Below are 57,671 nucleotides of genomic sequence, written 5' to 3'. Positions count from 1 at the left end.
ATCTTTTCATTCTGTGTATAATTCATTTGGAACCTCCAGTGCTTGATTGTTTTGTTTACATCCGCCAAGATGCAACTCAATCATACCTTGAGGTTCTTTTTTATTCAATTGGCGCTTTTAATGAATTCCATATACCTCTTTATTATATTTTTCAATCTCGTCATCAATAATTGAATCTACATGAGGGAACAGACAACCGGGACCTCCATAGGTAATACATGGAATGAAATGTCCGTGTGGTGCATACTCCTCACATGCTCTTCTGACCTCCTTGCGGATCTCTTCTTCTGTGGAATCCACTCGGTCTACGATCGAAGCATCGATTCCGCCCATAAGTGTCATTCTTCCGTTCAGCTGTTTCTGGAGCTTCGGAATATCATTCTGCGGAAGTGTTCCCTGCCAGATGTCAATCCCAAGATCAACCATATCCTCTATGATCGGTTCCATGAAGGAATCTGCGTGATGCATGACGATCACTCCATGGTCTTTCATATATTTATAGGATCTTTCATACTGTGGTTTGATAAATTCTCTCCATGTGTCCGGACTGATGAACAGGGACTGCTTGGAACCCCAGTCATCGTGGGAAAGGATGATATCCGGGTGGAGATTATCAACGATCAGCTTTGTAAGCTGGAACCGGTACTCCCCAATGGCATTGCAGAGATCCATCATATCCTCCGGCTCAAGAAGGAAGTTCACCAGCATATCCTCAAATCCCATCAGGAAGTGAAGCCTCTCAAAAACACCTGTAGGCATAAATGCCATGAAAAGGCTTCCTGAATCCTTTATCTCCTGTGCCTTCTGTTTAAATGGTTCCCATAAAGCCGGATCCGAGCACTGACCGACAATATCCGGGATCACCAGCTGCTCTTTCCATTCTGTGATATCATCAATGACCTTGTTGTCCTCTGTTACATGTGGCATTGCAGCCAGCTGTTCCTGGGGCCAGAGGATCTCAGTTCCGAAAAGATCCTTCATAGGCTCCATACCACGGTGACGGTTTCCACGCACATAATTATTTGCCGGGTTCGGCGGGTAAAAGGTCGCACCCTCATACTGTCTCAGAAGTCGTTCCGGCCTGCCATCCTTTTTTATCGTTTCAAGTAAAATCTCCGATGCTTTCAACATAATGCTTCCTCCTTTATTATCCTGTGATCTTTCGAAATACCCGATCACTTATCTTTATGATCTTGCGTCAATCTCAGCCTGATACTGAAGAACCTTTTCCTTTGTGATCTTAAATCCAAACACGAGAAGCAGAAGACCTGCCAGACAGAAAATAGCCGGAACAAGTGCAAAGGAAATCGTCATTCCCTGACGGGCCGTTCCCTCAAGAACAACTCCGGATTTCCAGCCTACCGCCACAAGACAGGCGCTGAGGATCGTTCCTCTTAAGAATACGGCAATCTTCAGCGGAAGATTCTGTAATCCCATGATCCATCCGGATGCATCTTTTCCGCTCTTCCATGTTGCATACACTACAGTGTCCGCATAAAGTGCAGGTGAAGCTGCAAAAGCCATACCATAGAAGAACTGGGCAAGTGTCATAAGGGCGATCACTGTCATTGCATTTCCATAGAAAATATATACAAGGAACAGTGATACTGCCATTCCTGCATAAGCGATGATCATAGTTGTACGGGACGATATTGCTTTTGCAATGTATCTCATGGAAAAAGCTCCGATGATGGCACCGATGGCAACACAGAGAAGATAAGTGGTCATCAGTCCCGGATTTCCCATTGCATCCCTGAAATAGTAAATAGCAGATGCTGCTGTTACAAATTTCACACACCATTTTGCAAGGTCTGCCAGCATCAGGACCATAAGAGGCGGATTCTGAAACAGGGAAGCAAACATCTCTCTGATCGTGATCTTTGTTTTGTCATTTTTCTTTCCTGCTGTTTCTATTTCAATCTCTTCATAGCCTTCCGTCATCTTGAAATGGGCAAAATAGGTTACGACCATCAGAATACCCAGGCAGAAAGCTGCTGCTGCAAATTTATTTTTCTCACCGACATATCCGGCAAGAAGTGTTGCAAATGGAAGACCCATATAGGAAAACAACAGACCGCCTATGTTATTCCAGGTTGCCCTGGAGGATGCAAGCGTTGCTTTGTCTTCCGGTGTTTTACCAACAATACTGATCAGGGTTGCATTGGCAACATAGCTGAAATTCCATGCCACATGAGATGCGATGGATGCGGCAATGATCACCACTGCCGAAAGCCATTCATTATCACTGACACGTATGAACATGAATGCGTACAGAAACGGCACCATCCACGGAACCATGATCAGCCAGGAACGATAACGCCCCCATTTCTTTGCTTTTGTGCCATTGATGATTCCTCCGTAAAGCCAGGACAGACATGCATCAACAATGGTAAATACGGAATTGATCACACCAGCTACACCAGCTGCAAAGCCTGCCAGATCCGTCAGAAATGTCATAAAGTAAAATGTCTCGATATTACTCATAAGAACAAATCCGGCATCACCAACACCAAAGAAATATTTCAGGGCATTTGTAAGACCCTTTTTCTGTTTCGGATCTTGTTTCGGTATTTCATTTTTACTCATTTTCTTTCCCCCTTCGCTGTTTTTTTGTGGGACCGGCCATTTCCACAACTTCACGTTACCTTTGATGATTACAGTATAGTTGTTTTTTTCTTGTTCGTAAATCCGCACACTTCTTCATTCTTTCTCCAATGCTTCATACTTTTTGTACAGTTATTATTGTAAATATGCACAAATAATTTCCTCTCCGTTTTCTTTTTATTTTCCGTCTAATATGTTATAATTTCCTATAAATACAAGGCTTTTATGAATTGGAGGAAATATTTTGAACAAAAGAGAGCATTTCGTGAATAGCCCGCATACCGGCTTCCATCTTAATCTCCAGATCATTGCTGACGATTTTGCGGAGAAAAAAGAGGATGTTTCCATCCTCTGCCGTGAAGACCCCCTGACGCTGGATGGTCTTCGCATATATCAGGCAGGAGCCCTGCTGAAGCCATGCTACCTTTATCTTGTCTTCGGCAATTCTCTTTCCGAAAGCTTCCTGCGATACCAGAACATCGCATTTGTAGTGGTGGGCTCCGGTGATCTTTCCTGCTTTTCCGAAAGCTGCAGGATCCTTCACATTAAGGGAACCCTTTCTTTTTCTGAGGTCTTCAACCAAATACAGCAGACCTTTGACAGATATTCTGACTGGGACAGTAAACTCCAGCTTGCACTTGGAAGTATCGATCCGTTGAATGAAATGCTGGAAGCCAGTCTGGATATATTTCATAATCCGGTTTTTGCCCACGACACCAACTTTTATATCCTTTCTTCTCCCCGGCACGTAACCGGTATGTCCGAATGGGTCCATGACCAGCGTACAGGAAGACTCATCGCACCTTTAAGCCTGATTCAGGATTTCAAGCTTGACGCCGAATACCAGCGCACACTTATCACCCACGGCGCCAATATTTATTCCGAAGAGCTCCGCGGTTATCGTATCCTCTACATGAATCTCTGGGTCAGCGGCAATTATCAGGGTCGGCTTTGTGTGGATGAGCTCCAGACGGAGATACAGCCCGGACATTTTTCTGCTCTTGAGTATCTTGGCTCCTTTATCGAGCTGTGCATCCGTCGACACAATCTGTTCCAAATTTCAATGGGAAATGACTCCCGGCAGTTTTTCACGGAGTATCTTTCCGGAAAGCTCACAGAACTACAAGCAGTTACCGATCAGATCCAGTATCTGAACTGGAATCGCCATGACCGGTATCTTGTACTTCGTCTGGAAACCCAGCAGCAGGATGACCGTATGCACTCTTCCATCGCCACACTGGGACACATTGAAGCCCAGATCCCGGAAGGTCTGGCTTTTACCTATCAGCAGGGAATCGTTGTGATCGTTAATCTGTCCTTTAAGCACTCTGTATCTTCCGATGTTATCAGTTCACTTGCGATCATCCTGCGCGAAGGGCTTTTTAAAATGGGAGTAAGCTCTGAATTTCGTGATTTTCTCCTGATCCCTCAGGGCTATATTCAGGCTGTTTCCGCCTTGCGCCTGGGCAAAAAAAGTCAGAGCATGGCCTGGTGCTATCATTTTGATGCTTATCTTCTGGAATATATGCTTTCCCAGATCAGCCATCAGATCAGTCCCGAGCTTCTGGTCTCTTCACGGCTGGATGCACTGCAGAATTATGACCGAAAAAACAATACTGAGCTGTATCACACACTCAAGGTCTATCTGGAGCATGAACGCAATTCTCTTCAGACAGCCCGTGAGCTTTTTATACATAGAAGTTCCCTGACCTACCGTCTGGAGCGCATCCAGAAGCTCACAAAGGTTAATCTGGATAATCCGAAAGACCGGCTTCTTCTGCAGCTTTGCTTTCTTCTGCAGGAAAAGGACCAGACTGTCACCTGACAACCTGGTCCTTTTTTCTGTTTATATCTGTAAAAACTCCAATCCGAAATAATGTTCCATCCATAGCCTGATGGTTTCTTCCGAATCACTTATTTTCGTTTCAATGGATCCATCTTCCTTCTGGATCGTAAGAACATCCCCAGTCAGCGCAACACTTCCTTCCGGTCTGCAGATGCTCACTACTCTTTTTCTGGTAAATAATACATCTGGAGATTTTGCACAATAGAAATTCAGCAGTTCAAAATCTGCTTCTACTGTAGGAGTCTGTGAAAATCTGAGTATTGGCAGATATTTTTCTTCTTTCCTTCGTTCAACAAGTATCTCTCCGTTTGTATTTCCCGGCTTCATGTTAACACGGTACCATCCGTTTTTTTCTCTGTGGATACCATCCTTCATAAGAACCGGCTTCTTGGGACCGGGACCTCCGTATCCTACATCACAGTAATAGCTTCCTTCCTCAAAAATAACAAGGGTTGCCCGGTGCAGGACCGGCGGAAGCTCTTCCCGGTTCCACAATATCCTTACTGCCACAGGGATCACACGGAAATCCAAAGCTTTCAGAAGCTCATAAAACAATTTATTCAGCTCAAAGCAATATCCACCTCGTTTTCTGACAATGATCTTCTCATAAATATCTTCCCACTTCAGAGAAGGAATCCTTCCCTCGTCAAAAACTTCCAGATTTTCAAAGGGAATACTGCAAAGATGAAGGTCCATTATCTTTTCCAGACATTTTTTATCTGTTCTTAATTCACCCTCATATCCGATCCTGTTCAGATATGCCTCCCGTTCTCTGTCATTCATTTTTTCACTCCTGTTCTATTCAAGAAGATAACAGCTGGTATAGGCGATCGTACAGGGACCATAATAGTATTCCAGACCATTTGCCTGGCATACCTGTGTTACCAGCATTCCATAGGCTTCCATCGAAGAAAATGCCTGTTCGGGGAAACGGCATGGAGCATCCGGATATGTACACGTTTTACATTTTGTACAGCACCCGGCCCCTATGGGGAGCATACCCGGCCATCTTTCTCTGAGCACTTTTTCAAATTCATAAAAATTCTGTTTATGAACCGCTTCGGTCTCCATCATCGTCTCTCCGTCCAAAGGATCCTCCAGTTTCCCCACTGTCTGGACAATAATGCCTTCCCTGTACTTTTCTATCTTTTTTCTGCATACTTCAAGATCTCCGCATCCGGGAGGACAGCTCCAGCGTTTTGCATACATATGGCAGGTATTATTTTTGCACATTTCCCTTACCTCCGGCATAAGCTGGATCGAATCGCTCTTCAGAAGTGCTACATGAGAAAATCCTGCCTTTTTTCCCATCTCTTCCAGTTCTTTTATATTAAGCATATCCATTCTCCTCGCATTACGGAAAGCATAAGCCATCCACAAAACAGTCCTGGAACTCCGGCGAAGCTGCCAGCTCCACAAAATCCATATTTTTGACAGTCCGATCCATTTCTTTTCTTTCCTCTTCATTCAGAAGCGCGATCCTTGCACCTTCGCCTGCCGCATTTCCCACCGGCTGTATCCTGGGCAGCAGTCCGGCCGGGAACATCCCGATCGCTGCCGCACTTTCCGGATTCATGTAATTGCCGAATGCACCGGCAAGATAGACCCGTTTAATATCCTTTTCTGTGATCTCCAGTCTTTTCATAAGAAGAAAGATTCCCGCTGCGATAGCCGCTTTTGCCAGCTGTACCTCTCCGATATCCTTCTGCGTCAGATAAACGCCCCTGTCATTTCCCGACTTTTCCGGAGGTACCAGCACAAACACTCCCGCCTTTTCCTGGCCGCTTTCCAGATGACCACTTTCATCAATAAAGCCAGCCAGGTACAGCTGTGCCACAAGATCGATCAGACCTGAACCGCATAAGCCTGCCGGAGCCTTATTTCCTATAGTCGTGTATTCCCATTTTCCATCTTTGTATACTACATGATCTACTGCTCCTGCTCCTCCGCGCATCCCGCACTCGATCTTTGCACCTTCAAATGCCGGACCGGCAGCTGTTGAACAGCAGGCTAATCTCGTTTTATTTCCAAGGACCATCTCCCCGTTCGTTCCAATATCGATCATAAGGCTGATCTCGTTCTGCTGATCCTGTCTGAGCGCCAAAATGCAGCCACAGGTATCTGCCCCTACATACCCGGCTATATCAGGCAGCATAAGCAGCTGCCCCTTTCTGTGGATATGGAGCCCATATTGCTCTGCATTCAGTGTAAGCCCCTGACTGATCGCCGGATTATACGGTGCATGGACCAGCGATGCCGGAGAAATCCCAAGAAAAAGATGATGCATGCAGGTATTTCCTACCACAGATACCTGACAGATATCTAATGTGCTTCTTCCTGCTTCCTCTGCCAGTTCCTGGAGCATTTCATCAACCGCATTCCGTATGCAGCCGGTCAGCTGCTCTACGCCATGCTCCAGAGCATGATCCGCCCGCATGATCACATCTGCGCCATACTGAGTCTGTGGGTTCATTCTGCTCTTGAGAGCCAGCTGCTTCCCGGTCAATGCATCCATAAGATAGCCGACCACCGTCGTGGTACCTATATCAAAAGCCGCAAAACAGATTTTTTTCTCTTCTCTGCTGATATCCAGGATCTCATTTCCTGCACAGATCACATACCATTCTTCTGCTTCTTTTCTGCAGCCGTAAAGCTTCGATGCAATTTCAGTATCAGGCAGAACAGGTTTTTCCACATCCAGCTGTTCTGTCAGCCGCTCCCATTCAGAGCGGTTGTCTCCTGTCTCCGGTTTCTTAAGAATCACTTTTTTCTGTTTCAGATCAGGCCTGAACGCAACCGGTCTCTGCATTCCTTCTGTAAGGATCTCCTCTTCCTGGCATCCGGACAATGTATCTACTTCAAGGTCACTATGGATTTCCGTCTGACATGCAAGCACCATGTGATCTTCTATTTTAACACGACATTTCCCGCACTTTCCCCGGCCTCCGCAGGGTGCATCAGGAACCAGCTTTGCTTTTCTTTCCGCCTCAAGGATCCTGGTACCCGGTTCCACCAGGATCTCCTTTTCCTCCCTGATAAATTTTATTCGGTACATTTTCATCCCTCCGATGGTCACTGTAAAGCAAAAGCCGCTCTGCCGTCTATGCCATGCACAGACAATACAGAGCGGCCCGTTTTATTTTCCCTTATGCTGCCAAAGCTTTTGCAAGAACTGCTGCGCTTGCTGCATCTTCTGAATATCCATCTGCGCCGATCTCATCTGCAAACTCCTTCGTGATCGGTGCTCCTCCAACCATGATCTTAACATTGCTTCTGAAATCTTCCGCATTAAGTGCTGCAACTGTATCTTTCAGAGCCGGCATTGTAGTTGTGAGCAGCGCTGAAAGTGCAATTACCTTAACATCCGGATTTTCTTTGTAACATTCAATAACCTTCGATGCAGGTACATCAACACCGAGATCAATAACTTCAAAGCCGGCACTTTCGATCATCATCGCAACAAGATTCTTTCCGATATCATGAAGATCTCCTGCTACAGTAGCGATGATAAGTTTTCCCATACTTCCTGTAGCGCCGGATGCAAGATGTGGTTTCAGAACCTCAACACCCTTTTTCATTGCACGGGCTGCTACCAGCATTTCCGGAACAAAGATTTCTCCGTTCTTAAATCTTTCACCTACAACAGCCATTGCATCGATCATGCTGTTAAGAATCTCTGTTGCCTCACAGCCTTCATCAAGAGCTGACTGTACAGCTGCACCTACAAGTTTTGCTTTTCCTTTTTCTACCAATTCTGCTACTTCTGTGATTTTTGACATAATCAAACACCTCCGCTTTTTATCCGCATTCCGCATATGCGTTTTATTTATTTTTTTACAGGTCCGATCAGACCTTCTCTGTATGCTCCGATGTATTCCATACAGTAATCATCCAGACCAAGCAATGCCTCTGTTGCATATACAAGTCCAAGCATATCTCTGTTTGTAGGATCCATGATCGCACTGTCAAGGCCGGCATTCATTGCAAGTACCACAAATCCGAAATTGATAAGCTTACGTACCGGCAGATTGAAGGAAATGTTGCTGATCGCCGCTGTAATGTGGATCATCGGATACTGTTTACGGACACTTGAAATTACTTCCACGTTCATCGCAATACCATCTTCAGATGTACAGAGCATCTCAACCAATGGATCAATATGGATACGATCCGGTGAAATTCCGTACTCTTTCGCTTTTGCCATGATCTTGTCAAATACCTTCAGCCTGTCTTCCGCACTTTTGGGGATACCTGTATCATCGCTTAGAAGTGCGATAACCTGCCACCCTTTATTTTCAGGCTGTGCCATAAGAGGAAAAATCTTATCGATCTTATCCCCTTCACCGGATACAGAGTTAAAAATACCCGGTTTTCTGCAGAATTTGTAAGCTTCTGTAAGAACATCTGCACTGGGACTGTCTACGGAAATCGGAAGATCTGTCACTTCCTGAATACAGTCGATCATCCATTTCAAGGTTTCTACTTCTTCTGCTTCCGGAACAGATGCGCAACAATCAATATAGCTTGCTCCTGAGTTTGCCTGAGCAAGTGCCCGCTGCTTGATGAATTCTGCATCTCTGTTTGCGATCGCCTCCGCCACAGAGGGGATGGATCCATTGATTTTTTCACCTATGATTATCATATTATTTATCCTCCCGTTAACATATTCTGGCCTGCATCAAGAATTCTTATTTCAGTTCCATGTCTTTTATATAATGATTGTATCAAAATAAATGCAAAAAACCAGCCGCATTTCATACCATAAACATTGCATTTATTCCTACATTTTGTAGGAATGTTTTTCAGGAAAGACCTTCGTAAGCAGCAATCTAAAATAAGCCCATAAATCATAGCTTTGTCTACGATTTATGAGCTTATGCTAACACTTATTTCATATTCCTTAAATTTCCCTAAAATCTGGTGTCCCGTACAGATCATACGGAGTACTCTGGTATACGTAATAATTCAACCAGTTCGTATACAGGTTGTTGGCATGGGCCCTCCAGGTGAGGAGTGGTTTGTTGTTTGGATCGTCATCTTTGTAATAGTTCTTCGGGATTTCAATAGGCAGACCCTTGGCAAGGTCTCTTTTATATTCGCCATCCAAAGTCACGCGGTCGTATTCCGGATGTCCCATAACAAAGATTTTACGTCCTCCCTCTGCCATTGCAAGGAACAGACCAGCCTCTTCGCTTTCCGCCAGGACCGTAAGGTCTTTGCATGCATGGATATCTGCAATAGGAACTTCTGTGTGTCTGGAATGCGGCGCAAGAAATACATCATCAAAGCCCCGGACCAGCGGGATCTTACGGTTCAGTACCCTGTGCTGGAAAAGTCCGAACATTTTCTTATCCAGAGGTTTTTTCTCCAGGCCATAAAAATGATAAAGACTGGCCTGCGCTGCCCAACAGAGAAAGATCGTGGAAGTCACATGCTTCTCAGTCCAATCCATGATCTCAGTCAGCTCATTCCAGTAATCCACTTCCTCAAAAGGCATCTGCTCCACCGGTGCTCCTGTGATGATCATTCCATCAAATTTACGTTTCTTTATATCGGTGAATGTTTCATAAAACTTGTTCAGATGGCTGAGAGATGTATTCTTGGCTTCATGGCTCTCCACAGCCATAAATGTCACATCCACCTGCAGCGGTGTATTGGAAAGAGAACGCAGAAGCTGCAGCTCTGTTTCTTCTTTCAGCGGCATCAGATTCAGGATCAGAATATGGATCGGACGGATATCCTGGTGCATGGCACGTTTTTCGTCCATTACAAATATATTTTCTCTCTCCAGGATCTCCTTTACCGGAAGATCCCCCTGTGTTTTGATCGGCATTGTTTGCCCTCCTTATATATGAAGCGTCTCTTATAAAGGAGCCGCTCGGCTTTTTTCTTCAGATAAAAAGTATCTCCAGTCTGTACGGCCTTTACTGCACTCCGGCAAGTTTCCGAAAATCTTCTTCTGAAAGGATCGGAATCCCCAGTTCTCTTGCCTTTTTGTTTTTGGATGAATTGGACTGGATGTCGTTATTGATCAGATAATTGGTCTTTTTGGTAACTGAACCGGTAACCTTGCCTCCCAGGGATTCGATCAGCTCTTTGGCCTCACTTCGATTTCCAAAGTGCACCAGACTTCCTGTGATCACAAAATTCATTCCTTCAAAGATCTGTTCCTGTTTGGGACTGTCCTCCTGAATATGAAGAAATCTCATCAGATGATCCAGGCGGCGATTATTATTCTCATCCCTAAAATAAGCTACCAGATTTCCGGCAATGACCGGCCCGATAGTATCAATATCACTGACCTCTTCCAGACTGGCATGACGTATCCTGTCCAGATCGTTGTCAAAATGGCGGCAGATCACTTTTGCATTAGCCAGACCGATATTTGCGATCCCAAGACTGTAGATCACCCTTGGAAGTGTAGTCTCTTTCGCCCGTTCCAGACTTTCCATAAGATTATCATAGGATTTCTGCCCAAAGCCTTCCATTTCCACGATCTCATCTTTATACCGGCTGATCTCAAAAATATCGCCAAAGTCATGGACAAATCCCCTGGCAATGAATTTCTCCAGTGTTGCCTCGGAAAGTCCGTCGATATTCATGGCATCCCTGCTTGTAAAAAGCCCAAAGGATTTGATCTTCTTGGCCGGGCACCCCGGATTGACGCAGAAAAGACATTCCACATCGTTTTCTTTCTTCACTACCGTTTCCTGTCCGCAGGCCGGGCAGGTATGCGGGATCGGTGCATTACCGCTTCCGGTCAGATTTTCCGCAATCTGAGGAATGATCATATTTGCTTTGTATACACGAATGGTATCTCCGATCCCCAGCTTCAGTTCCTTCATGATACTGATGTTATGCACACTGGCTCTGCTCACTGTGGTGCCTTCCAGTTCCACCGGCTCAAAAATTGCTACCGGATTGATCAGTCCGGTCCTGGACGGGCTCCACTCAATCTCCAGAAGTCTCGTATCACGCATCTCATCGGCCCATTTAAATGCCATGGCGTTCCTTGGAAACTTGGCCGTAGTTCCCAGAGATTCTCCGTAAGCAATATCATCATACAATGCCACAAGCCCATCTGACGGAAAATCATTGGTCGTAACTGCTTCCGCAAAGTAATCCATCGCTTCATCCAGAGTTTCCGCTGTGACTTTTCGATATTCCACAACCTCAAAACCCTGTTCATTCAGCCACCGAAACTGCACCTCCCTGGAATTCCGGAAATCCACGCCTTCCGCACTCACTAAAGAAAAAGCATAAAACCGTACGTTTCTCTTCGCTGTAATTTCGTTATTCAGCTGGCGGACAGAACCACTGCAGAGATTTCTGGGATTTTTGTATTTGGCATCTGCATCTCCGATAGTTTCGTTGATCTTTTCAAAATCCGAATAAGTAATGATGGCTTCTCCGCGAAGTACCAGTCTCCCTTTAAAAGAAATTTTCAAAGGTATGTTCTTAAATACTCTGGCATTATTGGTAATAACCTCTCCCACAATACCATTTCCTCTGGTAACTGCCTTTATAAGCTCTCCGTTTTCATAGGTAAGCACGATCGTTAAGCCATCCAGCTTCCAGGATAAAAGTGTAGGATGTTCCCCGATAAACTCTCTCAAAGCTTCTCTCTCTTTGGTCTTATCCAGAGACAGCATCGGTCTCTCATGTTCTTCCTTGGGGAGCTGCTCCACTGCCTCATATCCTACATTAACGGTTGGACTGTCTGCCAGAACGATCCCTGTTTCTTTCTCCAGTGCGCTCAGAGTGTCGTACAGGGCGTCGTACTCCACGTTGGACATGATCTCCCTGTCTTCCTGATAATAGGCCCTGGACGCTTCCCGGAGCTTTTCTCCCAGCTCTTTCATTTTTTTTATGGATGATTCGTTCATGGCTTCCTCCCGTCCTTTTTTCTGATTTTTCGGAGGAAAGCATCTCCTCCAGTTCTTTTCGTTCTTCCGGTCGGATCTCACGATATTTCCCCTCTTCCAGGCCATCAATATACAGATTCATGATCCGAACACGTTTCAGTGTTACGACTTTATATCCGAAATATTCACACATACGACGGATCTGGCGGTTCAGACCCTGGGTAAGGATGATACAAAAACTGTTCTTACCTGTTTTTGTAACCTTGCAGGGACGTGTGACCGTATCAAGGATCGGCACTCCGCCGCCCATACCACGGATAAATTCTTCTGTCACCGGTTTATTCACGGTCACCTGATATTCCTTTTCATGGTAGTTCCCCGCCTTCATGATACGGTTCACCAGATCTCCTTCATTGGTAAGGAGAAGCAGTCCTTCGGAATCTTTATCCAGCCGTCCTATGGGATAGATCCGCACCGGATAATCCAGATATTCTGTTACTGTTACCTCTTTCCGCTGCTGCTTGGTACTGCAGACAATCCCTTTTGGTTTATGAAAAAGAAGCAGGATCTTTTTTTCCTGTTTTTTTACAGGCTTTCCGTCAATACAGATCTCCGCATCCGGAAGGATCTTCATTCCTGTGGAAACCAGTTCTCCATTAGCAGTAACTCTCCTCGCTTCTGTCAGTCGGTCTGCCTCTCTTCTTGAGCAGACTCCTATATCGCTTAAATATTTATTGATTCTGATTTTTTCGTCCATTGTTCTATTATATATTTTTTCCCACGTGTTCGCAACCGGTTATTTTTCTTGTATTTTCTTTCTCATTATTGTATGATAAACAGAAATATACTTAAATATCAGGAGGAAAAACATGTCAGAGCATACTCCACGTATGAACCGGCTGCTGATCTTTGTCGCTGTTTTCCTGTGTCTGATCTGCGGTATTCTCTTTACCCAGTCATCGGCCGGTCCTTTTGAAAGCAGCAGTACTTCCGTAGTTTCCATAAATACCAGCGATATTTCGGCCATTGAACCAAGTTCAGATCGCGATCACCATACAGATGCATCGATATCTTCCGGCGCTCCCTCACCTTCAGCCACACCGTCTCCTGTTCCCACAGAGATTCCCGAAACAGAAAAGGGTTCGCCGGAGGCAGAAAACGGAGTCTGGACACCGGATGGCACCAACTGGAAATTTATGGTTGACGGAACCGCCTATACCGGATGGCTTACCGACACAGATGGTCATCGATATTATTTCAATAAGGACGGAATCATGCAGACCGGCTGGATCACCCTAGGCAAAAAACGTTATTATCTGGACGAAGACGGAATCATGCAGACCGGAACCATCACCGTAAATGGAAAAAAATACACATTGGCAGCAGACGGTTCACTCAAAAAATGATCTTTCGTTATATCAGAGCAACAAAAATGCAGGTTCTTCCGGAACCTGCATTTTATTAACCCTTATTATTCTAACAGACCACTATAGACATAACCGGTCTGTCCATCATAATCAACCTGTATCCAGTCGCCTTCCTGCCCTTTCTTTTCAACTTCCGTTCCTGCAGAAAAACCACCGATAACCTCACCCTCTGAATCTGCGGAAGCACGAACATTACAATCCTCTGTAACTGTAAGCATTGTTCCTGCATCTGCGGAAGCACTGGCATCTTCACCAAGGCCCTGAAGAAATTCTGCCAGAGAGGGATCACTCTCCTGCGCAGCTTCATAGTCCGTCTTTACCTTTGTGATAAGCTCCTGCACATCCTTCTCAGATTCCAGTTTTTTCACATAAGCACTGATATCTGCATCGTCATCAGCACCACCTTTGATCTTCAGATTGCCGTCACTGCCCGTCTCCACATAAAACTGGCTCAGTGCCGGAACCGGAGTCTCAATTCCAGTACAGATATAATTAAAGACTACATAAACGACATACGAATCGTCCGTCAGTCCCTTCTTAGCGTAAACATTCTGTACCTCATACCCATCAATATAATCCCTTGAATTAATCTGCGACTCGTCAGCCGGCGTAAATCCGTCCTCAATCGTCTTAAGTGTTGCAATGTCTTTTTCCCCAAAAGCTTTATAATAGCTCTGAATCAGCTCGGTTACTTCCGTGCTGGCTTTTTCCATGGTTGTCTCCGCATCCGTATCTGCCGCGGAACTGGCGTCTTTCTTCTCGTCTGTCTCCCCATCATTTGCCGGAGAAGAAGGATCATTTTCCTGGTTACTTTGGGCTGTTGTCTGATCTTTATTGGAATTCCCCTTCTTACCTCCAACACAGGCGCGGACGCCAAAGATCAGAACAAGCACGATCACCAGAATGGCTCCGCCTAACATAAAATAGCGAAGGTTATCTGATAACCATTCTCTGAAATCATCCAAGTTCTTGTCCTCCTTATCATAACAACACGCCGGAACAATTCCCACTGTTCCGGGTAACACACCTGAAGGGAATCGAACCCCCGCACATGGTACCGGAAACCACTGCTCTATCCACTGAGCTACAGGTGCATAATGAAAAACATAACTTCTAAATTCAGGTATGAAATTATCAAAGTAGGTTTACACTGTTTATGATTTTAACACAAATCCATGAAATTGTAAAGATTTTTTTAAACAGTACATATTCATCACACATTTTATGGTTGCTGTTCACTCCGTTCTCCGTATCGTTTTACGCACTTTAGTCATTTTTCCAGGCCAGAAGGGCGAACACATTCACCCTTCAAACCTGTATACCACATATTTTTCTGTCTGTGCAATAGGGGTACATCCTGCCTGACGGATATAGTCATGATTTGTAAGATCTACCGGAAGAACGAGATAATCGGTTTCCGTTCTTTTCAATACCTGCCGGAACTTATCGATCCCTACATCCATCTGATAACTGATCACATCCATGATCACTTTCTGGATCTGGTAGGCCTTGCTGTTTTCGTAGTTTCCTACCACAGTACTTCCTGCACGATACAGGATAAAATTACGATCCAGAACAAGGATCAGTGACGGATCATACTGTCTAGCCACCAGATTCAGCTCATTGTCAAAAACAACCTTGGGTTGTTCTTTATCGCAGTCCTGATGGATCACATCGCATACTGAGCGCAGCTCATTCGGGACTTTATAGATGTTTTCCGCCATCACATAATCTTTTGCAATGCCGGGAACAGGTGTCCCCGTAGTGACGATCACTGCCGCAAGGATCAGCGCTGTTACAGCCTTCAGCCATCGAAACCTTACCGCTTCTACGATCCGTACAGCATAATAGGCAGCACCCGGGATCACCGGAAGGATCCAGATAAAACGATAATATTCACTTTCAAAATGTACCTTTGGTATCACATATTTTACAAGAACCGGATTATATACCGTAAGTGCCAGAAAGACTAGATAATACAGGAACACTCTGGATTCTTTTCTCCTGCGGTAAAAAATATCCCAGAGTATACCTGCCAGAAAAAATACAGGCAGCAGACAGCCACTCCAGTAATTTTCCATACAGATCTGCACAAAACGCAGTCCCAGTTCTTCGATCGTTACTCCCGCCATTTTCTTCTCCTATCCATAGTATCTTCCCAGTTTCCTATGATGCCGGAAATGCGATCCATCCAAGCTTCGCCGAAAAATAAACCAGGGCATACAAAAATCCCGGCAGCATACAAAGCGCATAGGGAATCGCGTAGGAAATCTTTTTCTTCAGCACCATCACCGGAAGGATCGCCGTACTGACTACTGCAGGATAAATAAGGGAGGATCCTGAAAACGTCAACGCACTGACTGCAGCAATGAAAAGCAGCACCCAGCTCTCTTTATTTCTGCCATCTTTGTTGAGCCAGAGCCGTATACTTACCAGAAGCGCTGCCGGAATGGAAATATTTGCCAGCAGGGCCTTCCCTTCATAAACCCGCATAAACGCAAAGGTTCCTGTTGTATAGATAGAAAAAGAAAACAATTGCATCAGACACACAAAAAGAACCATCAGGTCTGCTTTTTTTTCATCTCCACGAAAAAAGCTTTTTCCGATCTGGTAGATCAGAAGATTGATCATCAGCATGTTGATCACAGACATCACGACCTTGGACTGAACGATCGGGTGGATGCCCAGAAGGACACACCACACCGCATTGTTCATCGGATATGCAGAAAGATCATAGCGGAGATTAAAATTTCTCTGGATAACACCGGTAAGCGGACTGTATCGGGCAAGAGTGTCTGTATACACGGAAGTGCTTACTGAACCAATATAATGTGTTGCATCTGCAGTAACGTCCTGATATGCAGCCACCAGAAAACACTGCAGGATCACTGCCGCAGCGGTCAAAAGCAGCAGCAGTGAATGCTTCCGAAATGTTTCTCCTATCCGGTCCAGCTGTCCCTTCCAAAGTTTATGCGCAAACAGACATGCTGCCAGTACACAAGCTGCCATGATCACCATCCACAGATGCGAAAAGGTACTCAGTTTTACCCATTTCAGTGTCATAGGAACTGCAAGTATCTCAAAAACCGCAAAATACAGAAGATATCCCAAGACCAGTTCCATGGTTACTTCCGCCTTCATTTTCAGTATCCGTGTCAGCAGACTTCCTGCACAGAAAAATACCAGCAGCTCCAGGATTAGTCCGGCAATTGCCAGTATCAGCTCCTGCATTTCACACCTTCTCTCCGGCTTCTCTGGCAAGGATTCCCATTGCAACCTTCTCCGGAGTGATCGGGAGCTCTCTGACACGTACACCTGTTGCATTATAAACCGCATTAGCAATAGCCGGACAAGGTGTATCGATCACAAGCTCACCAATGGATTTTGCACCGAAAGGACCTGTCTTCTCGTAGCTGCTCTCAAACTCGATCCGCACCTTCGGAATATCCATACGGTTGGGGATCTTATACTGCATAAAAGAATTGTTACGGATCTTTCCCTTATCTGTATACTGTACATCCTCATACAGAACCATTCCGATTCCCTGACCGATACCGCCTTCTGCCTGCACTCTGGCAAGATTTGGATTGATCGGAGTTCCACAGTCGATCACGCCCACATAATCAATGACATCGATCTGTCCGGTCTCTTTATCGACCTCCACTTCAGCGGCACCTACCATAAACGGTGGCGGAGAGATCGGAGAAGAATATTCTTTTACAACCTGAAGCTCACTGCAGACTCCACAGGTCGCTTTTCCTGCGATCTGCTGCAGCGTTACCTCTTTTCCGTCTTCTGTGCGGACTTTTTCTCCGTCAAAATCAGAATCCTCTGCAGATACTCCAAGCATCTGTGCGCCAAAAGCGTGGATTCTCTTTCTGAGTTCTCCGCAGGCCTGGATCACGGCATTTCCGGTTGCATAGGTTGTGGAAGATGCATAAGAACCGGAATCATAGGGAGAAATATCTGTATCCACACTGAATACCACGATATTTTTCATATCTGTATCCAGACAGTCTGCTGCCATCTGAGCAAGAATGGTATCACAGCCGGTTCCCATATCAGAACATCCAAGTGCCAGGGTATAGGAACCATCCTCATTTAATTTAATGTCTGCTCCGCCGACATCGATCCCTGCAATTGATGAGCCCTGCATGGCCATAGCGATACCGACACCCCGTACTTTGCCGTTACCCATATCACGGAACGGATATTTCTCATCCCATCCGATCATTTCCTTTGCACGGGCAAGGCATTTATCCATGGTACAACTGCCGTTGATCGGTACATCCGGATATCCTGGAAGTGCCTCTCCCTCCATAGGCATGTTCAGCTCACGGAATTTTACTGGATCCATCCCCATCTTATGAGCCAGCTCATCTGCTGCAGACTCCACAGCAAAAATACCCTGTGTGGCACCATAGCCACGATAAGCGCCAGCTGCCTGCATATTGGTGTAAACAACATCATAGGCAAAACGGTAGGCTTCCGTATGACGATACAGCGCAATGGATTTATGGCCTGAAAGTCCTACGGTTGTAGGCCCATGCTCTCCATAGGCACCGGTGTTGGAAAGAGTATAAAGATCGATTGCCTTTACAATACCGTTTTCGTCCGCACCCATACGGATATGGACTTCCATCTCATGACGCGGAGAAGACGCGATCATGGATTCCTTTCTGGAAAAAACGATCTTGGACGGACGCCCGGTAACCCATGTTACCAGTGCCGGAAAAACCTCACTGACAGAAGACTGTTTTGCACCAAAACCCCCGCCGATACGAGGCTTGATCACACGAACTTTGGAAGACGGAATGTTCAGCGCATTTCCTACGATCCTTCGGATATGGAACGGGATCTGGGTGGAAGAAACCACCGTCAGTCTCTGAAAATGGTCCATATAACAGTAGGTACGGAAGGTCTCCATCATGGTCTGCTGATTTGCCTTTGTGTGGTAAACCTGGTCTACTGTATACGCACATTTTTCCAGCATGGCATCCACATCACCCACTTCTTCTACATTGGAGGAACAGAGATTACGCTTATTATCTCCTCCGGCCGGGATCGGCATATACCAGTCATCCTCCGGGTGCACCAGAATGGGATTATCCTTGGCTGTGTGGATATCCAGAACTGCTTCCTCCACACGATATTTTACCTTAATGCGTTTCAAGGCTTTATCTACTGCCTCTTCTGTCTCACCGGCTACGATGGCAACCGGATCCCCTACAAAACGCACATGCTTATCTATGATATAGCGATCCCATGGACTGATCTCCGGCGCTGTCTGCCCGGCCAGGGTAAATCTTTTGTGGGAAACATCCTCATAGGTCAGAACACAGGCAATCCCCTCGATCTTCTTTGCAGCATCTGTCTTGATCTCTTCCACCCAGGCATTGGCATGAGGACTTCTTAAGATCTTGACGATCAGGCAGTCAGAAGGTGCGAGATCATCGGTATAGACCGGTTTTCCGGTTACCAGCGACATTGCATCTGTTTTTGGCACCGGCTTGTTTACGTATTTCATTTTCCTTCCTCCTGTCCTTTTTTATAGTCGAGAAATTTCAGGATACTTCTGGTCTGTCCCACAAATCCCGAGCAACGGCACAGATTTCCGGAAAGATACTCCAGGATATCCTCTTCTGTGGGATCTTCCAGTTCCTTTAACATGGCAAATACATTCATGATAAATCCCGGATTGCAGAAGCCACACTGCTCTGCTCCCTCATTTGCCATAAAAGCGCCGAATTCCTTTGCTTCCTCCTGCATTCCCTCCAGAGTCACGATCCGTTTCCCGTCTGCGCGGGCAGCCAGCATGGAGCAGGACAGTACCGGACGTTCATCCATCAGCACAGTACAGAGACCACAGTTTGCAGTCTCACAGCCACGTTTTACGCTGTAACAGCTGTTTTTCCGCAGGAAATCCAGAAGCAGTTCATCCGGACGTACCTCTGCCTGCCGTTTTACACCATTCAGCCAGAAAGTGATATTCATTCTGCTCTCCCTCCGATCTCTTCCCAGGCTCTTCTTGTAAGGACTTTCACAAGAAGACTTCTGTATTCTTTTGAAGCACGCATGTTCTTGTCTGTAGAAACATGTTCCGCTGCATATGCGGCAAAAGATGCTGCTGCATCCTTTTTCTGCTGTGCATTCATCTGTACAAAATCTTTTAAGATTTCCTCTTCATCTTCCACGATCATTGCTTTTCCGGGTCTGGCCCCAATGACAGTTCTTGCTTTTCCGTCAATAAGAGCGGCCGCACAGGTGAGCACAGGAAAATCTGTGGAATTGTTCCGCTGACTTAAGTACACACTGTTCAGCGGCTGTTTTTTTACAATGATATTTACCAGGATATCGTTATCCTTTTCCATGGATGCAAACTGTGCCAGCGGAATGGTTCCGCCATTGTACAGCTCCACCCAGGTATCCAGTGCCAGAAACATGGTCAGTACATCGGAAAATCCGAATCTTCCGAAAATACTTCCGCCCACTGTGGCACAGTTTCGAAACTGCACACCCACAATGTGCCGTACACTTTCACGGATAGCACTGTTTGTATAGGCATTCAGCTCTTTGTGGGTTTCCAGCGCATGAAGTGGTGTCATACAGCCGATCACAAATGCTTCTTCTGTTTCTGTAATAGTATCCAGCCCAAGACCTGACAGATCAATGGCTGTCATGATGTTCCGGTTTCCCATTTTCAGCCAGACCATACCGCCCAGCACACAGGCTGTTCTTTTCTGGTTCAGTTCATATGCCTGTTCAAGGCTTTCTGCCTTTATGTAATTCTTTATCTTCAGCATACTTTATTCCCTTCTGAATTCTCATTCTCTTTCTTTACGGCTGTTTTTTCAGCCGAGCATTTATTTTAACAGACTGTCAGCTAAATAGCTATTGTTTTTTTCTCTGCTGTTCTGATGCCGCATCAGTCAGCGGTCTCCAGAACGATAAACTGATACGGTTTCAAAATGATTTCTTTTTCTGTGATCTCCACAGCTTTCTGATTATTCAGAAGCACCTCTTTTACTTCTCCCGGCAAAGATACCTTCTGTGACTGTGCCTGCATATTTCCCAGGATCAGAAGATTTTTCTCACCGTTTCTTGTATAGGCGATCAGATTCTTCTGTTCTTCCTGATATGGAGCGAATGTTCCGTATACAAGCGTTTCTTTATATTCCGGAGCTTTTCTCAGTGCAATCAGCTTTTTGTAGAAAGAAAGGAGGGAATCACTATCCATTAACTGGGACTCTATATTGATCTCCTTATAATTGGGATTGACCCCAAGCCACGGCTCTCCTTCTGAAAATCCCGCATTTTTCTCTGCGCTCCACTGTACCGGAGTTCTGGCATTGTCTCTGGAAAATGCGGAAGCAGCATCAAGCGCTTCTTTTTCACTGCATCCGGCACGGAGCGCTACCTGGTATTCATCGATGGTACTGATGTCATCGATCTGATCCATAGAAGTAAACTCCATATTTTCCATACCGATCTCCTGCCCCTGATAAATAAACGGAATTCCCTTCAGCAGGAAATAAACACCTGCCAGGAGTTTCCTTGAATCCGGACAGCGGTCTTCCGGAGAAATATAGTGACAGACACCTCTTGGCTCATCATGATTCTCAATAATGTTGGAGATCATGCCGGTATCCCCAATCTTTTTCTGCGTATGGAAAATACACTTCTTGTACTCTTCCGGAGTCAGGTACGGTTTGGATGCATACCAGCCATCCTCGCTCTTTCCGTAACAGGTTTCTTCAAAATCAAACATGGATGAAAAATATCCGTTTTCTCCGATAAAATCTTTGATCTCATCTTCCTTTTCATTGAAGACCTCTCCTACAGTAAAAGCATCATAGGGATGAAAGCACTTCTCAGCCATCTCTCCCAGAAATTCTCCAATCCCTTCTGCCTCCTCCAGCATCCTCCCGACGCTGCAGAGCCCATCTGCACGATCGGCAGGATAATCGGAAAACGGAAGCTTCTTCTTGATATTGATAATGGCATCAATACGGAATCCGCCAAGCCCTTTTTCCATCCACCAGCGGATGTTTTTGTAGACTTCCTCTCTTACTTCAGGATTCTCCCAGTTGAGATCCGGCTGCTTCTTGTGGAATACATGGAGATACTGTTTATCCGGATGTCCCGGAAGCTCTTCCCATACCGGACCACCGAAATAGCTTCTCCAGTTGCAGGGAACTTTATCATCCTTTTTGTCCCGGATATAAAAGAAATTTCCATACTTTCCGTCCGGATCCTTAATGGCCTGCTGAAACCACTCATGCTCATCGGAGCAGTGATTTACCACCAGATCCATAAGGATGTACATTTCTCTTTTTTTTGCTTCTGCGATCAGACGATCCATATCCTCCATGGTCCCAAACCTCGGATCAATCGCATAATAATCTGCAATGTCATATCCCTGGTCTGCAAGGGGAGATTTATAGATTGGGGAAAGCCAGAGGATATCTGCTCCCAGTTCCTTAAGATAATCAAGCTTGCTGATGATTCCCGGGATGTCTCCGATCCCGTCTCCGTTGGAATCATAAAAGCTCTTGGGGTATATCTGATATACCACTTTGTCATGCCACCATTTTCGTTTCATCGTAATTCCTCCTATGCCTGTTTGATCATGCAGTACTGCTTCAGATCAAATCCTTTTTTCTGTACAATGCCGTATAATTTAAATCCGAATTTCTCATACATGGAAACATTTGCCGGATTATGGGTTTCCAGAGAGATCATCAGCTTATGCCTGTCCGCATAATCGATCACCTCATCCATCAGCTTTTCAGCAAGACCGTGATGCTGCATCTTCGGCGCCACTGCCAGATAGATCACATGAAGCCTTTCTGCTGTATGAAGCTGGGAAGTCCAGCTGGAATTCAGATAGTCTTTTCCCTGGATGAATTTCCGCAGGGTCGCAAGACTTGGATCCTCTTTGATCAGATAGCCATCTGTTTTCAGAAGGGCAAAAAAATCCACCATCAGATTATGTAAGGCTGCTTCATGCTCCGTTCCGTCGGATACTACCAGGATACTGTTCAGCTCACTGCTGTCTGCATAGATCTCGCAGGTCTCAAAAAACTCCGTAAGATCACAGGTAAAAAGCTCCGGCATCAGCCGTTCTCTGGTATCCCTGTCCGGGATCAATGCATGATACAGAGGATCCTCCGAAAAACATACGGTCAATATCCGGATCAGCTTATCCAGATCTTCTTCTTTCACTCGGTATAAATTATGGCTTTCCATTCTTTCCTCCAGATATGGTTTTATTCTGTTCCTTTTTCAAACATATCACTGACCTCGCAGATCAGATTCCTGAGCTTTTCCACTGCACGGATCAGATATTCAATATCATCCGCATAATAACGCTTCTGTCTTTCCCAGGCTTCCTTGAGGCTCTGCTTTTCCGCCTCCAGACTGTCACCCGGCTTCTTTTCCTTCAGCCTTTCCACAAGATCATAAAGGTTCTCATGGTGGATGATCCTGCCCTTTCCCCACATCAGGCGATCCGGGGACTGCTTCAAGATATATTCCGTAAAATGATAAAAGACTTCCCGCTCAAACTGAAAGGCATAACAGTTGTTGTCAATACTGTAAAAAGCCTCCAGCGCAGGTGCGATCTCTCCTTTTTCCAGATATCCCATCGCTTTCTTCAGTGCATAAAGATTGTTCTGCACTGCCTGCTGCGGAAAGATCACATTGTCATCCCAGTCCAGACGTACCAGATAATCCTGGGATTTCCGGAATACACCGAGAAGCTTTTCGGTAATGGCATCAGCTTTTTTCCAGTCACGTTTTTCTTCCGGAAGGCTGTTGAAGCGCCGTACCTGCTTTGCAAGGATGGCAGCCGCTTTTTTTGCCTCTTCTGTTTTTTTCAGAAGGAGTGTACTGTCGGCGCCGGTCTGCATACACAGATCCGTATCCAAGGTCTTAATACTTTGGTCCAGTACCCGCCCGAAATCCATTGGCGGCAGAGCAAGGCTGTCAATAGCCAGAAGAAGTTTCAGATAAAATTCATGATGGAATCTGTATACCTCTTCCTCATAAACATCCTGGTTATCGTATTGGGAATGATAATAATTTTCCATAAAGGGACCACCGCTGAAATCATTGACCATGGACGGGATCCCGGAAATAGCCATGGTAAAATCATCAGACCAGGTTTCAATGGGATACAACGTGGTCATGCCCTCCGGATAAATCCCCTCCGGCATCTGCACAGTATCCACGAAGCTGCGCACAAAATCCGCATACTCATAGGTACATCGTACTGCATCTCTGGTACTGTGTGCATGAGCCGGAAGCTCAAAATTCAGATCTGCGATCACGTGCCCCTGCCACTCCGGTCTCGCCTCAAATACCTGGCGGTAAGCACCTGTGGACCAGTCATATTTTGTGTCGGAAATCCCCCATTCTTCTGCTGCAAGAGCACATACCACAATAGTATGGCGAGGTTTATAGCCACCACGGAGCAGCGCCCTGGCAATTCCAATGATCATGGCCACTGCCGCATTATCGTCCTGAAATCCCTCAAAATAGGAATCATAGTGAGCACTTAACAGGATCATGGAATCCGAATCGGTTCCCGGGATTTTGCCAACGATATTGTAGGTATACTGGTCTTTGATCACCTCTGTGTCCGCATCAAATTCCACGGAAAGCTCCGGAACACGATTCCCATTCTCATTTTTTTCCTCCATCAGCTGACGGATCATAAGAAAATCTGTCCGTGACATGGAAAATGCAGGCGCACAGGAAGGTCCTGCGATATCCTGTGCATTCAAAGCCGTATCATCGATCTGTGCGTATCCTCTGCTCTGTACGGCAATCAGAGCTGCTGCACCCTTCAGGTGTGCCTGATACACCGGGTAGTTGATCCACCATTCTTCTCTCTGATTGATCTCGATAAGAACCAGCTTTCCTTTCACATCGATATCCTTATATTCGTCGGCTGTACCCTTTCCAAGATATACAAGATCAAACCTCTGAAAGCCATTGGTCTTAAAATCCGTCTGATATGCGCCAAGCTGGATCTCCCGGCAGGTTCCCTCTCTGTCATGGCAGCGCATCACCGCTTTTTTAAATTCCCATGCATCCACACGGATCTTATCTTTTTCTACCTGTGTGAGACCGGCTTTTTTCATTTCTTCCAAAAGCATATCTCCGGTTTTTCGCTCTGCCAGGGAGCCTGCTGTACGGTATCCCAGAACCGGATTTGTTTTTTCCTGTTCCATGCGCCTGGCCAGATCATAAGATTCTTTTATATTCAGGCATGAAACACATTTCTCCACGATGTTCAAATTTACTGTCATCCCTTTCTCGGCAGTTCCCTGCCGGCAGTTCCGTCCTCCCGGCAGAGATATTCCTCTAACTGTTATAGATTATACCTTATCAATGTGCGGATTTCCAGATAAAAAAACGCGATTTGTTCTGACAAAAAATCCATCTCACAAATCACGTTATTATAATTTCTTTTTAGCCGGAATACCGAAGCGCATCAATAGGCTTCCTGGATGCTGCCTTGTTAGCCGGATACAGACCCAAAAGCACATCGATCATCAGAGACATGGTGTTGGTGACACCGGACATGGCTTCCATGATCTCTGACTGATCCACAATGGAAAAAGCGTCTTCGTCCTGCTCAAAGCGTTCCATCAGGAGCTCTGTAAACGCATTTTCTGCCAGATCCAGATTACCGGTACCCACAATTGTCTTGGAAAGGTTCCCTTTTTTCGCCTCCACCGATTACGTTTTCGCTGCTGTTTTCTGCGCCGGCTTCGTATGCGCCACTTTAAAATATCCCACAGTTCCCGCACCTGCCACGCAGACAGCCGCCACCGGGATGATCACCATAAGCCTTTTACGCCGTCGTTTCATTTTCCTTAACCTCAAAATATGCTGTGTATGTTCTCTCTGTTTTAAAAATACTTTAAAAGAAAAATGCATAAAGACTTTGTGTGATCTGTGAAAACCCGGTGAAAAAGGTATGATATTTTTCATATACAAATGCAAATAATCAATTATATTTTCTGTCTGTTGCTATCATTTTTGTATATATTAAATATTATTTTAAAAATTATATATTATTTTCTGGTATTTCTTACCGAAATATGTTATAAAAGAAGTAAGAAAAACTACCGAAAATCAGATATTCCTGCTTTCGGTCCGAAATAAAGGAGGTATCTTTATGGCAAAACGTATTATCACCATCAATCGTATGTTTGGAAGCAACGGACGCCTTATCGGCAAGACTCTGGCTGAAAACCTGGACATCGGTTTTTATGATAAAGAACTGATCGACATGGCTGCCAAGAAAAACAATATCCCCTTCGACACCCTGGCAAAGGTAGACGAGAAAAAAGCCAGTCAGTGGGTATTTCCCGTTGACAGTGAGCTACAGTTTACAGATAATTTCTCTTTTGTACCAATGAACGATGTGCTCTATGATCTCCAGAGAAAGATCATCCTGTCCCTTCCGCAGAGAGAGGACTGCGTAATTGTCGGCCGCTGTGCGACCAATATCCTGAAGGATAAATCACTTAAACTTTTTATCCATGCACCTTTTGAGGAAAGAATTCAGAATGTGATACGCCGTACCGGCAGAGAAGAAGCCAGCGCACGGAAGCTGGTCAAAAAAATGGATAAAGAGAGAAAGGCTTACTATGAATACTTTACAGACAGCAAATGGCTGGATATGACACAGTATGATCTCTGTATTGACAGCAGCCGGTTTTCTATGGAGCAGATTATTGAGATTGTAAAGAGATGTCTTTAGGATTCTTTTTTTCTGAAAATTTTTTCTGAAAAATGTTTTTACGCTTTGGAAGCGTAAGTGAAACCGCAAGGGAGGGGAAGCACTCGTAGTTGCGAAAGGCCGTTTCCCCTCCCCTGCACCCCTTCCCTCAGGCCCCGCTATGAACCGTACGTTTTGATTATGTTACGTTGTTGACAGGGTGATGGATTCTGCGTTTGTTTAAAGCGCCAGGCTGTGCCAATCTCATCGGCATAACACCTTTCAACAAGAAGACGTATCCTTCCCACCATTCCAACACATTGAGCAACACCAAAATATTTATTGACCAGACGCTATTCTTCCCACACCTCCAACTGCGGACGCTCAACTCATCAAAACGTAAGGACAGGACACCACGCGTCCGCTTCTACCTCTCCGGCTGAAACGTCAGCCGGGGAAGTGACAGTCCTCCGGGCTGCTACGGAGAAGGGGTGATGATGGTTAGGTTGCGGGAGACGGCGTTATTGCGGAAGGGCCCAGCTGTTTGAGCCGAAGGCGAGTTCTGGACCCTTCCGCAATGGTTTTAGCCGGCTCACGGAACCTTAGCAGCATCCCCCGACGGAGTCCGGCCCGGAGGACTGTCACTTCCCCGGCGTCCGTTCACCAATATACTCTTTCAAAAACTCATATATATCCCCCTCCAACGGCGGACACCCCTCCACATAATTCTGAAACTTACAGGTACAGTGTCCCACACCAAGCACTCCCGTCTTACCACGATACCCCTGCCCGATGCAGATCTTTTCATCCAGCTTCTCAAAAAGCCCCTCTTCCTTCAGCATCTCCAATGCCGGGATCAGATACCCGTAGCAGGCACTGCAGGATTCCACCTCCTCCACGGCATCTGCAAGCTCCACAACCTTTCTGGATACCGGCATCCTCTGATCCGCACCATCCTCCAGAAATCTGACATCTGCTTTTGAAATATCTGAACAGCCCACTCCAAGCTCACCTGCCAGCTTCACATAAGGAACCTCAGCTACCTCATAATGCATCATCTGACACACATATGCATCCACAAGAACCGGATCACAGGCAGCCATCACCCGGTTCATCACAACAGGATTTCCGCCATCTTCAAAATCCAGATCCCCGCAGATATTATCCACAACAATAAAGTCCTGCTGTATCCCCATATTCAGATGAGCAATGGGTTTATGAAGCCCCAGAGAATGAAACCGTCTCTTTTCCTTATTTGGAATCAACCCCTTCATATTCTTAAGGGCACAGGTGATTTTTGTCTGACAATGGCCTTTCAGAACCGGCACATTGATCAGAAAATCAAGCTCCTTTACCCGCTCACAGACATTCAGCTCCATTCCGCCGCAGTCCACAGAAATACCCTTATCCTTCTGCATATCCCAGAACGGCACCTGATACTCTTCCTCAAGCCTGTCAAAGCCACAGGTCTCAAAAGCCTCCCTTGTCTTATCTCCTACCCAGGATCCCTCCAGCATCACCATATCCCGGAAGCCATGCTCCTTCAGATACTCGATAATTCCTGCAACCACTTCCGGATGAGTCGTTGCACCCCAAGAAGCCTCTGAAGGAGAAACCAGATTCGGCTTGATCCCGATCTTTTTCTTTCTGTCCCCGATATGGGACTGAAGATCCGCTTTTTCCAGAAGCTCCTTTGTCATTCTTTTATATTCCGTACCACTGGTAATAAAAATCTGATTTTTATCCATAATTATCAAAATTCCTTTCTTTCTGCAATGTGAATGTTGATCCAGATCCACACCAAAGCCCTGCAAAGCTTTTATCATCAGATAAGCCAGACAAAACAGCCGACAAATACAGCATTCATCACAAGCATCACAATCATAAAAAATACCCTCTCTACCGGTTTCCCGATAAAAAGGATATTTTATCCGACACAGCAGTCTCGTATTATCTTTCGATCTTTGCCCCGTTCCACCATGGGAATTCTCGGTTCAGCCATTTTCCTGCAAGCTCACTCCATGGTTCACAGGCTCTTGCGATCCCTCTGCCGTTTTCGTTGGCAGTCAGCTCATTTGCCAGGCCGATCCCATGGGGTCCCTGCGGAAAAACATGATACTCCACTGGAATGCCCTTTTTATAGAGTGCCTGAACAAAGAGAAGTGTATTATCCAGCAGCACCGTCTGATCCTCAAAGGTATGCCAGATAAAGGTTCTGGGTGTATCTTCCGTAACCTGAAATTCCAGAGACATCCGATCTTTCAGCTCCTCATAACGATCTCCCAGAAGATTTCGAAAGCTTTCTTCATGACCAACTTCCCCTGAAGTGATCACCGGATAATTCAGGATCATGCCATTGGGACGGATCCTCTCGTTTTCCATTCCCGTGATCCCTGCAAGCTCCTCCGTATTCCAGAATACTCCCAGAGAAGCTGCCAGATGGCCTCCTGCCGAAAAACCGGACACAATGATCTTATTCTTTTCAATATGCCACTTATCGCTGTTCTCTCTGAGAAGAGCTACTGTTTTTGCCAGCTGACGGAGGGCCACCGGATATCTGGCAGGTGCCACACTGTAACGAAGCACCACTGCGTGATAGCCCATTCCCATAAACCGGACAGCAATGGCTTCTGCCTCTCTGTCTGAAGTCATGCCATAAGCTCCGCCCGGACAGATCACTATGACCGGACGCTTCTGCCCCGGATAGAGTTCTTCCGACTCCTGCCAGAAATAGGTCTCTATCCATGCCTCATTATAGTCCTTTGTTTTTTCTTCGATCACAATTCTATCGTTGATCATTCCGGTTTTCCCTTCTTCATTTCATTGCTTCTCTGATCGCTACAAGAAGTTCATCGTACTCTTCGTAAGCCAGAATTTCCGGATGATCTGCACGGATCTGTTCTGTACTGCGGAAAAGGAATCCTGCTTTGCTTGCCTGGATCATTCCGAGATCATTGTAGGAATCTCCGCTTGCGATAGTCTCAAATCCCATGGACTGCAGTGCCTTCACAGTTGTCAGCTTGGATTTCTCACAGCGCATCTTAAAGCCTGTGATCTCTCCGTTCTCTGCTACTTCCAGGGAATTACAGAAAAGTGTCGGCCGTCCAAGCTTCTCCATCAGCGGAGTTGCAAACTGTGTAAAGGTATCACTGATCAGTATCACCTGGGAAAAAGATCTCAGCTCATCCAGAAATTCCTTTGCTCCCGGAAGGGGATCGATCTTTGCAATAGTCTCCTGGATCTCTTTCAGTCCCAGACCATGTTCTTTCAGAATTCCAAGTCTCCAATTCATCAGCTTATCATAATCCGGCTCATCACGGGTTGTTCTCTTGAGCTCCGGGATTCCGCTTGCCTCTGCAAATGCGATCCAGATCTCCGGTACCAGTACACCTTCTACGTCCAGACATGTAATATACATCTTTCATATCCTCCTCTTGATCCAACTTACCGTTGATATTTCACAGAGTCTGACTCCTTCCGGCTGTCAGAACTCTTTAATCTTTTAGCGCTTTACCCTGATATTACCATATGCTCTCAAGGTCTGTAAACAGTTTTATTTTTTCTTCTTTTCCGATTCATAGATCTTCAGCTCTTTCAGTGCTTTTTCCCCAAGAGGATACAGCATGAAAATATTAAAGATCGTCATCAGGCCGATTCCTACATCTCCCAGATCCCATACAAATGTGTAAGCCGCGATCCCACCGATAAACAGCATCACCAGTGCCAGCACCTTATATCCTGTCTGTGAACCCCAGTTATCACCGAAAAGATAGGCCACATTGCCTCTTGCATAAAACAGGATTCCCAGGAATGTGGAAAAGCTGAACATAAACAGTGTTGCAGCAATAAAGATCACTCCAAACTGCCCCATATGATAATGCATGGCAGTCTGAAGAAGTTCCATTCCGGAAAGCCCCTGTACCAGATCTTCCGGGGCCAGAAGCATGATCATAGCTGTACAGCTGCAGATCACGATCGTATCCACAAATACACCCAGGGCCTGGACAAATCCGGCTTTTACCGGACTGTCACATTCTGCTGCCGCTGCTGCACAGGGAGCGGAGCCGCTTCCCGCCTCATTGGAAAAAAGGCCTCTTTTTACTCCGTTCATCAGCACGACGCCAAATCCGCCGGCAACAGCCTGACGAAATCCGAAAGCTTCTTCAAAAATCCGTTTAAATACTCCCGGCATACTTCCAAGATTTGTAAATATAATAAACAGCGTGATCACAAAATAAAGCACTGCCATCACCGGCACCAGAAGATCCAGAACTTTAACCGTTGCATTCTTCCGAAGCACGATCACAGCTGCGATCACTACCAGCACGATGGTAGTATACAGCGGCGGAATATCAAAAGCATTTTTGAAAGACGCCGTGACGGAATTGCTGATAACCTGACTGATTCCACACCAGCAGATCAGGCCGGAAATGGCAAACAGAACGGAAAGCAGAACCTTTTTTCGTTTTCTGCCCTGTTTTTCTTCCCAGTAGCGATGGATATAGTAGGCAGGACCGCCCCTGTAGCCACCATAAAGAGGATCCTTTTCTTTATAGAGCTGTGCCAGGGTTGCTTCGATAAAAGCAGTGGAGGAACCGATCAGCGCCGTGATCCACATCCAGAATACCGCTCCTGCACCTCCTGCCGAGATCGCAGCTACCACACCGACCAGGTTTCCCATTCCCACACGGGTAGCTGTAGACACGATCAGCGTCTGAAATGCTGAAAGATTATTTTTGTCACTTTTCTTTTCTGACAGGGCTCGTACCATATCCGGAAAAAGACGGATCGGCAGAAGCTTTGTCCTGATGGTAAAATAGATACCGGTCGGAATCAGAAGCAGGATCAGAAGTGAGATTCCCAGCGTACTTCCTCCCGGAAGCGGGATCTTTATCAAATCTCCCCACAGAAATGTATAGACCTTTTCGATCATTGTTACTATCATGTTACTGTTTCCTTTCCCCAATCACCCCATGTGATCGTTTTGTTCTCTTTTTCTGCCCGTTGTTTGTATTTATTTCTGCAACGTTTTAAACGGGCAAAGCGTGTCTTTCATTATAATAGCTTTCTGTTTGTATGTAAAGAAAAATCCCGAATCTTTCGATCCGGAATTTTTTTGTATTGGTAACTTTTCTGTTATTCGACAGATTTCTGATATCTGTCTATTTTTATGAGCATAGCTGCATTTTACTCTCAGCCAGCCAGGTGGAACATCTCGATCAGGAATATCCAGCTCATTCCATAGTATGTTATCACGGCTACAAGGTCATTCACCGTAGTGATCAGAGGACCCGAGGCTACTGCCGGGTCCACACCAACCTTTTTGAAAAACAGCGGTATGCAGGTTCCCACTGCACTAGATACCAGCATGGCCACCAGCAGGGATAATCCGATACAGCCGGATACCGCATAGGCAAATACGAGTGTTTTTCCTTTGAATAAGAAAATATACAATCCGATCAGTACAAAAGACAGAATACCGAGCAGACCACCGTTGCAAAGACCGATCCGCATTTCCTTCAGCACAAGCTCTGCTTTCTGTCTGCCCGTCAGCGTCTCATCCATCAGCACACGGATGGTTACAGCCAGGGACTGGGTTCCAACATTTCCTGCCATATCCAGGATCAGAGACTGAAAGCACATGATGATCGGCAGACAGGTAACTACTTTTTCAAACATTCCCACAACAGAAGATACCACCATACCAAGGCCCAGAAGAACGATCAGCCAGGGCATTCTTTTTTTCATGCTTTCAAAAAGAGGTTCTTTCAGATCTTCCTCTGCAGTCAGACCAGCCAGCTTTGCATAATCCTCTCCCATCTCATCGTCTACCAGATCGATGATCCCTGCGGATGTGATCACTCCAAGGAAACGATTGTCATCGTCCAGTACAGGAATGGAATCTTCAGAATAATCCTTCAGCCGTTCCATACAGTCGTCGATCTGCTCAGTACCATACACATATGGATAGGAAGTTACGATCAGCTCTTCCATAGGGTGGTCCTGTCTTGCTGTGATCAGATCCTTCAGATCCAGGGCTCCATAAAACTCCCCTCTGTCCGTCACTGCAAAGATCGTAGAAATATTATCATTATCTGCCGCCTGGGAAACCAGCTCACTCATGGCCTGCTTTACGGTCAGGTTTTCACGGATCACAATGCAGTTCATTGTCATTCTGCTTCCGATCTCATCCTCATCAAAGGAGCGGATCATTTCAATATCTTTCCGCACCTGTTCATCCAGAAGCTGGATCAGAAGCTTGCGTTTTTCTTTATCGATCTGCTTTAAAACATCTGCCAGGGCATCGGTTTCCATTTTGGAAAGAATGGCTGCCGCTTTTTTTACATCCATCTCTTCCAGATATTGTACAGTTTCTTCTTCCTCCAGATATTCAAAAACATCTGCCAACATACTGCTTTCCAGGATACGGTATAGTCTGCTGCGCTCCGCAGTGCTTAATTCTCTTAATACTTCCGCCAGATCGTTTTCGTGGAAATCCTGCAGCCTTTCACTTAAAACTGCCGGAGAAACACTGCTTCGGATCAGACTCAGAATATCTTTTGAAAAATCCTGATTTCTTTTTGTCATTTTCTCATCCTCCTCACATAGTTTCGCACAAAACACGCACACCAAAAACAGACATGTTAAAGCATGTCTATGTGCTGTTTGATTTTCGATTGTGTTTCCTTGGGATTTGAGTATAAAGCGAAATGAATTTATACATGATCGCCTTACTGTAAGATTCTCAGAATGAGAAGAATGAAAAAGATATCTATTATAATCCTGCTACAATTATAATGTAATAATATCGTACAGATTCTGATGGCACCGATACATCCTGTCAAATATATCCTTCTGATATACAGACATAATATTCTCACAGATATTCTGTACACTTAAAACAGAATGGAACAGTCTCATCTCGCTCTGTTCTTTCCATCTTTCACTCTGAGAGCTACAACTTCGCCCATGAGAATCACAACTGTCCATTCTGTTCACCTGCCTTTTTTCTTAAATTTTTTTATCAACCCGGCCATTATAACGTTCCCGGCCGGGTTTTGTCAACCGGATTTATGGTTAAATTTATTGTAAATCCGGGTAAAATTTTATGCTTCACAGAGGTGGATGTTTATGCAGCAGCATTTGCGTTAATCGTATCAATGATGTTTTTTCAAAAAGGATCAAATTAAAAAGTCCAACAACAAATGCTTCTGCACGGATCTTCAGCATTTACTGTCGGACTTTTATCCTTTTTATTCCTTTTTGAAATATATCACAATATCATATTGTAGAGCAAAAGATTATTCTGCGTGGTCTTTCAGGTACTCTGCACGCCCCTCTTCGTAGAGGTTATTTCCCTCGCTGTCAATGATGACTACAAGCGGCATGTCTTCCACATAAAGCTTGCGGAGTGCTTCTGCGCCCAGGTCTTCGTAAGCGATAAGCTCTGCTTTTTTGATGCATTTTGCAAGAAGTGCACCTGCACCGCCGATGGCTCCGAAATATACGCCGTCATATTTTTTCATTGCATCTACGACTTCCGGAAGGCGGGCACCTTTTCCGATCATTCCTCTGGCGCCTACGGACATCATAGTCGGTGCATAGGCATCCATACGGCCGCTGGTTGTAGGGCCTGCGGAGCCGATGACTTCGCCTGGTTTTGCCGGGGTCGGACCTACATAGTAAATGGTAGCATCTGTAGGGTCAAAAGGAATCTTTTCTCCTTTTGCAAGGGCCTCGCACATTCTCTTGTGACCTGCATCACGGGATGTATAGATAGTTCCTGTCAGTAAAACCTGGTCGCCTGCATGGAGAGTTCTTGCCAGCTCTCTTGTCAGAGGCAGTGTGATCTTTCTTCTTTCCATATTAAAGCACCTCCGTTTTATGACGTGTTACATGGCAGTTGATGTTAACTGCACATGGCATACCTGCGATATGAGTAGGCATAGTCTCAATGTTCAGACCGATAGCTGTGGTCTTTCCGCCAAAGCCCTGAGGTCCGATACCAAGCTTGTTGATCTTCTCCAGCATCTCTTTCTCAAGATCTGCATAGTAAGGATCCGGGTTCTCTGTATTCAGAGGACGCATCAGCGCTTTCTTTGCAAGAAGTGCACATTTGTCAAAAGTTCCTCCGATACCAACACCAACTACCATAGGCGGACATGGGTTCGGACCTGCAGTTTCTACAGCCTCAAGAATGAAATCCTTGATTCCCTGAAGGCCTGCAGATGGCTTGAACATACGGATCTGGCTCATATTCTCGCTTCCGAAGCCTTTTGGTCCTACAGTTACTTTCACCTGATCTCCAGGAACGATCTCTGTATAGATCATAGCCGGTGTATTATCACCTGTGTTTCCACGGCGTACCGGATCCTTGACAACGGATTTTCTCAGGTAACCTTTATCGTATCCGCGGCGTACACCTTCATTGATGGCATCATTTAAATCTCCGCCTGTAAAGTGGACATCCTGACCAATTTCAAGGAATACGCATGCCATTCCGGTATCCTGACAGATCGGAACATTCTCACTGTCTGCGATATCAAAATTCTCGATAATGTTATCAAGGACACCTTTTGCGATCTCACCGTCCTCGCAGGCACGGCAGGTTTTGATAGCATCCTTCACATCTTCCGGGAGATGTTCATTGGCTTCGATACAGAGTTTTTCGATAACCTCTGTAAGTCTGGTTACTTCGATTTCTCTCATAATAGACTCCTTTCGCTTATCTCATATGTTTTTATTATCATAACATATTGTTAACGTTCGTGGCGGGCATATTTCGGCAGAAGCATAGGAGATACGTCTCCTGTATCAACTCCTGCATTTTTCAGTTCCTCTTCATATTTTCTGATATGATCTAGATTCATGGTGCCAAGCTCTACCTCTTTGCATTTGGCAGCTGCTTTTTTACCTGCATTTCGTCCGAATACAATTACATCAAGAAGAGAGTTGCCCATCAGTCGGTTTCTTCCGTGGATTCCGCCTGCTGCCTCTCCTGCAACCAGAAGGTTCGGGATTTCTTTTGTAAAGCCGTCTCCGTTGATCTCAAGACCACCGTTCTGATAATGAAGGGTCGGGTAGATCACGATCGGGACTTTTCTCATATCAATGCCGTAGTTCATATACATACGGAACATGGCAGGGATCCTCTTTTCGATAGTTCCCTCACCGCCCAGGATCTCGATCATCGGAGTATCCAGCCATACACCTTTTCGTCCACCTGGAACTTCAACGCCACGGCCTTCCTCACACTCGCGGATAACACCGGAAGCATTTACGTCACGGGTTTCCAGCGGATGAATATAAGCTTCTCCGTTTGCATTTACAAGCTGTGCACCAACGGAACGAACCTTCTCTGTTACCAGGGCACCAAGGATCTGTGACGGATAGATCGCACCTGTTGGATGATACTGGATAGAATCCTGGTAAAGAAGGGAAGCGCCTGCTCTGTATCCAAGTACGAGTCCGTCAGCAGTTGCTCCGTAGTGATTGGAGGTCGGGAATCCCTGATAATGCATTCTTCCTGCACCACCGGTTGCAATTACAACTGTTTTTGCTCTTGCAACGGAATAGTCTCCGGTTTCCATGTTGAGAAGGACTGCACCGGCAGTCTGACCTTTTTCATCCTTCAGAAGTTCTACAGCGGAGGTAAATTCCACTACCGGGATCTTAAGATTTAAGACCTCATCACGGATAGTACGCATGATCTCTGATCCGGAATAATCCTTTGCAGCATGCATTCTCTTTCTGGAGGTACCGCCGCCATGTGTAGTGACCATGGTTCCGTCTTCTGCTTTATCAAACTCAACACCAAGGTCGTTGAGCCATTTGATCGCATCCGGGGCTTCCATTACCAGTCTTTTTACCAGCTCCGGTTTTGCTGCAAAATGTCCGCCTCCAAAGCAGTCCAGATAATGCTGTACCGGGGAATCATTTTCTTTATCTGCTGCCTGGATCCCGCCTTCTGCCATCATGGTGTTGGCATCACCGATACGGAGCTTTGTAACGATCATAACGTTGGCACCTGCGTTGTGGGCCTCGATGGCACAGGAAGAGCCTGCTCCGCCACCGCCGATGATCAGTACATCTACATCATAATCGATTTTTGTAAGATCGATTTTTTCGTTGAGCAGACGGCTTTCTGAATGGAGCATTTTTGTCAGTTCCAGTGGTGCTTTCTGTCCCTTGTTCGGTCCTACCTTGATCTCTGCAAATGCATCCGGGTTATAGTCCGGATGGAATTTTTTGAGAAGAGCATCTTTCTCATCTGCACTCAGACGTCTTGGCTCTGTTGCCATACGCTCCGCTCTTGTAGCCTCTACCTTTTTGATGGATTCCATCATATTTTCTGGATATGGTGCATACATGTTTTACGCCCTCCTACTTCTCGATTTCTCTGCTGTTGTAAAGTTCCTGCATCTCTGTGATCGGCTTCTGCATGATCTTCTCGATCATATCGTCAAATTTGCCCTCGTGGATCTCTTCCACACGTTTCTCCAGATGCTCGCTTTTCGGCGCAATATATTTTCCGGTGAGACGTCTTGCCAGAAGGCCTACCATCGGATGGGAAATTCCTGCCGGACATCTTACGGAACAGCAGCCGCAGCTTACGCAGTCAAAGGATTCCTCTGCACATTTTTCAAGCTCGCCTCTCTGAGCATATGCAATATACTGCATGACATTTAAGTCCTGTGTACAGGCCTTTGTGCAGGCATTGCATCCGATGCAGCTGTAGATCTCCGGATAAAGCTCCATCATTACCTGCTGGTTCGGCTTAAGATCTTCTATATTATAAAGTCTCTTGTCTGTAGGGAAGAACGGGATACTTGCCACATACATTCCCTCCTGCACCTGTGTCTGACAGGCGAGACAGGTTTTCAGCTCATTCTGTCCCTTGATCCTGTAGATGGTCGCACAGGCACCGCAGAATCCGTGTCTGCAGCCGCATCCTCTTTTTAATGTATAACCGGCATATTCCATAGCTGTCATAATGGTCAGATCACCGGGAACGCTGTATTTTTTACCGAAAAAATATACGTTTACCATATTATTTTCCATGTTGGTGTCCTTTCTTTTATCCAAATCGTACGCCATGTGGAACAGCCATCTCACACGTGCCCGTCGCAACGCTCTGCTGAACTAAGTACTAACTGCGACTAAGGAGTTCAGGAGAGCCTTCACTCCTAAGTCTTCGTAAGTACTGGATTTCAGCGCCGCTAAAACCGCTCCTAAAATGGGCATCTTAGCGAGATGGCTGTTCCACATGGCTGTGTACTGGCTATAACCAGCGCATATATTTGAAAGTTTCTTAAGGTGCAATCTATAACTTAGTACTCATTAGGTAATTCATCCACCTCATCACATCGGAATACCGGGCCGTCTTTGCAGACGTATTTGTCTCCGATGTTGCAGCGGCCGCATTTTCCGACACCGCATTTCATACGAAGCTCCAGTGTGGTATATACCTGATCTCTGGAGAAGCCCAGCTCTTCCAGTCCTGCCAGAACGAATTTGATCATGATCGGCGGGCCGCAGACCAGAGCGGTCTTATTGGTATCAAAACCAATCTCCTTCAGATAATTCGGAACAAATCCTACATGACCGTCCCAGCCTTCCTGCTCGCGGTCAATGGTAAGATATACATTTACACCTTCTGTTTTCATCCATACTTCCTGGATTTCCTTAAGCTGCACCAGATCATCTGCGGAACGGGAACCATAGAGAATATCTACTGTTTCGTAATCCTCACGGTTATCCAGCACATAATTGATCACGGAACGGAGAGGTGCCAGACCGATTCCACCTGCGATGAACAGGAGATTTTTTCCCTTTAACTTATCTTCCACCGGAAAATGATTTCCGTATGGTCCGCGGACTGCGATCTCATCTCCAACCTGAAGGCTATGGAGATAGTCGGTAAGGGATCCGCATTTTTTGATACTGAATTCCTGATAATCCTTTACAGTCGGAGAAGAAGTAATGGAAAACATACCTTCACTGACGCCTGGTGCACAGACCATGGCACACTGTCCTGGCATATGCTCGAAAAGCTTTCCACCCTCCGGAGCCTCCACACGGAAGGTTTTTACATCCGGTGTCTCCTGACGGATATCTGTGATCACGCCAACCTTGGGGATCAGCGTATCCAGTGTATAATTTTTATGACAGGTACATTCACTCATTCTTTTCACCTCCCTGTTTTTCAAAGGCCTTGATGACTTTTACGATATTTAAAGATTCCGGACATTTCTCCACGCAGCGGCCGCAGCCAACACAGGAGAACATGCCGTCATTATTTAACGGATAATAAACAAGCTTATGCATAAATCTCTGACGGAATCTCTGCATCTGGCTGGTACGGTTGTTTCCGTGAGCCATCATGGTAAAATCAGAGTACATGCAGGAATCCCAGCAGCGGTAACGGTGAACACCGTGCCCTGTGTCGTAATCCTTAATGTCATAGCACTGACAGGTCGGACATACGAAGGTACAGGTTCCGCAGGCAAGACAAGGCTTGTACAGTTTCTCCCATACAGGAGAATTGAAACGGTCCATGTATTCTTCCTGCGCCCATCCTTCCAGTGAAAGATGTGTATATGGAAGAAGCTCGATAATACCACGGATTGCCTTCTTCTCCTCTTCTACCTTTGTCTCATCAGCATCTGCCAAAAGCTCCTTCACAGCTTCTGTCAGAGCATTTCCTTTTTCTGTGAGAGGCTTCCAGAAAAGTTCTCCCTCGATGATCCAGGCTGCAACATCTGCTTCCGGATCTGCAGCATCAATGCCAAATACTTTACAGAAGCAGCTTTCCTCCGGTTCATGACAGGCAAGAGCTACGATAGTTCCATGTTCTCTTCTTGCCTGGTAAAAAGTATCCACCGGATCCCCAAGGAATACCTTGTCGAGAACCTTCACACCCTGTACATCACAGGCTCTCATTCCGAATACGACAAAATTCTGGTCTTTCAGTGCCTGAGGCTCAATGCTGATATTTTTTCCGTCTTTTTTACAGGTATAGAGATTTTCACTCTGCGGAAAGAAAGCATCCTTCGGTGATTTCACGGTTTTCAGTGTTTCAAGGGAAACTTCTGCATCCTCACTCCATGCCTTGAAGTTCACCTGTTCACTTACCTTTACCGGTAAATATAATTCCTGGTCTGCGGCAATTTTCCGGAATAATGCCGGCAGATTTTCTACTGCGATCTTATACATACATTATCCCCTTTCTGCCACGATCCCTGGCTCTACATCCTCAAAGGTAAAGCTGGTAAGCGGACCCTTTGACTCCGCATCCTCGCCTGCCTGATACTCACCGTAAAACGCATCAATATCCTTGATAAACTTACGGTTAAACAGATGAAGGGGAATTCCCTGCGGGCAGACTCTGCTGCACTCGCCACAGTCCGTACATCTTCCAGCTACATGGAAGGCACGGATCACATGGAACATCTTTTCCTCAAAGGAATCCACATTTGCCTTCTGGGCGCTGTCGAACTTGTTGCTGTCAAAAACGCATTTGCGGCAGCTGCAGGCCGGACATACATTACGGCAGGCATTACAGCGGATACATTTACTCAGCTCGCTCTGCCAGAATGCAAATTTTTCTTCCGGACTCATTGCCTCGATCCGCTCAACTTCTGCGAAACGGTCAGCGTCCTTTGTCTCCTTTGACTCACCGATCAGTTCATCGTAAATTTTATGCTCTTTTCCTTTACATACATGGCAGCGTTCCAGCATGGCATCTTTGTATGCACAGGTTTTTTCTCCGTAAACAGTATCCACAGTCAATGTCTCTGCATCTCCGGTAATCTCTGCTCCGGAAATTCCCCGGATACCCTTGATCCCCATTTTGCGGATCTTTTCAATATCCAGCTTTCCTTTACAGCCAACACCTACGATATAGGCTTTTTCTCTGTCTACACGATGCTCTTTCAAAAGCTGGTTAAAGCTATATGTATCGCAGGGCTTCAGACAGACCATGGTTTTTCCTTCCAGCTTGGAAGCTTCGATCATATATTTGCTTAAATTGGCACCGCAGAATCCATCATAGACAAAATCCTCCAGAGATTCCGGTGTTTCAAAATAGGCTGGTTCCGGATTAAAGGCAAGATCTCCGGCTTTCCACCCAAGAACCCGGACTACCGTGCCATCTGCAAGCAGTTCTTTTGCACGTTTTATCAGCTCCTGCATCTTATATCCTCCAATCTCACGTTTTTACCAAGTGAATGGATCTTCTCAACAAACTCATTCATAGTCTGTGAAAATTTCACGCCTTCTGCGGCAGATACCCATTCCACACGTGTTCTTCCGTTTTCCACCCCAATATAATCCAGCATTGAAAACAGAAGTGTCATACGTCTTCTTGCATAATAGTTTCCGGTACTGTAATGGCAGTCTCCCGGATGACATCCGCACATGATCACACCATCGGCTCCTTTTTCAAAGGCACGGAGGATGAACATGGGATTGACACGGCAGGAACATGGAACACGGATGATCTTTACATCCGCCGGATAGCTCAAACGGCTGCTTCCGGCAAGGTCTGCTCCGGCGTAGCTGCACCAGTTACAGCAGAATGCCACGATCTTTGGTCTGAATTCTTCCTTTGTTTCTATCGACATATTGCATCCACCTCCGCGATAATCTGTCTGTTGGAGAAGCCCTGAAGGTCCATGGCTCCTGACGGGCAGGCTACTGTGCAGGCACCGCAGCCCTGGCAAAGTGCTGTATTGACAACCGCAACTCTTCTTGTCTCACGGATACCGTGATCGTTGACCTGTTTCTCCTCATAGGAAATCGCTCCGTAAGGACATACATTTGCACAGGTAGAGCATCCGTTACAGAGAAGCTCGTCGGATTTTGCCGTACATGGATTGGTTGTCAACTTGTCCTTTGCAAGAAGTCCTATGGCCTTAACAGCCGCAGCTCCTGCCTGGGCAACTGTCTCCGGGATATCCTTTGGCCCCTGGCATACACCGGAAAGGAAAATTCCTGCTGTCGGTGATTCTACAGGACGAAGCTTTGCATGGGCTTCTGTAAGGAAATTGTTGGTGTCAATACTTGCAGTAAGCATGGTAGCAATCTTACGTACATCCGGATTCGGTTCAATGGCTGTTGCAAGAACTACCATATCTGCTTTCTTGAAGATCTGCTTATTATCAAGAAGGTCCGAGCCCTGAACAAGAAGTGTTCCATCCGGCTGCGGGATTACTTTTCCTACCTGACCTTTGATGTAGTTTACGTTATACTGCTCAACTGCTCTTCTGTAAAACTCATCGAAGTTTTTACCAGGTGTACGGACATCAATATAAAATACCGTCACATTGGTATCCGGATATTTATCACGGATCAGCATGGCATGCTTAGCTGTGTACATACAGCAGATCTTGGAACAGTATGGCTTTCCACGGTCATCGGAGCAACGGCTTCCAACACACTGGATAAATACGATCTCCTTCGGTGCTTTTCCATCGGAGAGGCGCTCAAGATGTCCTTTTGTAGGTCCTGCAGCATTCATGATACGCTCCAGCTCCAGAGATGTGATCACATCCTTGCTCTGGCTGTATGCATATTCATCATATTTGTCAAGCTTGATGGTATCAAATCCGGTTGCCACCACGATTGCTCCGTATTTCTGTGTTACGATCTCATCCTGCTGGTCGTAATCAATGGCTCCTGCCTGACATACTTTGGAGCAGACACCACATTTGCCTGTCTTAAATTTCAGGCAATGCTCTCTGTCGATCACAGGAACATTTGGAATCGCCTGTGCAAACGGAGTATAAATAGCTGACCGGTTGTTCAGCCCTCTGTTGAACTCATTTGGAATCTTTTTGGAAGGACATTTTTCCTGGCAGACTCCACAGCCTGTACATTTGTCCATGTTGACACTTCGCGCTTTTTTGCGGATATCAACAGTAAAATCTCCTACAAAACCTGCAACTTTTTCTACTTCACTGTATGTATAGATATTGATCTTTTCGTGAGCTGCAGCCTCCACCATTTTTGGAGTAAGGATACATGCGGAGCAATCCAGAGTAGGGAAGGTTTTGTCAAGCTGTGACATTCTTCCGCCGATACTTGGTGTTTTTTCCACAATATCAACTTCATAGCCTGCATCGGCAATATCAAGAGCCGTCTGGATTCCGGCGATACCGCCTCCGATGATCAGGGCTCTCTTTGTAACCTGGCTTTCTCCCGGCTGAAGAGGAGCATTTAAATTGACTTTTGCTACTGCTGCTCTTGCAAGGATCACGGCCTTCTCCGTAGCCTCCTGCATATCCTTGTGGATCCAGGAACAGTGCTCACGGATATTTGCGATCTCCACCATATATGGATTCAGGCCGGCCTTTTCCGCTGCTTTACGGAAAGTTGCCTCATGCATACGCGGAGAACAGGAACAGACAACCACTCCTGTGAGATTTTTTTCACGGATGGCTTCCTGGATCCTGGACTGTCCTGCTTCAGAACACATATACTGATAATCTTCTGCATGGACAACTCCTGGCTCTTTTGCAATGATCTCCACAACTTTTTTCACGTCTACCGTAGCGGCAATATTACTTCCGCAATGACAGACAAATACACCGATTCTCTGCACTTTCTCACCTCCTGTATCTTCTGAACGCACTTACAAGCAGCTGCTGAGGAAGCTCCGGATCAAGAAGCTCCGGAATTTCATTTGGTGAAAGATAGTCTCCGCCTTTTTCCCGAACAACCAGCTGTCTTGCCCCGTCAATGATCTTTCCGGGTTTTACGTCTCGCGGACAGCGCTCCACACAGGCAAAACAGGAAAGACATTTCCACAGAGATGCTGAATTTACAAGTGCTTCGATATTTTCATTGATCACGTAGGACACAAACTGATGAGGCTTGATATCCATCTCGTCAAAGGATGGGCAGGTAGCAGAGCATTTGCCACACTTCATACATTTCAGAGGATTGGTCCCGCTGATCTCCTTTATTTTTTCCGCAGCAGAATGGTTATCTCTCATTTTGCCACCTCCTCTTTGACGCCAAGGGCTTCTGCCAGAAGCTCTGTAAAATAGTAAACCGGCATTTTATTTCCGGAATTTTTATTCAGATTGTATTTGCAGAGCGGACAGGCAGTGATCAGCATATCTGCGCCAAAGCCTGCTGCGCTTTCTTCAATCTTTTCACACATATTCTGTGACATTTCTTTTTCTTTCAGGGATATATATCCTCCACAGCATTCATTTCTGTAAGGATAGATCACAGGCTCAGCGCCAAGGGCACGGATAAAATCCTCCATGATCCTTGGATTTTCCGGATCATCAAATGCCATGATCTTTCCAGGTCTCAGAAGCAGACATCCGTAATAGGCTCCGATCTTCTTTCCGGTAAAAGGATTTACTACTTTTTCTTTCAGTTTATCAAAACCGACTCTGTCCCGGAGAACCTCCAGATAATGGAGAACGGTTGTCTCTCCTTCATAGGGAGCTTCCAACTGCATATAATTGTTGGCTCTGATCCGGATATCTTCCACATTTTTCATATCATCATTGACACGCTTGATCACATGATGACAGGCTGAACAGATTGTCACCAGATCCTGGCCTTTTTCTTTTGCCTGGTTTAACGCACGGACGGAAGAAAGCTTTGTGGCGATCTCGTCTGTGCCAAGCGGATAAACACCACCACAACACTGCCAGTCCTCGATCTCCTCAAGCTCAAACCCAAGGGCTGTGGCACTGGCTCTGGCATACTCATCCAGATCTTTGGCCTTTGTTCTCAGGGTGCAACCCGGATAATAACTGTACTTCATACCTTTCATTATCCTTTCTTAGTCTAAAATCTGACGTTTCTAGTAGATATTCTTGTTCATATATTGTCTTTTTTTTAACGATACATGAATAAAAAAATGAAATCTCAACTAACACTTATTTGAGTTTTTTTATCAATTTGCACCCAAATAAAAGAGAAAAACACTCTTCCTCCGCAATTAAGAAGTGTATTAGCTCGATTTCCGAAATCATCATATCACGTTATTTCTGTTTCGACAAGGCTTTTTCGATATTTTTTTGTGTTTTTTTTAACGTACTTTTGAAAAACCTTATCATTTACGATCCTGCTTCCATGATAATTTTCATTTTCGGGCATAAAAAAAGCTCCGGATCTCTCCGAAGCTTTTTTGCTCCTATCAGTAAATAATGATCGGATAACCTGCATCAATGGTGTTATAGATCAGTGCTGCCTGATCCTTAGGCAGATTGATGCAGCCGTGGCTTCCGTTGGTTTTATAACGGTTCCCGCCAAAGGATGATTGCCAAGACGCATCATGAAGTCCCTGTCCGTAGACAAAAGGCATCCAGTAATTAACCTTTACATCGTAACCATATTCATTGCTGGTAAGGTTAAAGGGACTCGCCTTGTAGGCGATCGGCCATGCACCACGATATGTTTCACGCCCCTTCACCGGCTTACCGCTGACAATATCTGTTTCCGTCACAAGGCTTCCGTCCTTATACAGCCACAAATGCTGTGCATCCAGACTGACCTCTATGTAACTGCCTGCCAGATCGTCTGTTCCGTTTCTCTGGTATCCTTTTTTGCTGTAAACAGGCTCTCTTGTTACAGCAGTACCGCTTTTCAGGTCTTCCAGAAGCTGAGCATATTCTCCGTCCTGATCGATCCGGTATCCGTACTCATTTCCCTCAATGGTCACATCCGTTCCCGTAGATGTATGAAAGGTGCGGGGAACATAAATGGTATTGTATTTGTTGGCAAGCTCACTGATGTAGGCTTTAATGGCTTCTTCATCTAAAGTCAGCGTCTCCCCTTCAGCCTTCAGCCAGGATGTGATCGTATCGGAATCCAGAACAGCCGTTTCACTTCCGAATGTATAAGTTACTGTACTGCTGCGGTATTTCTTCAGCTGGCTGTTCAGGTCTGTAACCTTATTTTTCATATCCTCTGTTGCAGTGACAGTCGGACTTACATACACATGCTTGTTGATCGGTACTGTAATGATATCCCCAAGCAGAGCCGTATCAAATGCTGCGTTCAGATTTGTGTCCACGGTAGTCTCCAGCTTATCCGGATCGATCTCCGTCCCCTGTACCTGCTTCACAAGGGTGAATTCTTTTTTCTCCTTATCGTACTGAATGGCTGCATCAACAGAAGCTTTTCTTTCTTCCGTACCGAAATTTGAAAGATCGAGAGCCTGCTTTTCCTGCTCCTCATCTTCCTCGATCTGACATTCCGGTTCTATATTTTCTTCCTTTGGAAAAAGCTTCCGGCTCTCTTCCCGCTGTTTCTGAATTTCTGTAAGCTTACTCAGAAGGGCTTCTTCATTGAGACTGTAGCCCAGCTCTTTCAAAGTAGTACTGTAAACTTCCTGATCATTTTCCTGAAAGGATACCGGACGATCTGCAAATTCCGCAGTGATCTTTTCTTCTGCCTGCTTTGCATCCAGTCCGGAAACATCCACTCCCCATATGGAAATCTTCCGTCCCAGCGTATTGTGATCTGCCAAGTATGTATAGACAAATAACCCTGCCACTGCCAGGATTGTTACGCCAATGCAGATCCCAAGTATGATCTTCAGTGTCTTTTTACTGATGGTTGATCTTTTCTCCATACCCTTATCCCTCGAGTCTTATGTAATATATGTTATGTTGTCACACTGGCTGTTATTATAATACAATAAATCCCATTTTCTGTAAAAATGACTTATCCCGGATCCTTCTGATCCGGTAAAAAAAGACAGACTGACGCCTCTGCGAAAATCTGTCTTTCTCATACGTTTCTTTATCTGTTTCTGGCAACAGTATTTCTCTCAGAATCTTCTGCTTCTTATTCCGGCATTACGATCTTGCCTGCAACGGCACAGGCTGCTGCTGTTTTCGGAGATGCCAGATAGATCTGAACCTTGGAAGTTCCCATACGTCCCAGGAAATTACGATTGTTGGTTGCCACGACCTTTTCACCGTCTGTCAGGATTCCGCCGGTCCTTCCGCAGCAAAGTCCGCAGCCCGGATGTGTAATGATAGCCCCTGCTTCCGCAAGAGTATCCAGAATGCCAAGCTCAATAGCCTGACAGTAAATTTTGCGGCTGGCAGGAGTCACGATCAGCTTTACAAAGTCTGCAACCTTTTTGCCCTTCAGCACCTCTGCTGCCGCCATAAGATCCTCCAGACGTCCGTTGGTACAGGAACCGATGAATACCTGGTCGATGGTCTCACCCTGAAGCTCACTGACATCACGGATCTTGTCCACCTGAGACGGACATGCCATTACCGGCACAAAATCCTCTGCTTTATAAGTTATGGTCTTCATGTAGACAGCATCCTCATCTCCCACAAGACTCTTCTGATAATCATCAAGCTCTACGTTGCAGTAAGCAGCTGTCTTCTCATCCGGTGTGAAAAGTGCACATTTCGCACCGGCCTCAATTGCCATATTCGCCATAGTCATACGGCTTGCCACAGACATATTTTCAATGGTGCTTCCGGAAAATTCCAAAGCACGGTAAGTAGCTCCATCTGCACGAAGGTCACCGATCAGGCGGAGGATGATATCCTTGGACATGACATTCTCCGGAAGTTCTCCGTCGATCACAACCTTTATGGTTTCCGGAACCTTGATCCACATGGTTCCTGTTCCCAGGATGCTGGCCATCTCTGTGTAACCGATGCCGGAAGAAAACGCACCGACACATCCATAAGTCGTGGTATGGCTGTCTGTGCCAAATACAATATTACCGGGTTTAACATAACCTGCCTCAGTCATAAGCTGATGACAGATACCGTCACTTCTGTGTACGTTTTTCATGCCATATTTAGCTGCAAAAGCATCTCCCACATGGAAATGTCTGGTATCATCCTGCTGACTTGCCGGTACAAGATGGTCATAGATCAGAACAACCTTGTCCGGATCCCACAGCTTCTGAAAGCCCATCTCCTCAAATTTTTCCGCTACAAACGGAATAAAGATATCATGGATCATCACTCTGTCCACATTGACCGTCACGATATCACCAGGCTTTACTGCCTTGCCTGTATTATGTCTGATAATTTTTTCAATGATCGTCTCGCCCATTATTTCTCTCCTCTCCGTTTTTTTAGTCCAGGCCGTTCAGCTTACGCATGGCTTTTACCAGTCCGCCAGCCTGGATGATATCCATCAGATTCTCTGGAAGAGAAGCGATCGGGTACTGTTTTCCATTGTGCTCTACATGCTCATTCATTACTACCGTAACCTGATCTCCCTCTTTTACATTGTCATGAAGATCCGGCTGCTCAATAAGAAGAAGGCCGTTGTTAATGGAGTTGCGGAAAAAGATCCGGGCAAAAGATTTCGCAATGACACACTGCACACCCAGTGCCTTGATGATCTCCGGTGCCTGCTCTCTGGAGGATCCGCATCCGAAGTTCTTTCCTGCTACAATAATGTCGCCCTTTTGGATCTGTCCGGCCAGCTCCGGACGAAGGGGACTGAATCCGTACTGTTTCATATCGTCAATGGTTTTCAGTGCAAGGTACTCTGTCGGGATAATGATATCCGTATCGATATCATCACCAAGTACCCATACTTTTCCTGTAAATGCTTCCATATGTATATCTCCTGTTTATTCCGTTCCGTATCATCAGGCAAATGTTTTCTGTCTGCCCTGTTATAAGAACCCACGCCGAAACGGATCATCCTCTGATAATTTCTGAATATATTATTTAAATCTTTTCTGAAACTCTTATACTCTGTCAGCAATTGCGATCTCACCTGCAACGGCAGATGCAGTAACTGTTGCCGCAGATCCCAGGTAAACCTTGGAGCTCGGATGACCTGCACGTCCCTTGAAATTACGGGTTCCTGTGCTGATCAGGACCTCATTCTCGCCGATAACACCCTGGCAGCTTCCCCAGCATACACTGCAGTTCGGGTTCATAACAATAGCCCCTGCTTCCATGAAGATATCGATAAGCCCCTCCTTTAATGCCTGACGATAGATGGTCTGGCTTGCAGGAACAACCAGGAAACGAACTCCCTCTGCAACTTTTTTGCCTTTGATCACCTCTGCGCCTACACGGAGGTCTTCAATACGGCCGTTATTGCAGGAGCCAAGGAACGCTTCGTTGATCTTGATGCCGCAGGTTTCCTCAGCCGGAACCACATTGTCAACAAAGTCTGGCTTCGCTACAACCGGACGAACTTTTGAAAGATCAAAGGTATACTCTCTTGCGTAAACAGCATCCGGATCGCTGTGATATACCGCTTTTGGCTCACGTCCATGCTCTTTCAGATATTCCAGAGCTTTATCATCAGCCTCAAAGATCCCTGTCTTCGCACCGGCCTCAACAGCCATGTTGCAAAGTGCCATACGGTCGCTGATGCTTAATGTTCTGGCGCCCTCACCGGCAAACTCCATTGCCTGATAGTTGCAGCCGTTTGCCCCGATCTCGCCGATAATGGTAAGGATCAGATCTCTTGCGTAAACGCCCTCAGGAAGCTTCCCTGTCAGGTTAAATTTTACGGTTTCCGGAACCATGACCCAGGATGTTCCGGTTACCATTCCGTAAAGGAAATCTGTGCATCCTACACCGGTACCGAAAGCACCAAGTGCTCCGTAGGAACAGGTATGGCTGTCAGCACCGAAGATCAACTGTCCCGGACGGACATAATTCTCGATCATGATCTGGTGGCAGACACCCTTTCCTTCCCAGAAATCAATATTATTTTCTCTTGCAAAATCTCTCATCTTTTTCTGGGATGCCGCTGTTTTCGGGCTGTCAGACGGTACGTTATGGTCTACGATAAATACCAGCTTCTTTGTATCTGCAATATGAGGATTTTTTAATTTATTGTTGTACATATCAACAGTCAGATGTGTGGTTCCGTCATTACTCATCAGATGATCCAGTGAAACTGTATAGATATCTCCGGGTTTTACACTGTCCACTCCAGCCGCTGCCGCGATGATTTTTTCTGCGATCGTCATTCCCATCTCTTATTCCTCCTCACGGTTCAGAGAAGCGATAAGGCCGCCCTGATTCAGTATATTCTGCATGTATTCCGGCAGTTTTGTGCAGGAATAAGTCTTACCATTGGCAACAGCAGTTCCCTCGGACATATGAAGCTCCAGGGTATCTCCTGTCTTCACAGCATCCGGAAGATCCTTACAGACAATTGCCGGAAGTCCGATATTAATGGCATTGCGGAAAAAAATACGGGCAAAAGATTTCGCAATAACTGCCTTTACTCCAAGTGCCTTAAGAACACCCGGTGCCTGCTCTCTGGAGGATCCGCATCCGAAGTTCTCTCCTCCAACTACAAAATCTCCCGGTTTAACCTTTTTGGAAAAATCCGGATCCAGTGATTCAAATGTGTGGCCCTTCATTTCATCCAGATTCGGCAGAAGCAGATACTGGGATGCAATGATCTGATCGGTATCAAGGTCATTATGAAATTTAAAAATTGTTCCCTTATCCATAAAACAAGTTCCTTTCTGATCGTTATCCATTTCCGGGTTAACATTCCTCTGTTACCCTTTTCGTCCTATATTCTAACACAAAACGTCATATAATTAAAATGTATATTTTTAATACTTAATATAACTTTAAGTTATAAAGTCATTTCCCTGTGATCAGCGCAAAATATCCCCACTCCCACAGAAGCTCTTCAAAACTGTTCTCAAGATATTCCCGGATATCGTCTTCCTCATATCCGGTCATTCTGGAGATCACTACCATATAATCCCGGAGTGTTTCGTAGGGAAGAGATCCCCGTCCATCTTTCTGCCACCGAAGAAAAACAGCCTGGCGGATGGTGGCATATTCCATACCGATCCACTGCATATGGACCAGGGCATCTTCCAAATCTCCCTCCGGTGTCAGAAGATCTGAATATACTTCGTTGGCAAGAAAGCTCCGGAGAAGGTCTTCATATACACGAAATTTCCGATAAAAATCCTCCCGGGCTTCCACCAGTTCCTCTTCCTCATATTCTTCGGACAATTCCTCCGCAAGCTCCATCACCGGCTCCAGATATTTCCGGTAAAGTCCCTCTTTCCGGTAATTTACAGCCAGGTCCTGCAAAAGTTCATTGCATTCGTCCATGGTATCCAGAACAGGCAGCTCTATTTCATTAATAGCATGTTCCAGTTGGCGAATCGTTTTCTCTGAAAAATAATCTTCCACAAGCTCTGTGGTAAGCGGCATGTTCCAGTGAAGTTCCTTCAGAACATAAAAACTTTCAAGAAGGATTTCCTCCGGTGTTTTTTCAGGATCCATTATAAGATCCATAACCTTCCGGCGCACAAGAAAAAGCGGCTGTTCCTTTTCTTTTGGAGTTTCCGGAAAAGCGATTCTTTTCTTCTCCTTCCAGATGTCCAGGACAGCCGGGCAACAGGGCATCATGGTCGCTTCCTTATGATCCTGAAATTCATGGATCTCCCTTGGAAAAATCTGGCAGGTCTCTGAAAGCATCGAATCCCCATAAGCACTTACCAGATAGCACAGTCTGTTCTTTGCAAGAAAAGGACAATCGTGCTCTTCCGTCATCTTCATGATCCGGCTGCCGTCCTTTTTCATGGTATAGGCCTGCAGGCAGCTTCTGTGTCCGGGCACCTCTGACGGCGGCTGGATGGTTTTCCAGTTTCTGTAGGTTTCATCATCTATGTTGATCTTCCATTCCCTGCAGCAGCTGATGGTGCATTTGTCTGCAATACAGGTAAATTCGTCGTAATAATCAGGTTTTAATAATTCCATGTTTCCTCCATATTCTTTATTTTCCAGCTCCAATGTCTCCTGTTTGCAAAATGGACATGAGTTGACCTGTTTTATTTTCCCCGTAAACACAGAAAAGCGGAATTCTATCCGCTTTTTCTGATATTCTGTGTATTCGTTTTTATTCTGCAGTCTCTCCCAGAAGCTGCCTGTGAACTTTCCGCCTTACAAACCAGAAACAGGTCACCTGCATGATGATCGTAAGGATCCAGGATGCCGGGTAGGAAATAAACAGTACCTTCAATGATCTGTGTGCCGGGAAAATTCCGAATATCCACACGATCCGGAGTCCGACGGTTCCGATGATCGACAGGATCATGGGGACACCGGAGCGTCCCATTCCGCGCAGTGCTCCCGGAAACAGATCCATCTGTCCGCAAAGGAAATAGGTAACTGTGGTATAGACAAGAATCTCCATTCCGCATTGGATAACCTTAGGGTCTTCCGTATAGATCTTCAGAAGCTGCGGACCGAAAAAGTATGCACCACAGCCCATGGCAAAGGATACGACAAAGGACAGGATCATACAGTCAACAAGCACCCGGTCCATACGTTTCGGTTTTCGCACACCATAATTCTGACTGGTAAAGCTCATGCAGGCCTGGGTAACTGAATTTACAGACACATACAGAAATCCGAAGATATTGTTTGCTGCCGTATATCCTGCCATTGCAATGGAGCCAAAAGAATTTACAGAGGACTGGAGCAGCACATTGGAAAAATTGATCACTGTACTCTGGATTCCTGCTGGAAGCCCTACCTGAAAGATCTGTTTCAGATATTCCATATTTATGGACAGACTCGAAAAACGCAGCTGATAGCTTCCCTCTGTCTGATACAGGCATCGGAGAACAAGGATACAGGAGATCAGCTGAGAAATCACGGTTCCGATTCCGACACCTGCCACACTTAAATGACAAATGATCACAAAAAACAGGTTCAGAAGCGCATTGGCACAACCGGAAATGATCAAAAAGACCAACGGCCGCTTGGTATCTCCCACTGCACGCAGAATTGCTGCGCCATAGTTATACAGCATAAAAAACGGCATTCCCAGAAAATAGATACGCATATAAAGAGTAGAAAGATCGATCACATCCTCCGGCGTATCCATCAGCTCCAGGCAGATTCTGGCAAAGATTACTCCCAGAACTGCCATGATGATCCCGCTGATCAGAGCCAGCAGGATCGATGTATGTACTGTTTCTGACATTTCTTCATCCTTACCGGCAGCATAAAATCTGGCTGCCAGCACATTGGCACCAAGAGAAATCCCGATAAAAAGGTTGGTAAACACATTGATCAGTGCGGTAGTGGAGCCTACTGCCGCCAGCGCCTCACTTCCGCTGAAACGTCCCACTACCACGATATCCACTGCATTGAACATCAGCTGCAGGATACCGGACAGCATCAGCGGCAGTGAAAACGAAATCAGCTTGTCCATGATCGACCCATTGCACATATCGATCTCATACTTGTTTTTTTTCACGATTTCATCCCCCATAATCATACTTAGACAAAAATATTATAGCACCTTTCGTCAGAAAGCTACAATGAAATATTTTTATGGAGAATATACAGCGGCTGCATAAAATACGCAGCCGCACAGTAACGTGTGTTTATCATTTCACTATCTTTCCAGGAGTCCTGCATCACGAAGGTTTGCAAGAAGTGCATTAAAATCCTCTACAATATCATCTACCGTTGTTGCATTTCCAACAGCAGCTGCCGGGGTTACTGTTCCGGCAGGGCCAGTGGCTCCTGTTGCTCCTGTTGGACCTGCTGGACCGGTGGCTCCGATCGCACCAGCCGGACCTGTTACCCCCGTCGTTCCCGCTGGACCCGTGGCTCCTGTTGCTCCTGTTGCTCCTGTCGCTCCCATTGCTCCCGCTGGACCCGTGGCTCCCGTTGCTCCCGTCGGACCTGTTACTCCTGCCGGACCGGTGGCTCCTGTTGCTCCCGTCGGACCCGTGGCTCCCGTATATCCCTGTATTCCCGGTTCCCCCTGCGGTCCCTGAGGACCCATAGGACCCGGAACTCCCGGACAGCCTCTGGGACCGGTTGGTCCTGTAGGTCCCACAGGGCCTGGGCAGCCTCTTGTTCCACATCTGTCACATCCACAGGAACTATGATTTCCATAACAGGACATACAGGACAAATCCTCATGACTGTCCTGCTGCATTTCCATTTCCTTACGTTTTCGATTCCTGAACAGCATTCTTCGATCACCTCATAGGAAAATAACTTTCCCTACAGTATATGACAACAGCTTTTACCTGTGCATAGGATCCCCGCAAGCTTGTACCCTGCCAGAAAAATATAATAAAGATATCTTTTCTTTTATGCCAGACCATATTTTTCCCAGAAATATTTCTGATCATACAATACTCCCGGATCTTCCGGCTTCAGTTCCATCGCTTTCTTATGAAAAAAAAATGCCTGCTCCGGGCATCCCATTTTATCATAACAAACGCAAAGCTGCATATATGGCACAAACCCATGATACTCAGCCATAAAAAATCCACCCTTTTTCTTATCTGAAGGCACAGTGAGCGCCTGCCCGTACCAGTAGGCAGCCTGTCTGGGCAGCTCTCTTTCCAGAAAGATCTTACCGACCTCACAGCAGATTTCCGCCCTCGGCACATCCATAGTCAGACTGTACAGAAAAGCTTCCAGTGCGTACTTTTTTTCTCCCATTTTCCGGTAGCACTGTCCAAGTACAAAACAGGCATCGATCTTATTTTCCAGCCATCCGGACGGATTTTTCAGGAACTCCACCAACACAGCCTCTGTCTCCGGATAACGCTGATGATAATACAGTTCTCTCCCATAATAAAGCTGATGTCTGGGTTCCAGCGTTTCTCCTCCTGCCAGCATTTTTTCATAAATGCGAAGATTACGGTCCGGATCACCTTTTCCACATTTCCGGTGCCGGATCACCACATCCGAATAAATGATATTTCCCTCCGGAATCACAGTTTCATGAACTGCCCCATTCCATCTGAAATTTCTGGATGTTTTCATTATCCGCTCCCGAAAATAAGAAAATGTTGTTCTCCCGCTCTGGTCAAACCCTGCCGCATATTCCATCATTACAACATCTGTTCCGGGATCCAGAGTTTCTTTAAGACTCTTCAGTTTTTCCAGATTTTCTTCATCTAGGACATCATCCGCATCCAGCCACATCCAGTAATCGGTGCGGACTTTTTCCAGAAGAAAATTACGCGGAGCAGAAAAATCATCACACCAGGGAAAATCAAACACCTGCGACGTATACTGCTCCGCGATCTCTTTTGTTCTGTCTGAAGAACCGGTATCTGCGATCAGGATCGCATCCATCACCTGAGAAACCGGCTTCAAGATCCTCTCAAGAACTGCTTCTTCATTTTTTACGATCATACATAGACTGAGGGAAATCATATTTTAGGATCCTTCGGATTTTTATAATATTTATGCCGTTCCCGTCAGTCCTATGCCTTCTGTCAGTGTACAGCTTCTACTTTCGGATAAAGCTGAACTCATCCTCATATCACCAACTGTGGTATATCCTCTATATGTTCCGCAAGACGATCTGCTCCGTTCAGCTCCCCGCTCTCACCATATCCATACAGGCATCCTATAAATGGGCTTTTGCAGGCTCTGGCACATTCCAGATCCTGCCTCCTATCTCCGACCACCAGATAAGGGCCTGTATATTCCCGGATGATTTCCTGCACAATTTCTGTCTTTGGACGGAATCCATACGATTCGCAGTCATAAAAATGATCGAACCATCGTTCCATCCCAAATTCCTTCCAATGCGCCTCACGATAGGAAGCTTTACAGTTACTTAAGATCACAAGATGATATCCCCGGTTCTTCAAGGCTGTAAGCATCTCCTCTGCTCCCGGATACCACACTGCCTTATGCTTCCTGATCTGTCTGACCATCAGTTCTCCTACCATCCTGCTCGCCTGCTCTTTATAGCTCTGATCCAGCTCCGGCAAAAATGTATTCCACATCTCCTTACTGTTAAATCCCAGCCAGCCGGCAATTTCCGCCGAGCCTATCTCCCGTTCTTCTGCAGCCTTCTGTTCTGTCAGCCACTGATAGGTTTCGCGAAATGCCGGTTCATAGATTCCAAGGGTATGATGGATCGTTCCATCATAATCGAATATGATCGTTTTTGTCATCATTTATTTTCCTGTCTTTTAGAGTTGCTTCATCAGATTAACCATCTCGATCGCAGATAACGCACAGTCATAGCCTTTATTACCTGCTTTGCTTCCTGCACGCGCAATAGCCTGCTCGATATTCTCAGTCGTGATCACTCCGAATAAGACCGGGATCCCTGTTGCAAGTTCAACCTGTGCGATCCCCTTGGCAGATTCATTGCACACCAGATCATAATGTGAAGTATCTCCACGAATGACAGCTCCCACGCAGATAACTGCATCATATTTTCCGGACTGTGCCATTTTCTGTGCTGTAAGCGGAATCTCAAATGCTCCCGGCACCCATGCTGCAGTAATATTCTCTTCTTCTACTCCATGTCTTACCAGTCCGTCGACTGCCCCTCCCAATAATTTATTCACAATGATCTCATTGAATCTCGCTGCAACGATACCAACTTTCATTCCCTCCGGTGCTACTACTTTTCCTTCTACTAAATTGATCTGTCTCATTTTTTCTTCCTCCTGCTATTTGCTGTTTTTTATAAATTTATTTCCTTAAAAATATGACCCATCTTTTCCTGCTTCGTTTTCATATACTTCCGGTCATATTTTTGTACCGGAATCTCCAAAGGTACTCTCTCATTGATCTTCAGCCCGAATTCACCAAGCCCATAGACTTTATCCGGGTTATTGGTCAGTAATCTTAATGATTTCACACCAAGGTCTGACAGTATCTGTGCCCCAACCCAGTACTCTCTAAGATCCGGTGCAAACCCTAACTTCACATTAGCCTCCACGGTATCGTATCCCTGTTCCTGAAGCGCATAGGCTTTGATCTTATTGATCAGTCCGATCCCTCTGCCTTCCTGTCTCATATACAGAATGATCCCTCTGCCTTCCGCCTCTACCTGGCGCATCGCTGTCTGCAGCTGCAGGCCGCAGTCACATCTGAGCGATCCGAATGCATCTCCTGTCAGGCACTCCGAATGTACACGGCAAAGCACATCCTCTCCATCTCCTAGATCACCTTTTACCAGTGCCAGATGATGCTCTCCTGTAATGTCATTGATATAGCCATACATTTTAAAATCACCGTACTGCGTTGGGAGGTTTGCAGCTGCTTCCTCCTTTACATGCTTTTCATGTATTCTTATATAATCCTGCAGATCACGGATCGTAATAAATGTAAGGTTATGCTCTTTTGCCATTTCCCATAGCTGTGATGTACGCATCATAGTGCCATCTTCTTTCATAACTTCACAGCACACGCCGCATTCTTTCAGTCCGGCAAGTCTCATAAGATCTGTTGTTGCCTCCGTATGGCCATTTCGTACCAGAACCCCGCCTTTTCTGGAAATAAGCGGAAATACATGTCCCGGTCTTCTGAAATCCTCCGGTTTTGACTGATCATCCACACACTTCATAATGGTATAGGAGCGTTCTGCCGCAGAGATACCGGTGGTTGTATCTGCGTGATCCACTGCCACGGTAAATGCTGTACTGTGATTGTCCGTGTTCTCAGCAACCATCGGCGGAAAATTCAATCTCGCCGCAATTTCTGCACTCATCGGTGTACAGATAAGACCCTTTGCATAAGTCGCCATGAAATTAATATTTTCCCGGGTCGCAAACTCTGCCGCACATATCAGATCTCCCTCATTTTCTCTGTCCGGATCATCTGTGACCAGAATTATTTTTCCTTCCTTAAGATCCCTAAGTGCCTCTTCAATTGTGTTGTACTGATAATTTTGTGACATACTGTATATCCTCCTGTTCTAAAAGCCGAATTCTTCAAGAAACTCCATCGTAATTCCGGATTCTTTTTTCTCTTCTTCATTTTTTCTGATGCCAAGCAGTTTTTCTACATATTTTCCGATCACATCATTTTCCAGATTAACCAGATCCCCCGGCACCTTTTCCAAAAGGGTGGTTTCTTCTCCTGTATGTGGAATGACCGACACCTGAAAACCAGCTTCATCAACCCTTGCAACTGTCAGGCTGATTCCATCAATACAAACGGATCCTTTTTCCACGATCAGATGCAAGATCTGTGGCGATGTCTCAATTGATACCCAGATGGCATTTTCTTCCCGGAGCATGGAACGTATCACTCCAGTTCCATCAATATGACCGCTTACTATGTGTCCCCCGAACCTGCCATCTGCAGCCATTGCACGTTCCAGGTTTACCTGGCTTCCAGCTTTACAACTGCCAAGACTGCTTCTTCTGATCGTCTCTGCCATCACATCGGCAGTAAATCCGTCCGGCTGGATCGACGTAACTGTCAGACACACAC

General features: G+C 45.8%; 53 protein-coding genes, 1 tRNA gene and 1 pseudogene (2 of these 55 only partly in view). 3 read left to right on the top strand and 52 right to left on the bottom strand.

The window, feature by feature from the left end; all coding sequences use genetic code 11:
• The 3 genes from BN3261_RS17650 to BN3261_RS04895 form a co-directional block, all read right to left on the bottom strand.
• Positions 1 to 26 carry the 5' end (the start) of a hypothetical protein gene (locus BN3261_RS17650; RefSeq protein ID WP_173740492.1) on the bottom strand. The gene continues 595 nt to the left of window position 1, outside the view, so only the first 26 of its 621 coding nucleotides appear in the window; its start codon is at positions 24 to 26; its stop codon lies off the left edge, out of view.
• A 91-nt stretch (positions 27 to 117) separates the two neighbouring features.
• A complete protein-coding gene (locus tag BN3261_RS04900) occupies positions 118 to 1,131 on the bottom strand; it encodes a uroporphyrinogen decarboxylase family protein (protein ID WP_015524736.1) in 1,014 nt (337 codons plus the stop codon).
• A gap of 54 nt (positions 1,132 to 1,185) precedes the next feature.
• On the bottom strand, positions 1,186 to 2,586 hold the full coding sequence (locus tag BN3261_RS04895) for an MFS transporter (RefSeq protein ID WP_059085596.1): 1,401 nt from the start codon (positions 2,584 to 2,586) through the stop codon (positions 1,186 to 1,188).
• A gap of 262 nt (positions 2,587 to 2,848) precedes the next feature.
• Here BN3261_RS04895 and BN3261_RS04890 point away from each other — a divergent pair, with 262 nt between their 5' ends.
• A complete protein-coding gene (locus tag BN3261_RS04890; protein ID WP_059085595.1) occupies positions 2,849 to 4,429 on the top strand; it encodes a PucR family transcriptional regulator in 1,581 nt (526 codons plus the stop codon).
• Between the two features lie 21 nt (positions 4,430 to 4,450).
• Here the strand turns inward: BN3261_RS04890 and BN3261_RS04885 are convergent, their stop codons facing one another.
• The 8 genes and pseudogenes from BN3261_RS04885 to BN3261_RS04850 form a co-directional block, all read right to left on the bottom strand.
• Positions 4,451 to 5,233 (bottom strand): arylamine N-acetyltransferase family protein, encoded by a 783-nt coding sequence (locus BN3261_RS04885; protein WP_059085594.1) that lies wholly within the window; start codon positions 5,231 to 5,233, stop codon positions 4,451 to 4,453.
• A gap of 15 nt (positions 5,234 to 5,248) precedes the next feature.
• The gene (locus BN3261_RS04880) at positions 5,249 to 5,788 is read right to left on the bottom strand and encodes a DUF2284 domain-containing protein (protein WP_059085593.1); all 540 of its coding nucleotides are present in this window, start codon (positions 5,786 to 5,788) and stop codon (positions 5,249 to 5,251) included.
• A 16-nt stretch (positions 5,789 to 5,804) separates the two neighbouring features.
• On the bottom strand, positions 5,805 to 7,505 hold the full coding sequence (locus tag BN3261_RS04875; RefSeq protein ID WP_227945516.1) for an ASKHA domain-containing protein: 1,701 nt from the start codon (positions 7,503 to 7,505) through the stop codon (positions 5,805 to 5,807).
• Between the two features lie 91 nt (positions 7,506 to 7,596).
• Positions 7,597 to 8,229: a corrinoid protein gene (locus BN3261_RS04870; protein WP_015524728.1), complete on the bottom strand. Its 633-nt coding sequence runs from the start codon at positions 8,227 to 8,229 to the stop codon at positions 7,597 to 7,599.
• A gap of 47 nt (positions 8,230 to 8,276) precedes the next feature.
• Positions 8,277 to 9,092: a methyltetrahydrofolate cobalamin methyltransferase gene (locus BN3261_RS04865; RefSeq protein WP_021650848.1), complete on the bottom strand. Its 816-nt coding sequence runs from the start codon at positions 9,090 to 9,092 to the stop codon at positions 8,277 to 8,279.
• A gap of 258 nt (positions 9,093 to 9,350) precedes the next feature.
• The gene (gene metA, locus BN3261_RS04860) at positions 9,351 to 10,283 is read right to left on the bottom strand and encodes a homoserine O-acetyltransferase MetA (protein WP_015524726.1); all 933 of its coding nucleotides are present in this window, start codon (positions 10,281 to 10,283) and stop codon (positions 9,351 to 9,353) included.
• A 91-nt stretch (positions 10,284 to 10,374) separates the two neighbouring features.
• On the bottom strand, positions 10,375 to 12,336 hold the full coding sequence (ligA, locus tag BN3261_RS04855; RefSeq protein WP_110925750.1) for an NAD-dependent DNA ligase LigA: 1,962 nt from the start codon (positions 12,334 to 12,336) through the stop codon (positions 10,375 to 10,377).
• An 85-nt stretch (positions 12,337 to 12,421) separates the two neighbouring features.
• A pseudogene (locus BN3261_RS04850) lies at positions 12,422 to 13,072 on the bottom strand (pseudouridine synthase); the annotation flags it as partial.
• Positions 13,073 to 13,184: 112 nt separating this feature from the next.
• Here BN3261_RS04850 and BN3261_RS04845 point away from each other — a divergent pair.
• Positions 13,185 to 13,721 carry an N-acetylmuramoyl-L-alanine amidase family protein gene (locus tag BN3261_RS04845; protein ID WP_059085590.1) on the top strand — a complete coding sequence of 179 codons (537 nt, stop codon included), beginning with the start codon at positions 13,185 to 13,187 and terminating at the stop codon, positions 13,719 to 13,721.
• Positions 13,722 to 13,786: 65 nt separating this feature from the next.
• Here the strand turns inward: BN3261_RS04845 and BN3261_RS04840 are convergent, their stop codons facing one another.
• The 12 genes from BN3261_RS04840 to BN3261_RS18080 form a co-directional block, all read right to left on the bottom strand.
• Positions 13,787 to 14,707, bottom strand: coding sequence for an SH3 domain-containing protein (locus tag BN3261_RS04840; protein WP_022426066.1), 921 nt, complete (start codon positions 14,705 to 14,707; stop codon positions 13,787 to 13,789).
• Positions 14,708 to 14,764: 57 nt separating this feature from the next.
• Positions 14,765 to 14,836: transfer RNA gene (locus BN3261_RS04835), tRNA-Arg, on the bottom strand.
• Between the two features lie 207 nt (positions 14,837 to 15,043).
• On the bottom strand, positions 15,044 to 15,874 hold the full coding sequence (locus BN3261_RS04830) for a hypothetical protein (RefSeq protein ID WP_015524720.1): 831 nt from the start codon (positions 15,872 to 15,874) through the stop codon (positions 15,044 to 15,046).
• Between the two features lie 34 nt (positions 15,875 to 15,908).
• Complete coding sequence (locus BN3261_RS04825; RefSeq protein WP_059085589.1) at positions 15,909 to 16,973, bottom strand: DUF6077 domain-containing protein; 1,065 nt, start codon at positions 16,971 to 16,973, stop codon at positions 15,909 to 15,911.
• A gap of 1 nt (position 16,974) precedes the next feature.
• The gene (locus tag BN3261_RS04820; RefSeq protein WP_015524718.1) at positions 16,975 to 19,269 is read right to left on the bottom strand and encodes a xanthine dehydrogenase family protein molybdopterin-binding subunit; all 2,295 of its coding nucleotides are present in this window, start codon (positions 19,267 to 19,269) and stop codon (positions 16,975 to 16,977) included.
• Complete coding sequence (locus BN3261_RS04815; protein WP_015524717.1) at positions 19,266 to 19,736, bottom strand: (2Fe-2S)-binding protein; 471 nt, start codon at positions 19,734 to 19,736, stop codon at positions 19,266 to 19,268. The genes BN3261_RS04820 and BN3261_RS04815 overlap by 4 nt, the downstream gene beginning before the upstream one ends.
• Entirely contained in the window at positions 19,733 to 20,545 is an 813-nt protein-coding gene (locus BN3261_RS04810; protein ID WP_059085588.1) for an FAD binding domain-containing protein, read from the bottom strand. The genes BN3261_RS04815 and BN3261_RS04810 overlap by 4 nt, the downstream gene beginning before the upstream one ends.
• A 122-nt stretch (positions 20,546 to 20,667) precedes the next feature.
• Entirely contained in the window at positions 20,668 to 22,344 is a 1,677-nt protein-coding gene (locus BN3261_RS04805) for an alpha-glucosidase (RefSeq protein WP_059085587.1), read from the bottom strand.
• An 11-nt stretch (positions 22,345 to 22,355) separates the two neighbouring features.
• A complete protein-coding gene (locus tag BN3261_RS04800) occupies positions 22,356 to 22,991 on the bottom strand; it encodes a GNAT family N-acetyltransferase (RefSeq protein ID WP_015524714.1) in 636 nt (211 codons plus the stop codon).
• Positions 22,992 to 23,011: 20 nt separating this feature from the next.
• Positions 23,012 to 25,057 carry a M28 family peptidase gene (locus BN3261_RS04795; protein WP_059085586.1) on the bottom strand — a complete coding sequence of 682 codons (2,046 nt, stop codon included), beginning with the start codon at positions 25,055 to 25,057 and terminating at the stop codon, positions 23,012 to 23,014.
• A gap of 163 nt (positions 25,058 to 25,220) precedes the next feature.
• Complete coding sequence (locus BN3261_RS04790) at positions 25,221 to 25,487, bottom strand: hypothetical protein (protein WP_059085585.1); 267 nt, start codon at positions 25,485 to 25,487, stop codon at positions 25,221 to 25,223.
• Positions 25,488 to 25,490: 3 nt separating this feature from the next.
• Positions 25,491 to 25,622 carry a hypothetical protein gene (locus tag BN3261_RS18080; RefSeq protein ID WP_256380160.1) on the bottom strand — a complete coding sequence of 44 codons (132 nt, stop codon included), beginning with the start codon at positions 25,620 to 25,622 and terminating at the stop codon, positions 25,491 to 25,493.
• 310 nt (positions 25,623 to 25,932) lie between these two features.
• Here BN3261_RS18080 and BN3261_RS04785 point away from each other — a divergent pair, with 310 nt between their 5' ends.
• Entirely contained in the window at positions 25,933 to 26,520 is a 588-nt protein-coding gene (locus BN3261_RS04785) for a cytidylate kinase-like family protein (RefSeq protein WP_059085584.1), read from the top strand.
• A 599-nt stretch (positions 26,521 to 27,119) separates the two neighbouring features.
• Here BN3261_RS04785 and BN3261_RS04780 read toward each other — a convergent pair.
• The 29 genes from BN3261_RS04780 to ribE (BN3261_RS04640) all read right to left on the bottom strand — a co-directional run.
• Positions 27,120 to 28,226: a DUF362 domain-containing protein gene (locus tag BN3261_RS04780; RefSeq protein ID WP_059085583.1), complete on the bottom strand. Its 1,107-nt coding sequence runs from the start codon at positions 28,224 to 28,226 to the stop codon at positions 27,120 to 27,122.
• Positions 28,227 to 28,428: 202 nt separating this feature from the next.
• Positions 28,429 to 29,277 carry an alpha/beta hydrolase gene (locus tag BN3261_RS04775; protein ID WP_059085582.1) on the bottom strand — a complete coding sequence of 283 codons (849 nt, stop codon included), beginning with the start codon at positions 29,275 to 29,277 and terminating at the stop codon, positions 28,429 to 28,431.
• Between the two features lie 16 nt (positions 29,278 to 29,293).
• The gene (thrH, locus tag BN3261_RS04770; RefSeq protein WP_059085581.1) at positions 29,294 to 29,896 is read right to left on the bottom strand and encodes a bifunctional phosphoserine phosphatase/homoserine phosphotransferase ThrH; all 603 of its coding nucleotides are present in this window, start codon (positions 29,894 to 29,896) and stop codon (positions 29,294 to 29,296) included.
• 135 nt (positions 29,897 to 30,031) lie between these two features.
• Positions 30,032 to 31,423, bottom strand: a complete 1,392-nt coding sequence (locus BN3261_RS04765; RefSeq protein WP_059085580.1) for an alanine/glycine:cation symporter family protein — start codon at positions 31,421 to 31,423, stop codon at positions 30,032 to 30,034.
• Between the two features lie 248 nt (positions 31,424 to 31,671).
• Entirely contained in the window at positions 31,672 to 33,066 is a 1,395-nt protein-coding gene (mgtE, locus tag BN3261_RS04760) for a magnesium transporter (RefSeq protein ID WP_059085579.1), read from the bottom strand.
• 713 nt (positions 33,067 to 33,779) lie between these two features.
• The gene (locus BN3261_RS04755) at positions 33,780 to 34,343 is read right to left on the bottom strand and encodes a Fe-S-containing hydro-lyase (protein WP_022426051.1); all 564 of its coding nucleotides are present in this window, start codon (positions 34,341 to 34,343) and stop codon (positions 33,780 to 33,782) included.
• 1 nt (position 34,344) lies between these two features.
• Entirely contained in the window at positions 34,345 to 35,187 is an 843-nt protein-coding gene (locus BN3261_RS04750) for a fumarate hydratase (RefSeq protein WP_059085578.1), read from the bottom strand.
• Between the two features lie 50 nt (positions 35,188 to 35,237).
• Complete coding sequence (locus BN3261_RS04745) at positions 35,238 to 36,848, bottom strand: FAD-dependent oxidoreductase (protein ID WP_022426050.1); 1,611 nt, start codon at positions 36,846 to 36,848, stop codon at positions 35,238 to 35,240.
• A gap of 13 nt (positions 36,849 to 36,861) precedes the next feature.
• Positions 36,862 to 37,575 (bottom strand): 2Fe-2S iron-sulfur cluster-binding protein, encoded by a 714-nt coding sequence (locus BN3261_RS04740; protein ID WP_330383239.1) that lies wholly within the window; start codon positions 37,573 to 37,575, stop codon positions 36,862 to 36,864.
• A 233-nt stretch (positions 37,576 to 37,808) separates the two neighbouring features.
• Positions 37,809 to 38,663, bottom strand: coding sequence for an FAD/NAD(P)-binding protein (locus tag BN3261_RS04735; RefSeq protein WP_059085577.1), 855 nt, complete (start codon positions 38,661 to 38,663; stop codon positions 37,809 to 37,811).
• Complete coding sequence (locus BN3261_RS04730) at positions 38,656 to 39,693, bottom strand: 4Fe-4S dicluster domain-containing protein (protein ID WP_059085576.1); 1,038 nt, start codon at positions 39,691 to 39,693, stop codon at positions 38,656 to 38,658. Before BN3261_RS04730 ends, BN3261_RS04735 begins: the two co-directional genes overlap by 8 nt.
• A 3-nt stretch (positions 39,694 to 39,696) precedes the next feature.
• On the bottom strand, positions 39,697 to 40,671 hold the full coding sequence (locus BN3261_RS04725) for a 4Fe-4S dicluster domain-containing protein (RefSeq protein WP_015524687.1): 975 nt from the start codon (positions 40,669 to 40,671) through the stop codon (positions 39,697 to 39,699).
• Positions 40,659 to 41,102 carry a hydrogenase iron-sulfur subunit gene (locus tag BN3261_RS04720; RefSeq protein WP_015524686.1) on the bottom strand — a complete coding sequence of 148 codons (444 nt, stop codon included), beginning with the start codon at positions 41,100 to 41,102 and terminating at the stop codon, positions 40,659 to 40,661. The genes BN3261_RS04725 and BN3261_RS04720 overlap by 13 nt, the downstream gene beginning before the upstream one ends.
• Positions 41,093 to 43,081, bottom strand: a complete 1,989-nt coding sequence (locus BN3261_RS04715; RefSeq protein WP_059085575.1) for a CoB--CoM heterodisulfide reductase iron-sulfur subunit A family protein — start codon at positions 43,079 to 43,081, stop codon at positions 41,093 to 41,095. Before BN3261_RS04715 ends, BN3261_RS04720 begins: the two co-directional genes overlap by 10 nt.
• A 4-nt stretch (positions 43,082 to 43,085) precedes the next feature.
• A complete protein-coding gene (locus tag BN3261_RS04710; protein WP_015524685.1) occupies positions 43,086 to 43,475 on the bottom strand; it encodes a 4Fe-4S dicluster domain-containing protein in 390 nt (129 codons plus the stop codon).
• The gene (locus BN3261_RS04705; RefSeq protein ID WP_015524684.1) at positions 43,472 to 44,266 is read right to left on the bottom strand and encodes a CoB--CoM heterodisulfide reductase iron-sulfur subunit B family protein; all 795 of its coding nucleotides are present in this window, start codon (positions 44,264 to 44,266) and stop codon (positions 43,472 to 43,474) included. The genes BN3261_RS04710 and BN3261_RS04705 overlap by 4 nt, the downstream gene beginning before the upstream one ends.
• Positions 44,267 to 44,641: 375 nt before the next feature.
• On the bottom strand, positions 44,642 to 46,081 hold the full coding sequence (locus BN3261_RS04700; RefSeq protein WP_015524682.1) for a L,D-transpeptidase family protein: 1,440 nt from the start codon (positions 46,079 to 46,081) through the stop codon (positions 44,642 to 44,644).
• A gap of 215 nt (positions 46,082 to 46,296) precedes the next feature.
• Complete coding sequence (locus tag BN3261_RS04695; protein WP_015524681.1) at positions 46,297 to 47,541, bottom strand: 3-isopropylmalate dehydratase large subunit; 1,245 nt, start codon at positions 47,539 to 47,541, stop codon at positions 46,297 to 46,299.
• A 22-nt stretch (positions 47,542 to 47,563) separates the two neighbouring features.
• Positions 47,564 to 48,055 (bottom strand): LeuD/DmdB family oxidoreductase small subunit, encoded by a 492-nt coding sequence (locus tag BN3261_RS04690; protein ID WP_015524680.1) that lies wholly within the window; start codon positions 48,053 to 48,055, stop codon positions 47,564 to 47,566.
• 135 nt (positions 48,056 to 48,190) lie between these two features.
• Entirely contained in the window at positions 48,191 to 49,441 is a 1,251-nt protein-coding gene (locus BN3261_RS04685) for a 3-isopropylmalate dehydratase large subunit (RefSeq protein WP_015524679.1), read from the bottom strand.
• 3 nt (positions 49,442 to 49,444) lie between these two features.
• Positions 49,445 to 49,927: a LeuD/DmdB family oxidoreductase small subunit gene (leuD, locus tag BN3261_RS04680; RefSeq protein WP_022426042.1), complete on the bottom strand. Its 483-nt coding sequence runs from the start codon at positions 49,925 to 49,927 to the stop codon at positions 49,445 to 49,447.
• A 139-nt stretch (positions 49,928 to 50,066) separates the two neighbouring features.
• A complete protein-coding gene (fliB, locus tag BN3261_RS04675; protein WP_059086870.1) occupies positions 50,067 to 51,203 on the bottom strand; it encodes a flagellin lysine-N-methylase in 1,137 nt (378 codons plus the stop codon).
• 139 nt (positions 51,204 to 51,342) lie between these two features.
• On the bottom strand, positions 51,343 to 52,725 hold the full coding sequence (locus BN3261_RS04670; protein ID WP_110925860.1) for an MATE family efflux transporter: 1,383 nt from the start codon (positions 52,723 to 52,725) through the stop codon (positions 51,343 to 51,345).
• Positions 52,726 to 52,851: 126 nt separating this feature from the next.
• Positions 52,852 to 53,439, bottom strand: a complete 588-nt coding sequence (locus tag BN3261_RS18365; protein ID WP_059085574.1) for a collagen-like domain-containing protein — start codon at positions 53,437 to 53,439, stop codon at positions 52,852 to 52,854.
• A 122-nt stretch (positions 53,440 to 53,561) separates the two neighbouring features.
• Positions 53,562 to 54,641, bottom strand: a complete 1,080-nt coding sequence (locus tag BN3261_RS04660) for a tetratricopeptide repeat-containing glycosyltransferase family 2 protein (protein WP_059085573.1) — start codon at positions 54,639 to 54,641, stop codon at positions 53,562 to 53,564.
• 104 nt (positions 54,642 to 54,745) lie between these two features.
• On the bottom strand, positions 54,746 to 55,396 hold the full coding sequence (locus BN3261_RS04655; protein ID WP_059085572.1) for an HAD family hydrolase: 651 nt from the start codon (positions 55,394 to 55,396) through the stop codon (positions 54,746 to 54,748).
• A gap of 15 nt (positions 55,397 to 55,411) precedes the next feature.
• The gene (gene ribE / locus BN3261_RS04650) at positions 55,412 to 55,885 is read right to left on the bottom strand and encodes a 6,7-dimethyl-8-ribityllumazine synthase (RefSeq protein WP_006427673.1); all 474 of its coding nucleotides are present in this window, start codon (positions 55,883 to 55,885) and stop codon (positions 55,412 to 55,414) included.
• Between the two features lie 29 nt (positions 55,886 to 55,914).
• Positions 55,915 to 57,132, bottom strand: coding sequence for a bifunctional 3,4-dihydroxy-2-butanone-4-phosphate synthase/GTP cyclohydrolase II (locus BN3261_RS04645; RefSeq protein ID WP_015524672.1), 1,218 nt, complete (start codon positions 57,130 to 57,132; stop codon positions 55,915 to 55,917).
• Positions 57,133 to 57,150: 18 nt separating this feature from the next.
• Positions 57,151 to 57,671, bottom strand: partial view of a riboflavin synthase gene (gene ribE / locus BN3261_RS04640; protein ID WP_004844978.1) — the 3' portion only. 133 nt of this gene lie beyond the right edge of the window; the window shows 521 of its 654 coding nt (coding positions 134-654); its start codon lies beyond the right edge, outside the window; its stop codon occupies positions 57,151 to 57,153.

This window comes from Blautia massiliensis (ex Durand et al. 2017) (genome assembly GCF_001487165.1).
Taxonomy (GTDB): domain Bacteria; phylum Bacillota; class Clostridia; order Lachnospirales; family Lachnospiraceae; genus Blautia_A; species Blautia_A fusiformis.
This window is presented reverse-complemented; position numbering and strand designations above follow the sequence as displayed.

What these genes read in the sequence shown, in the direction of transcription:
- BN3261_RS04845 (WP_059085590.1), top strand. Translation starts at nt 13,185, where the DNA reads ATGTCAGAGCATACTCCACGTATGAACCGGCTGCTGATCTTTGTCGCT.
- BN3261_RS04645 (WP_015524672.1), bottom strand. Translation starts at nt 57,132, where the DNA reads ATGTCACAAAATTATCAGTACAACACAATTGAAGAGGCACTTAGGGAT.
- BN3261_RS04885 (WP_059085594.1), bottom strand. Translation starts at nt 5,233, where the DNA reads ATGAATGACAGAGAACGGGAGGCATATCTGAACAGGATCGGATATGAG.
- BN3261_RS04875 (WP_227945516.1), bottom strand. Translation starts at nt 7,505, where the DNA reads ATGTACCGAATAAAATTTATCAGGGAGGAAAAGGAGATCCTGGTGGAA.
- metA (WP_015524726.1), bottom strand. Translation starts at nt 10,283, where the DNA reads ATGCCGATCAAAACACAGGGGGATCTTCCGGTAAAGGAGATCCTGGAG.
- BN3261_RS04800 (WP_015524714.1), bottom strand. Translation starts at nt 22,991, where the DNA reads ATGGAAAGCCATAATTTATACCGAGTGAAAGAAGAAGATCTGGATAAG.
- BN3261_RS04900 (WP_015524736.1), bottom strand. Translation starts at nt 1,131, where the DNA reads ATGTTGAAAGCATCGGAGATTTTACTTGAAACGATAAAAAAGGATGGC.
- BN3261_RS04775 (WP_059085582.1), bottom strand. Translation starts at nt 29,277, where the DNA reads ATGATCAACGATAGAATTGTGATCGAAGAAAAAACAAAGGACTATAAT.
- BN3261_RS04865 (WP_021650848.1), bottom strand. Translation starts at nt 9,092, where the DNA reads ATGATAATCATAGGTGAAAAAATCAATGGATCCATCCCCTCTGTGGCG.
- BN3261_RS04750 (WP_059085578.1), bottom strand. Translation starts at nt 35,187, where the DNA reads ATGAGAGAAATCGAAGTAACCAGACTTACAGAGGTTATCGAAAAACTC.
- BN3261_RS04705 (WP_015524684.1), bottom strand. Translation starts at nt 44,266, where the DNA reads ATGAAGTACAGTTATTATCCGGGTTGCACCCTGAGAACAAAGGCCAAA.
- BN3261_RS04755 (WP_022426051.1), bottom strand. Translation starts at nt 34,343, where the DNA reads ATGGAAAGAAGAAAGATCACACTGCCTCTGACAAGAGAGCTGGCAAGA.
- BN3261_RS18365 (WP_059085574.1), bottom strand. Translation starts at nt 53,439, where the DNA reads ATGCTGTTCAGGAATCGAAAACGTAAGGAAATGGAAATGCAGCAGGAC.
- BN3261_RS04765 (WP_059085580.1), bottom strand. Translation starts at nt 31,423, where the DNA reads ATGATAGTAACAATGATCGAAAAGGTCTATACATTTCTGTGGGGAGAT.
- BN3261_RS18080 (WP_256380160.1), bottom strand. Translation starts at nt 25,622, where the DNA reads ATGAAACGACGGCGTAAAAGGCTTATGGTGATCATCCCGGTGGCGGCT.
- BN3261_RS04895 (WP_059085596.1), bottom strand. Translation starts at nt 2,586, where the DNA reads ATGAGTAAAAATGAAATACCGAAACAAGATCCGAAACAGAAAAAGGGT.
- BN3261_RS04710 (WP_015524685.1), bottom strand. Translation starts at nt 43,475, where the DNA reads ATGAGAGATAACCATTCTGCTGCGGAAAAAATAAAGGAGATCAGCGGG.
- fliB (WP_059086870.1), bottom strand. Translation starts at nt 51,203, where the DNA reads ATGGAATTATTAAAACCTGATTATTACGACGAATTTACCTGTATTGCA.
- BN3261_RS04670 (WP_110925860.1), bottom strand. Translation starts at nt 52,725, where the DNA reads ATGGGGGATGAAATCGTGAAAAAAAACAAGTATGAGATCGATATGTGC.
- BN3261_RS04740 (WP_330383239.1), bottom strand. Translation starts at nt 37,575, where the DNA reads ATGGCGTACGATTTGGATAAAAGAAAGGACACCAACATGGAAAATAAT.
- leuD (WP_022426042.1), bottom strand. Translation starts at nt 49,927, where the DNA reads ATGGATAAGGGAACAATTTTTAAATTTCATAATGACCTTGATACCGAT.
- mgtE (WP_059085579.1), bottom strand. Translation starts at nt 33,066, where the DNA reads ATGACAAAAAGAAATCAGGATTTTTCAAAAGATATTCTGAGTCTGATC.
- BN3261_RS04685 (WP_015524679.1), bottom strand. Translation starts at nt 49,441, where the DNA reads ATGGGAATGACGATCGCAGAAAAAATCATCGCGGCAGCGGCTGGAGTG.
- BN3261_RS04785 (WP_059085584.1), top strand. Translation starts at nt 25,933, where the DNA reads ATGGCAAAACGTATTATCACCATCAATCGTATGTTTGGAAGCAACGGA.
- BN3261_RS04810 (WP_059085588.1), bottom strand. Translation starts at nt 20,545, where the DNA reads ATGCTGAAGATAAAGAATTACATAAAGGCAGAAAGCCTTGAACAGGCA.
- BN3261_RS04725 (WP_015524687.1), bottom strand. Translation starts at nt 40,671, where the DNA reads ATGCAGGAGCTGATAAAACGTGCAAAAGAACTGCTTGCAGATGGCACG.
- BN3261_RS04780 (WP_059085583.1), bottom strand. Translation starts at nt 28,226, where the DNA reads ATGGATAAAAATCAGATTTTTATTACCAGTGGTACGGAATATAAAAGA.
- BN3261_RS04795 (WP_059085586.1), bottom strand. Translation starts at nt 25,057, where the DNA reads ATGACAGTAAATTTGAACATCGTGGAGAAATGTGTTTCATGCCTGAAT.
- ribE (WP_006427673.1), bottom strand. Translation starts at nt 55,885, where the DNA reads ATGAGACAGATCAATTTAGTAGAAGGAAAAGTAGTAGCACCGGAGGGA.
- BN3261_RS04695 (WP_015524681.1), bottom strand. Translation starts at nt 47,541, where the DNA reads ATGGGCGAGACGATCATTGAAAAAATTATCAGACATAATACAGGCAAG.
- BN3261_RS04720 (WP_015524686.1), bottom strand. Translation starts at nt 41,102, where the DNA reads ATGTCGATAGAAACAAAGGAAGAATTCAGACCAAAGATCGTGGCATTC.
- BN3261_RS04745 (WP_022426050.1), bottom strand. Translation starts at nt 36,848, where the DNA reads ATGTATGCACCATATCCAGAAAATATGATGGAATCCATCAAAAAGGTA.
- BN3261_RS04815 (WP_015524717.1), bottom strand. Translation starts at nt 19,736, where the DNA reads ATGAATATCACTTTCTGGCTGAATGGTGTAAAACGGCAGGCAGAGGTA.
- BN3261_RS04805 (WP_059085587.1), bottom strand. Translation starts at nt 22,344, where the DNA reads ATGAAACGAAAATGGTGGCATGACAAAGTGGTATATCAGATATACCCC.
- BN3261_RS04690 (WP_015524680.1), bottom strand. Translation starts at nt 48,055, where the DNA reads ATGGAAGCATTTACAGGAAAAGTATGGGTACTTGGTGATGATATCGAT.
- BN3261_RS04735 (WP_059085577.1), bottom strand. Translation starts at nt 38,663, where the DNA reads ATGAGTGAATGTACCTGTCATAAAAATTATACACTGGATACGCTGATC.
- thrH (WP_059085581.1), bottom strand. Translation starts at nt 29,896, where the DNA reads ATGTATATTACATGTCTGGACGTAGAAGGTGTACTGGTACCGGAGATC.
- ligA (WP_110925750.1), bottom strand. Translation starts at nt 12,336, where the DNA reads ATGAACGAATCATCCATAAAAAAAATGAAAGAGCTGGGAGAAAAGCTC.
- BN3261_RS04820 (WP_015524718.1), bottom strand. Translation starts at nt 19,269, where the DNA reads ATGAAATACGTAAACAAGCCGGTGCCAAAAACAGATGCAATGTCGCTG.
- BN3261_RS04825 (WP_059085589.1), bottom strand. Translation starts at nt 16,973, where the DNA reads ATGCAGGAGCTGATACTGGCAATTGCCGGACTAATCCTGGAGCTGCTG.
- BN3261_RS04700 (WP_015524682.1), bottom strand. Translation starts at nt 46,081, where the DNA reads ATGGAGAAAAGATCAACCATCAGTAAAAAGACACTGAAGATCATACTT.
- BN3261_RS04660 (WP_059085573.1), bottom strand. Translation starts at nt 54,641, where the DNA reads ATGATTTCCCTCAGTCTATGTATGATCGTAAAAAATGAAGAAGCAGTT.
- BN3261_RS04830 (WP_015524720.1), bottom strand. Translation starts at nt 15,874, where the DNA reads ATGGCGGGAGTAACGATCGAAGAACTGGGACTGCGTTTTGTGCAGATC.
- BN3261_RS04880 (WP_059085593.1), bottom strand. Translation starts at nt 5,788, where the DNA reads ATGCTTAATATAAAAGAACTGGAAGAGATGGGAAAAAAGGCAGGATTT.
- BN3261_RS04655 (WP_059085572.1), bottom strand. Translation starts at nt 55,396, where the DNA reads ATGATGACAAAAACGATCATATTCGATTATGATGGAACGATCCATCAT.
- BN3261_RS04730 (WP_059085576.1), bottom strand. Translation starts at nt 39,693, where the DNA reads ATGTATAAGATCGCAGTAGAAAATCTGCCGGCATTATTCCGGAAAATT.
- BN3261_RS04870 (WP_015524728.1), bottom strand. Translation starts at nt 8,229, where the DNA reads ATGTCAAAAATCACAGAAGTAGCAGAATTGGTAGAAAAAGGAAAAGCA.